Source organism: Rhodobacter sp. CZR27 (genome assembly GCF_002407205.1).
GTDB lineage: Bacteria > Pseudomonadota > Alphaproteobacteria > Rhodobacterales > Rhodobacteraceae > Cereibacter_A.
This window is the reverse complement of the sequence record NZ_CP023549.1, coordinates 475,001-530,292: the sequence shown is the minus strand read 5'-3', so window position 1 is coordinate 530,292 and position 55,292 is coordinate 475,001. Positions and strand designations below refer to the sequence as shown.

The window sequence follows — 55,292 nt, the reverse complement described above, 5'->3', positions numbered from 1 at the left end:
CGCGCACGCTTCAGGGCGCGGATGCCGTGCTCGAGGTCGCCGCGCCCGTCACCAACACCGGCGCGCGGTGGGGGACAGAAGTGGTGCAGCTCTACCTCCGCGATCCGGTTGCGCGGATCTCGCGCCCCGTGCGCGAGTTGCGGGGCTTCCGCCGCCTGACCCTCGCCCCGGGTGAGACCGCCGAGGCGGTGTTCCGGATCACCGTCGACGACCTGAGCTACGACCACGGCCCCGCACTGGAGGCCATGGTCCGCGGCTGGGACCCGGGCGAGTTCCTCGTGATGGTCGGCCCCAACGCGGGCGAGCTGCAGTCGCTGACCGTCCGGTGGGACGCATGACCCCGGACGACGAGGCGCTGCTTGACCGGGTGCAACGGGAGACCCTGCGCTACTTCACCGACTTCGCCCACCCCGTCAGCGGAATGGCCCGCGAGCGCTTCGGCGCGGCAGGGTGGGAGGACACCGTCACGACCGGAGGCACCGGCTTCGGCATCATGGCCATGATCGCCGGCGCCGGCCGCGGCTTCCTCGACCGGGCCGAGGTCACGGCGCGGATCGACCGGATCTGCCGCCATCTTGCGGCAAGCCCGCGCCATCGCGGCGCCTTTCCGCACTGGATGCACGGGGCGACCGGCGCCACCATCGCCTTCTCGGCAAAGGACGACGGGGGCGACATCGTGGAGACGGCCTATCTGATGATGGGCCTGCTGACCGCGCGGCAGTATCTGGCGGGAAGCGACCCGGAGCTTGCGGACCGGATCGACCGGCTCTGGCGCGGGGTCGACTGGGCAGGGTTCTGCCCGACGCCTGACGCCCTCCTCTGGCACTGGAGCCCGCGGCACGGCTTCGCGCAGGGCCTTAAGCTGCGCGGCTGGCACGAGGCGCTGATCACGTTCGTGCTGGGCGCGGCCTCTCCCACCCACCCGATCGATCCGCGCGCCTATCACGAGGGCTGGAAGGACAGCCCGACCTTCCGCAACGGCCGGACCCGCCACGGCATCCGGCTGCCGCTTGGCCCCGAGATGGGCGGGCCGCTGTTCTTCGCGCATTACTCGTTCCTCGGGCTCGACCCGCGGGGACTGGAGGAGGATGGCGTCGATTACTGGGAACAGAACCGGGCGCATGTTCGGATCAACCGTGCGCATTGCCTTGAAAATCCCGGCGGCTTCGCGGGTTATGGGCCCGCCTGGGGGCTGACCGCCTGCGACGGGGACCAGGGCTATGCCGCCTTCTCGCCGACCAACGACCGCGGCGTCATCGCGCCGACGGCCGCGCTGTCGTCGATGCCCTACACACCCGCGGAATCGATGGCGGCGCTGCGCCATTACGCGGGTCACCGGGGCGGCGCGCTATGGGGGCCGTACGGCTTAGTCGACGCCTTCAACGACACGGCCGGCTGGATCGCGGGCAGCCACCTGGCCATCGACCAGGGGCCGATCGTCGCCATGATCGAGAACCACCGCAGCGGCCTGCTGTGGACCCTATTCATGTCGGCGCCCGAGGTGCAGGCGGGGCTAGACCGCCTTGGGTTTCGCAGGACCTCGCCTGCCGTCGCCTGACCGGCAGAGGTCGGCCTCGCCCGGATCGGTGACGATCCGCACACGCCGGGTGTAGAGGCCGTCGGGCTCGCTGCCGTTGCCGATGCCGAGCAGGCCCATGTGGCCAAGCCGGCCCTTCAGCAGCTTCACCACCCGGATCCGCGCATCCGGGTCGAGCTGGCCCACCGCGTCGTCCATCACCAGCCAGTCCGGTCGCTGCAGAAGGACGCGCGCGAAGGCCAGGCACTGCTTCTCGCTCTCGCTCAGCAGCCGGTCCCAGCGGTCCGATGTGCCCAGCCGCGGGATGAAGACGCCAAGGCCCACGGCCTGCAGGGCGGCCTCGGTCTCGGCACGGGCGTAGCGGCCGCAGGGATGGGGATAGCAGACCGCCTCGGCCAGAAGGCCCGGCGGGACGTAGGAATGGGTCGGAAGATAGACCACGCTGCGCGCTGCGGGCATGACGATCCGCCCTCCGCCCCGATCCCACAGGCCCGCCAGTGCCCGGAACAGGATGGTCTTGCCCGACCCCGAGGCTCCCTGCAGCAGCACCCGCTCGCCCGGGGCGACGACCACCCGGTCGGGGTCGAGGCGGACGCAGACATAGGGCGTGGCGACGCGAAGCCCCGCGATCTCGATGCCGCTTCCGGTCTCGTGCCGCTCGATCCGGGGGCCGCCGCCCGCTTCAGCGTCGAGGCCGGCCAGCGCGCGATGGAAGCTCGTGACCCGCAGCAGCGTCGCCCGCCAGTTCGCGATGACCGCATAGTTGCTCACGAACCAGCGCAGCGAGCCCTGCACCTGGTTGAACGCTCCCACGACCAGCATCAGCTCGCCGATGGTCATGTCGCCCGAGAAGTAGAACGGCGAGGCGGCGACGATCGGCGCCACGATGGTGAACCAGCCGTAGCCGGCGGTGACCCAGGTCAGCCGGGCGGTGGCGCGGATGGCGGCGTGGATGATCTCCACCAGCCGGCCGAAGGTGGCCTCGATGCGGGCGCTCTCGGCCGCCTCGCCATGCTGGAGCGTGATGGCGTCGCGCGACTCGTTGATCCGCACCAGTTCGAACCGGAAGGCCGCCTCGCGTTGCAGCCGCTCGGCGTTCATCGCCATCAGCGGCCGCCCGACGCGCCAGCTGAGCCAGGATGCGGCGGCGGCATAGAACAGCGCGCACCAGACCATGAAGCCGGGAATGCTCCAGGTCTGGCCCGCGACGGGGATGTCGACGACGCTCGACTGCCGCCAGAGCACGCCGATGAAGGACACGAGCAGCAGCGACGCCTGGAACAGGCCGATGCCCAGCGCGCCGGTCAGGTCGGCCAGTGCATCGACATCGGCCTGCATCCGCTGGTCGGGGTTCTCGCCGACGGGGCCGGCCCGGGCCAGCCGCAGCGCCCGGCCCGGCGTCATCCAGGCCGCAAGCAGCGCCCCGAACAGCCCCCGTCGCAGCGTCAGCTTCAGCGTCTGGTCAAGCCAGAGCTGCACGACGTTCAGCACGAGAAGGAGTCCCGCAAGTTCCGCAAACACCCGCAGTTGCCGCAGAAAGGCCCCCACGTCCTTCTGTGTCAGCGCATCATAGAACGGCTGGTTCCAGGCGTTCAGCAGGATCTGCGCATAGGCGGTGGCGGAGATCACCGCCACAAGCGCGGCGATCAGCCAGAGGATGCGCGGACCGCACCGGTTCGCGCGCAGCAGTCCGGCCATGTCGCTGACCTGCCGAAGCAGGCCCGGATCGACGCGCCCGGTCTCTCTGGCCTGCTCGCCCATGACTTCGCTGCCTGACGACCTTTTGCCTCAGAGAACAGCCGATCGGACGGTGAGGCAAGTCCCGCTGTCCGCCCGCCCGCGCGGCAGACCCGCGCAGCCTTGCGCCCGGGCCGGGGGCGGCTGGCGCGGGAGCCCGGGATTGTCCGCTAACGATAACGGCGCGACCAAGCCGCTGCGTGACGAGGGTCGGGGATCTGCGCTATGCCGCTTGCAGGATCAGCGGGTATGAGGTTGCCGTGGTGCGGACGAGCCAGACACATCCCCTCCAGATCGCCGAGGTGCGGGCGACCGCCTGTCACGGGCGGATCGGGATCACGTTCTGCCCCGGCAAGCATGATCGCGCCGCGGCCACCGGGGCCTGGGCGCGGGATCTGGCGGCGGATCTCGACGTCATCGCCGGCTGGGGCGCCCGGCTGGTGCTGACGCTGGTCGAGCCTGCGGAGCTTGCCACGCTGAAGGTGCCGCAGCTGGGCGAGGAGGTCAGGGCGCGCGGGCTCGACTGGCTGCACCTGCCGATCGCCGACTATTCGGTTCCGACCGACGCCTTCGAAGCCCTGTGGGAGGCGCATGGGTCCGACATCCGCACGCTGCTGCGCAACCGCGCCGACGTGGTCGTGCATTGCCGGGGCGGGCTGGGGCGGGCGGGCATGATGGCGGCCCGCCTGCTGGTCGAACTCGGCGAGGATCCCGGGCAGGCGATCCGGGCCGTCCGTCGTGCCCGACCGGGCGCCATCGAGACCCCGGGGCAGCTCGCGGTGGTGAGGCGCACCCTGCCGATGGCCGAGGCCGACCGGCTCGACACCGCAAGCCTCGAGAAGGTCGGCACCGGCATGGGCAGCACCCCGGCCGGGATCTACCGCGACGCCGGCGGCCGACGGTTCTATGTAAAGTCGCTGGAGACCGCCAGCCACGCGCTGAACGAGCGGATCGCGGCGCGGCTCTACCAGCTGGCCGGCGCCCCTACGCTGCATTATGTGCCGACGAGGGCACCGGACGAGGTCGCGACGGTGCTGGTGGACCTTGCACGACGCCATGTGGCGCGGTTCACCGAAGACGAGCGCCGTCAGGCCCAGCGCTGGCTGGCCGTGCATGCCTGGACGGCGAACTGGGATGCCGCGGGCTTCGGCGGCGAGAACCAGGGCCTCGTCCGCGGCATCGTGACGACGCTCGACGTCGGCGGTGCGCTGGAGTTCCGGGCGCAGGGCGACCCGAAGGGGCGCGCGTTCGGCACCTCGGTCGCCGAACTCGACAGGCTGCGCAGCGATCCGGACAACCCGCACGCCATGCGCCTGTTCGGCGACATGAGGCCGGACGCGATCCGCGACTCGGTCGGGCTGGTCACCCGCATTCCCGACGAGGCGATCCGCGCCGTGATCATGGAAAGCGGCGGCCGCCCGGCGCTGGCCGACAAGATGATCGCCCGCAAGGCCGATCTGGCGGCGCGACTGGGCTGACGCGGGATCAGCCCGCCGCACCCGCCGACAGGGCGAGCAGCCGCGGCACCTGCGCGCGGATGGCCTCGGCCACGTCAGGGTCGAGCGCGGCCAGCCAGCGCGCGGGGATCCCCCCGAGGCCGTAGGTGGCGCCCGCCAGCATTCCCGCCAGAGCGCCGGTCGTATCGGCATCGCCGCCCTGGTTCACGGTCCCGACAAGGCAGTCGTCGAACGACTCCGCGCGAAGGTAGTGGTGCAGCACGGTCTGCATCGTATCGACGATATAGGCCGAGCTTTGGCCTGGGCCGGGGCCGAGCCGGAAGACCCTGTGCCTCGCCGCCAGATCCTCGGCCACCCGGCGCACCGCGTCCTTGCCCTGCCCGTGCAGCAGGCCCTGTGTCATGCGCACGAGCGCCAGGCAGGCATCATCGGACAGCGGGTGATGATGCGTGGCCCGGGCCTGCGCCAGCGTCCAGGCTTCCGCCCGGCCCGGATCGCCCAGCGTCGCGAGCGCCACGGGCAGGACGCGCATCGCTGCCCCGTTCCCGGCATCGCCGTCGGAATAGGTCCCCTCGACGGTGCCGTGCACCAGAAAGCGGCGGATCCCCCGCCGGCAGGTGTTGCCGACATCCACCGGGCCGGACTTCAGCCAGCCGGCGAATTCCTCGCACAGGTCCCGTGCATCGAGGCCACCCTTCCGGATCAGCGAGCGGCCCAGCGCCAGCGACATCTCCGTGTCGTCCGTCACCTGCCCGGGGCGAAGCTTCAGCCATCCGCCACCCACGATCTCGCGGTGCACGCCGTGCCGGGCCGCGATCTCGCTCCGGGTCATGAACTCGACGGTCGCGCCCAGCGCATCGCCGACCGCAAGGCCCAGATAGGCCGCAAGCGCGCGGTCCTCGAGACCGGGGGGTCTTTCGTCAGACATAGTCCACGCTGACCCGGAAGTCGCCGCCGATCGCAAGGAACTCGCGCTCACCCCGCAGCAGGTGCGACGGCAGCAGGCCGCTGAAGAACAGCACCTTGCACAGCGGAACCCGCGCGCACAGGATCCTGTCGCCGAAGCAGCCGGCGATGTCGCGGTCGGAGGTGAACGAGACGAGGTTGTTGAGCCGGATCACCGCCTCGCGCCGGGACGTCCGTTCGAGGATCCGGTGTTCGTTCAGCGAGTTGATCCCGCGATAGAGCGTGACATGCGACTGGCCAGGAAAGGCGAAGCGCCGGATGGACCACTGGCAGAATTCGAACAGCAGGTCGAGCTGCATCCAGATCGCATTGTTGTGGAAGAGGCTCGACATCTTTTCCTCGACATAGCCGGCCCAGGCGGCATCCGACACGCTTTCGATGATCCCCTTGTGGAAGCAGGGGCAAAGGCCGAAGCGGCTCTCGACCCACCCCTTCAGGACGGCGCCCTCGGGGCTGTTGCTGTCGAAGTTCCAGCCCTGGATCAGCCGCAGGAAGGACGAGCGGAAGCGCCTGCCGCCGGCGCCGGAGGCGCGCTGTTCGGGATCGAGGCCGAACAGCGCCATCATGTAGCAGTGGAAGGCCTCGGCCGCCTCGGCAAGGTCGCCCGCCTGCTCCAGCATGCCGAACAGGCTGCGGTTCATCTCGACCACGCCCCAGATGTGAAGCGGAACCGGCGCCTCGTTGAAGGCGCAGCTTGCCAGCCACTCCGCGGGGCGCCCCACGAGATTGGTGGAATGGCCGATGCCCTGCGGCGTGGGATGCCCCGTGTCTTCCATCGCGGGCATGATGCGGCGTCGGACGCGGCTGGGGAAGGGCCGCGGCGGCGCACCCCGCCGACCGATCGCCGCACCTCGGCCTACTGGTGCCGCAGCGCCTCGATCGGGTCGAGCCGCGCGGCCCTGCGGGCGGGGAAGAAGCCGAAGACCACGCCCACCAGTGCCGAGAAGCCGAAGGCGAGCAGGACGACCATGGGATCGGGTGTGAAGGGGATGATCATGTAGCGCGAGGCCGCGAAGGCGAGGCCCAGCCCCAGCCCGATGCCGATCACCCCGCCCAGCACCGAAAGCACCATCGCCTCGACGAGGAACTGGGTCAGCACCTGCCCCGCGGTCGCGCCCACTGCAAGGCGGATGCCGATCTCGCGCGTGCGCTCGGTCACCGAGACCAGCATGATGTTCATGATGCCGATCCCGCCCACCAGCAAGCTGACCGCCGCGACAGAGGACAAGAGCCCCGCCAGCACCGTGTTGATGGAGGTCAGCATCGAGGCGATCTCCTTCATGTCGGTGACCGAGAAGTTGTCCTCGTCCCCCGGCCCGATGCGCCGCCTCTCGCGCATCAGGGCGGTGATCTCGCGGATGCCGCGGGCCGAGGAGACGCCTTCGTCAAGCGCGATCGAGATGCCGGCGACGTCCTGGTCCCCCTCCAGCCGCCGTTGCACGGTGCGGATCGGCATCAGCACAAGGTCGTCCTGGTCCTGCCCGAAGGACCCTGCCCCCTTGGCGGCAAGCAGGCCCACCACGTCGCAGGAGATCGCCCTGATCCGGATCGTCCGCCCCAGCGGATCGGCCGAGCCGAACAGCTTCTCGCGCACCGTCTCGCCAAGGATGCAGGCGGCGGCTCCCTGCCGTTCCTCGGCCAGCGTGAAGCCACGGCCGGCGGCCAGCGTCCAGTTCGCCACGCTGATGTAGGCGCTCGACGATCCGGTGATCGAGGTCGTGACGTTCGCGTTTCCGTAAACCACGGTCTGCGTGGTCGAGGTTGTCGGCGCGACCGCCTCGATCACCGCCAGTTCCTCGAGCGCCTCGACGTCGCGCAGGGTGAAGGCCGGGGCCGTGTCCCGCACGCCCGGTCCCATCATCCGCTTGCCCGGCCGCACGATCAGCACGTTGGTCCCGAGGCTTGCGACATTGGCCGAGACCTGCGCCGACGAGCCCTGCCCCACCGTGACCATGGCGATGACGGCAGCCACGCCGATGACGACGCCCAGGACGGTCAGGAAGGACCGCAGCTTGTTGCGGATGATGGCGATGAAGGCGAGGCGGACGGTTTCCCACAGCATCTCAGGCCCTCGCCCTGACCGGCTCGTCCCGCGCGAGCCTGCCGTCGGCGAAGACCACCAGACGGCCGGCATAGGCGGCGATGTCCTCCTCGTGCGTGACCATGACGACGGTGATCCCTTCGCGGTTCAGCGCCTGCAGAAGCTGCATGATCTCGTGCGAGCGCTGGCTGTCGAGGTTGCCGGTCGGCTCGTCGGCCAGGATCACCTCGGGATCTCCGGCCAGCGCCCGGGCGATGGCGACGCGCTGCTGCTGCCCGCCCGAAAGCTGCGAGGGATCGTGATGCTCGCGCCCCGAAAGGCCGACCTTCGCCAGCGCCGCCCGTGCCTTGGCCTCGCGCTCGGCGCGCGGCAGGCCCTTGTAGATCAGCGGAAGCTCGACATTCTCCAGCGCGGTGGTGCGGGAAAGCAGGTTGAAGCCCTGGAACACGAAGCCCAGGAAATGCCGGCGCAGCAGCGCCCGCCCGTCGCGGTCGAGCCCTGAGACATCGGTGCCGTTGAACAGGTAGCTGCCCTTCGTCGGCCGGTCGAGGCAGCCGATGATGTTCATCGCGGTGGATTTCCCCGAGCCCGAAGGCCCCATGATCGCCACGAACTCGCCGCGGCGGATCGACAGGTCCACCCCGTCGAGCGCGCGCACCTCCGCCTCGCCCGCGCCATAGATCCGGCTGATGCCGTGAAGCGCGATGAGCGGGGTCCCGGCCATCAGCCCGCTTCCCGCTGGTCGGTGATGACCGCGTCGCCCGGCGCGATTGCATCCGTTCCGATAGCGGTGCGCCGGCCATCCGTCTCGCCGACCGTCACCGGCACGGCGACCGGCTGGTCGCCGCGCAGCACCCAGACCGCCGGGCCCGCGTCGCGGTCGGGCGCGTCGGCGGGCTGCGGCGGACGCGGCATGATCAGACCCAGAAGACCCCCGCCCCGGTTGCCGCTTCCGCCGCCCCGCACGGCCTGCGGCGGCGCGAAGCGCAGGGCGGCGTTCGGCACCAGCACCTCGTCCTCGACCTCGGCCACGACAATTGTGGCGGTTGCGGTCATCCCCGGGCGCAGCAGGCGCTCGGCATTGTCCACGGTCAGGACGGCCTTGTAGGTCACGACCCCCTCGGTCGTCTCGGGCGCATAGCGCACCTGCACGATCTCGGCCGAGAAGTTCCGGCCCGGATGGGCGTCGACCTTGAAGGTCGCGCGGTTGCCCACCCGGACGCGGCCGATGTCGGCCTCGTCGATGTCCACGCGCAACTCCATCCGGGTCAGGTCCTCGGCCAGCGTGAACAGCACCGGCGTGTTCAGCGACGAGGCCACGATCTGGCCGACCTCGGCCGCGCGGTCGAGCACGATCCCCCGGATCGGCGAGCGGATCACCGCCTTCGCCAGATCCACCCGCTGCACGGCAAGGTTGGCCTCGGCCAGCGTCAGGTCGGCCGCCGCGATCTTGACCTCGGCTTCCGCCCGAAGGTGCAGCGCCTCGCTCGCGATCAGGTCCAGATGCGCCGAGACCCCCCGCCGGTCGAGCGCCGAGCGCGTGGTGTAGTTCTCGGCAGCCTCCCGTGCGGTGGCCCGTGCCTGTTCCAGCCGGCCCCTGGCGGCGGCAAGCGAGGCTTCGGCATTGGCCAGCTGCGCCTTGAGCTTGGTATCGTCGAGACGGGCGAGCACCTGCCCCACCTCGACCTCGTCGTTGTAGTCCACGTCGACCGTGGCGATGGTGCCGGAGAGTTCGGACGAGACCTCGACCTGCGTGGTGGGCTGCACGGTGCCGGTGGCCGTGACCGTCACGGTCAGCCCGCCCCGCGTCGCGGGCTCGGTCACATAGGCCACGACCTCGGCCGAGCCGCGCCGGGCCAACCAGACCCCGCTGCCAAGGGTCAGCACGGCGACGATCACCAGCGGCCAGATCCACCACCGGGCCCGGTGCCTCCGGCTCAGGATGCGGGCCAGTTCGTCGCTCTTGTCGGTCATTCTTCGTCCTTCTCCGGCCGTCCCGGCCGCGGTCGGCGAAAGATTAGGCGCCTGCACGGTGGAACGGTTTGCGCCAGATCATCCGTCGCAGCGAAACGAGGACCGGACCCTGCGTCACGCGCAGAGCGAACAGACCCGCCGGACCGCAAGCTCGTAGCCCTCCGTGCCGAAGCCCGCCAACACCCCGTCCGCCCGAAGGCTGACATAGGAATGGTGGCGGAAGCCCTCGCGCTTGTGGACGTTCGAGATGTGGCATTCGATCACCGGGCCGTCGAAGGCGTTCAGCGCATCGAGGATGGCCACCGAGGTATGCGTGTAGGCGCCGGGGTTGATGACGATGCCGCAGGCGGCCTCGCGCGCCTCGTGGATGCGGTCGATGATCTCGCCCTCGTGGTTCGACTGGAACAGCCGGACGGCAAAGCCCTTCTCGGCGGCAAGCGCGCTGCAGCGCCGCTCGACATCGGCCAGCGTGTCGCGGCCGTAGATCTCGGGCTGGCGCTGGCCGAGCAGGTTCAGGTTCGGCCCGTTCAGGATGTAGATCGTCTTGCTCATGGTTCCCTCCGCCGGGCCGGATCGCGTCCCGCACGAGATATGCCCTGCCGGCCGCGACACTTCCAGTGGCCTCGGCGGCAGCGCCATGCATCGACCATGGTGATGCGGCGCTTCAGAAAAGGCCATTTGGCGCGCTGCGGCGACCGGCCTAGGCTCGGCAGGACAGGAGGTGACCCATGACCTACGAGCTTGCCATCGGCGACCGCGCCTATTCCAGCTGGAGCCTGCGCGGCTGGCTTCCGTTCGACGCCTTCGGGCTGCCGGTCCGGGTGCGGACCGCCCGGCTCTACAGCGACGCGCTGCCGGCGCTGCTGGCCGAGTTTCCGCCGGCCCGCACCGTTCCGGTGATGCGGACGCCCGAGGGGACCGTTGTCGCGGACAGTCTGGCGATTGCCGAGGAACTCGCCTCGCGCCACCCGGAGGCCGGGATCTGGCCCGCCGATCCCGCGCATCGTGCCGTGGCCCGCGCGCTGGCGGCCGAGATGCACGCAGGCTTCGCGCCGCTGCGCCAGCATTGCCCGATGAACCTGCGCGTCAGCTACGCGGATTGCGACCCGCCGGCGGCGGTGCGGGCGGATCTCGACCGGATCGAGGCGATCTGGGCCGATGCCCGCCGCCGCTGCGGGTCCACCGGCGACTGGCTCTGCGGCGCCTACAGCGCGGCCGACGCCGTCTTCTCCCCGGTCGCTGCGCGCATCGCCGGCTATGGGCTGCCGGTGGGGCCGGAGGCCGCCGCCTATGTGGCGGCCCATCTGCGGCATCCCTCGTTCCGCCGCTGGCGGGCGATGGCGCTGGTGGACGGGCCCGATCAGGAGACCTACCGCCGCGATCATCCGCAGCGGCCCTGGCCCGGGCCCGCACCGCTTCCGGCCCGCGCAGTGGCCGAGGGAACACCCGAGAACGCGCTGTGCCCGTATTCCGGCAAGCCTGTGTCCGACCTGATGGAGATCGGCGGCCGGACCTTCGGCTTCTGCAATCCGTTCTGCCGCGACAAGACCGTCGCCGATCTCGAGGCCTGGCCGGCGTTCATGGCGCTCCTGCGCGGAGATTGACTCACGAACCCTCACGCACTACATTTGCGTGAGGAAACGGAGGCAGCCATGCCCGGAGAGATCGACCGCCGGATCGAGGATTTCGACGCGCTTCGCGCGACGCTGGCCAAGTTCCACCTGACCGGGCTGGAGGGCCGGATCGCGCGGGCCGCCGGGGATTATCTCGAGGCCCACGGCCACGAGATCCTGCCGCCCGACCGGGCCGAGCCGCTGTCGGTGGCCGAGCGCGCGGCGCTGGCCTCGGTCGGCGTCGCGGCGGGCGGCGAGGCCGATCCCCAGCCCGCGCTGGCCCTTGCCGCGCGCCATGCGGTTCTGGCCGAGACCGCCCTGCCGCTGGCGCAGGCGGCGGACCGGCTGGGCGTCGATCCAAGCCGCCTGCGCCAGCGGCTGCGCGAGCGCACGATCCTCGGCATCCGGCGGGGCGACGAGCGGGGCTGGCGCATCCCCGGCTTCCAGTTCACGCCCGAGGGTGAGCTGCCCGGCCTGCGCGGCGTGCTGCGGGCGATCCGGCCCGACGCAGCGCCCGTCATCGTGGCGGCCTTCTTCACCACGCCGCAGGCGGATCTCGAGGATGCCGAGGGGCAGAGCCTGACCCCCGCCGCCTGGCTGGCCGCAGGGCATGATCCGGGGCCGGTGCGCGATCTCGCCGCCGCGATCTGATGCCGAAGTTCCCCGAGCCGCCACCCGCGGCGGTGCTGACGGCCGTCGGGCCGGAGATCCGGGTGCTCGCGACCGCAACCCCGCTCGCGCGGATCTTCTTGCGCGGCGGCGACCATCCGGTCGACTGGAACAGCTTCCGCCACTGGGGGCCCGGCAGCGGCCGGTTCGATCACCACCTGCCGGACGGAACCGGCGCCGCCCATGTGCAGGACCGCGGGATCCTCTATGCGGCGGGCGCGGCCGCGCCGGGGGCGCTTGCGGTCTGCGCGGCCGAAGTGTTCCAGGAAACCCGGATCATCGACACGGGCGGTCGCCTTCCATGGTTTGCCGTGTTCCGCACGCGGCGCCCTCTGCACCTGCTGGACCTGACCGGCCTCTGGCCGACCCGCGCCGGCGCCTCGGCCGCCATCGCCTCGGGGCCGAAGGCCCGCGCGCGCCGCTGGAGCCGGGCGTTCCATGCGGCCTTCCCCGGCATCGACGGGCTGCTTTATGCGTCTTCGATGGGAGGCAACGCGCCAGCCGTGGCGCTTTACGAGCGGGCGGCCGACTCGCTGCCGGACGCGCCGGATTTCCACCGCGCCCTTGCCGATCCGGCGCTCCGCGTTCCGCTGCTGCATGCGGCGGCGGCAATCGGCTATCTCCTCGCCTGACTTGCGGGCAGCGGGGCCTCGGCATCGCGCGGGCTGCGGGCTCACCGGTCGCATGGCGATACCTTTCGGAAAGGAGCATCAGCGCATCATGGCGATCCGCATCTCACAAGGATGCGAGCAGGTCGGCACGAGGCGCGAAGCTTGCAGGGCGTCTCGGACGATCCGAGGAGCGAACGAAGGTGAAGACGCTGATTTTTCCCGGCAGCCCCGTGCCCGTGCCCGACGGCCGGAGGGAGTTCGTGCGCAGGATCCGCCAGGCGCTGAGCCTGCGCGACTGCCTCGTCGCACCCGAGGACGCCCATGCCGCATGGAGCGCCTATTCCGCCTCCGTCGGCTGGCCCTGGGTCCGCGTCCCCGAGGATACCTACGAGGTGCTGTCGCGTATCCGCCCGCACCTGCGGCCCGTGACGGGCTGAGCGCCTCTCCACCTGCCCGAAAGACCAACTTCGTTGCGACATCAGGAACTTCCCCGCCGGAAGACCGTTGGAGGCCGCTTGCCGAAAGGCTGTTGACTTCAACCCATCCGAAAGGACAGGACATGATTCGCAACTCGACCCTCTGGCTTTCCGCGGCTGCTGCGCTGATCGCCGGGGCTGCCTCCGCCCAGGTGCAGGAGGCCCGTCCGGTGACCGACCTCAACCTCCGCTCGGGTCCCGGCTCGAACTACGCGATCGTCGGCGTCGTGCCGGCCGACACGATGGTGATGGTCGAAGGCTGCGTCGAGGGCGCCAAGTGGTGCCGCGTGAACCACGCCGGCGCCTCGGGCTGGGCCGCCGGCGACTATCTGGCGATGTCGGTCGAGAACACGGCCGTGCCGTTGGCCTCGGGCGATCCCCGCATCACCTACGAGACGATGACCTATGAAGAGGACAACGACAGCGGCAGCGTGATCGCCGGCGGCGCCGCCGGTGCGGCCTCGGGTGCCGCAATCGGCGGCCCGGTGGGCGCGCTGATCGGCGGGGTGATCGGCATGGCAGGCGGCGATGCGCTGGATCCGCCGGACACCACCACCGTCACCTTCGTCCGGCAGAACCCGGTGGAGCCGGTCTGGCTGGAGGGCGAGGTGGTGACCGGCGCGGGCATCCCCGACACGGTGACGCTGACGCCGATCCCCGACAGCGCCTATGCCTACAGCTACGTGAACGGCGTGCCGGTGATCGTCGAGCCGAGCAACCGGCAGATCATCCACATCGTCCGCTGACGGCGGACCGTCCGGGCGGCCGCGCGCTGCCCGGACCCTGCTGCTAGGGCAGCAGGACGGTGGCGCCGGTCGTGCGCCGGCCCTCCAGCGCGCGATGCGCCTCGGCCGCGTCCTTCAGTGCAAAGCGCTGGCCGATCTGCGGCACGAGCTTTCCCGAGCCGATCATGGCGAAGAGATCGGCTGCCCGCGCCTCGAGTTCCTCGCGCGCGGCGATGTAGTGGAAGAGCGACGGTCGGTTCGCCGTGAAGCTTCCCGCCGCGAGATCCGAGAAGCGGAAGTCGTCGAGCGGCCCCGCGGACTGGCCGAAGCAGATGAAACTGCCGCGCTGGCGCAGGCTTTTCAGCGAACCGCGCCACGTGGTCCTGCCCACCGAGTCATAGACCACGTCGCAGCCGCGTCCGTCGGTGAGGACGCGGACCGCCTCGGCAAAATCCTCCGCCTCGTAGTCGATCACGTGGTCGTAGCCGTTGCCGCGTGCGAGCGCGACCTTTTCGGGGCCGCCGGCGGTGCCGATGGTCGTGGCGCCCTTCGCCTTCAGCCACTGACCGAGAAGCTGGCCGACCCCGCCCGCCGCGGCATGGACAAGGACCGTGTGCCCCGCCTCGACCCGGAAGCTGGAGTGGATCAGGTATTGCGCGGTCAGCCCCTTCAGCATCACCGAGGCCGCAACCTCGTCGGACACCTCATCGGGCAGCTTCACCAGCCGGTCCGCGGGCACGACGCGCCGCGTGCGGCAGGCGCCGTTCGGCATCGTATAGGCCACGCGATCGCCGACCGAGAGGGCTGCAACCCCCTCGCCCAGCTCCTCGACCACGCCCGCGGCCTCGCCGCCCGGCACCAGCTCCGCCCCGGGCCACGGATAGAGGCCCGAGCGGAAATAGGCGTCGATGAAGTTGAGGCCCACCGCGGTCTGGCGCAGCAGCACCTCGCCGGGGCGGGGCCGGCCGGCCGGTCGCTCGGCCCATTCCAGGACCTCGGGGCCACCGAGGCGGGAAGCGATGATGGCGAAATCGGTCATGTCTGCACCTGGAATTCCGGGTCGACCGGCACCTGAAGCGCGGTGACCAGCTGGTTGGTCTGGGCGGCCATCCCGAGGACGGCAAGGAACTCGGCCTGCTGCGCGTCGGTCAGACCCTTGGCACGCGCCGCGGCGGTATGGGAATGGACGCAATACGAGCAGCCATTCGTCGCCGAAACGGCGATGTAGAGCAACTCCTTGGTCAGCGGATCGAGGGCGCCGGGCGCCATCACCACCTTCAGCCGCTGCCATGTGCTTTCGAGCTGCTCGGGCTGGTTCGCCAGCGCGCGCCAGAAGTTGTTGATGAAGTCGGTCTTCCGCGTCTCGCGGATGTCGGCAAAGACCGCCGCCACACGGGGATCGGCGGCGGCTTCCTCGTCTGTCAGGAGCCGGACTGTGGCCATGGACACCTCTGGATGGGTCCGGCCCCCGGCGGGGCCGGCACGGGATCAGATCAGCGCGATGATGCGGGCGGGACCGCCGGTGCCGCCCCGGTGCTTCGGCGCGCCGATGACCAGAGTTGCGCCGACCGGCGGCATGCGGTCAAGGTTGGCGAGGCACTCGATCCCGAACCTGCCCTCGGGAAGCCACGCATAATGCGCCGCGAAATCCGTTGCGATGCCGCGATCCAGCGACAGCGTGTCCACGCCGATCGAACCTGCCCCCGTCTCCAGCAGCATCTGTGCCGCCTCGACGTGGAAGCCGGGAAAGTGCTGCGTGCCCTCGGCGTCGGCGTTGCGGAAGCGCTCGGTCGTGACGTGCCGCGCCCATCCCGAATGCATGGCGACGCAGGCGTTCGGAGGGATCTCGCCATGCCGGGCGATCCAGGCCTTCAGGTCGTCGGGCGTCACCTGCGCGTCGGCATCGTCCTCTGCCCTTGCGGCGATGTCCACGACGCAGAGCGGCACCACGAGATTGCCGACCGGGATCTCGGCGACGCTGAGGCCATCGGCCGAGAAATGCAGCGGTGCGTCGACATGGGTGCCGGTGTGCTCGTTGACGCGAAGCTCGGCCAGGTTGAACCTGTGTTCCGCAAAGGTGAACTTCTGGTCGAAGAAGAACTGCTGATCGCCAAAGAAGGTCGGAAAGCCCTCGTGCAGCTCGTGGGTCAGGTCCTCGACGGTGCCGTGTCCCTGAGCCAGCGCCGCCGGCGCATGGCTCGCCACGCCTGCCGCGGCCACTCCGGCGGCGGCAGCCCCCGTGAAGAACCCGCGGCGCGACAGCATCCGCTCCTTCACCGCCTCGGTCACGCAGATGTCACACATCGCCCGGATTTCCTTATCTTGGATTAGCCATTAACCCAGCCTGACGGGCGCGGGGCGGAAGTCAAGCGCCGGCCGCAGTCTCGCTGCATGTGCAAAGTCTCGTGATCGGCTTTGTCGGCGCCGCGCGCGCACTAGAGTCCCCTCGACCATCCAGGCAACCCGAGGGCAGCATGCTGACCGCCGAACTCCTGGCACGGATCCAGTTCGCCTTCACCGTGTCGTTCCACATCATCTTTCCCGCCTTTTCCATCGGGTTGGCGAGTTATCTTGCCATGCTGAACGCCCTGTGGCTGCGGACGCGGGACGAAACCTACCTGACCCTCTTCAACCACTGGAAGAAGATCTTTGCCGTGGCCTTCGGCATGGGCGTCGTGTCGGGGATCGTGATGTCCTATCAGTTCGGCACCAACTGGGCGGTCTTTTCCGACCGGGCGGGGCCGGTGGTGGGGCCCTTGATGGCCTATGAGGTCCTGACGGCCTTCTTCCTGGAGGCGGGGTTTCTCGGGATCATGCTCTTCGGCCGCCGCCGGGTCGGCGACGGGCTCCACATGTTCGCGACCGCGATGGTGGCGCTGGGGACGCTGATCTCGGCCACCTGGATCCTGTCGGTGAACAGCTGGATGCACACGCCCGCGGGCTTCTCGATCGGCGAGAACGGCCAGTTCCTGCCCGAGGACTGGTGGGCCATCATCTTCAACCCCTCCTTCCCCTACCGGCTCGTCCACATGGTTCTGGCGGCCTATCTGACGACAGCGCTGGTGGTGGCGGGGGTGGCAGGCTGGCACCTGCTGCGCGACCGCACGAACCCGGCCACGCGGCGGATGTTCTCCATGGCCACGGGGATGATCCTTGTCGTGGCGCCGATCCAGATCCTGGCAGGCGACATGCACGGCCTGAACACGCTGGAGCATCAGCCGGCCAAGGTCATGGCGATGGAGGGCCATTTCGAAAGCCACCCCGACGGCGCCCCGCTGATCCTGTTCGGCCTGCCCGACCAGGAGGCGCAGACCGTTCGCTGGGCGGTCGAGATCCCCTATCTCTCCAGCCTGATCCTGAAGCATTCCTTCACCGCGCCGCTCGACGGGCTGGATACCATCCCGCGCGAGGACCAGCCGCCGGTCGCCATCGTGTTCTGGTCGTTCCGGGTGATGGTGACGCTGGGGATGCTGATGGCGGGCCTCGGCCTCTGGTCGCTCTGGGCGCGCTACAAGGGGCGGCTTTACGACTGGCCGGCGCTGCACCGCGCGGCCGTGGCGATGGGGCCGGCCGGCTTCGTCGCCGTGCTGGCGGGCTGGATCACCACCGAGGTCGGCCGCCAGCCCTTCACCGTCTACGGCCACCTGCGCACCTCCGAGAGCCTCTCGCCGCTCGAGGCCCCGGCGGTCGCCACCTCGCTCGTGGCGTTCATCGTGGTCTATTTCTTCGTCTTCGGCGCCGGCACCTTCTACCTCTTGCGCATGATGTCCCTGCCTCCGGGAACCGAGCGGATGGGCCTGCGGGACGGCCCGATCCGCACTGCGGGCATCACGCCCGGCCTTGCCGAGGACCCGAGGGAAAGGAGCGACTGACATGGCGGGACTGGAGCTTTCCTTCATCTGGGCCGGCATCATCGCCTTCTCGGTGCTGGTCTACGTGATCCTCGACGGCTTCGACCTGGGCGTGGGGATCCTGTTTCCCTTCGCCAAGGACGAGCGCGAGCGCGACGTGATGATGAACTCGGTCGCGCCGATCTGGGACGGCAACGAGACATGGCTGGTGCTGGGCGGAGGCGGGCTATTCGCCGTCTTCCCGCTCGCCTACGCGGTGGTGATGCCCGCGCTCTATCCGCCGATCATCGCCATGCTGCTCGCGCTGATCTTCCGCGGGGTGGCCTTCGAGTATCGCTGGCGCACGGTGCGCTGGAAGCGGCTGTGGGACTGGGCGTTCTTCGGCGGCTCGCTGGTGGCGGCGCTGATGCAGGGCGTGGCGCTCGGCGCGCTGGTTCAGGGCATCGAGGTCGAGAACCGCGCCTATGCCGGCGGCCGCTGGGACTGGCTGACGCCCTTTTCGGCGCTGACCGGCATGGCGGTGGTCGTGGGCTTTGCCCTGCTTGGCGCGACATGGTGCAACATGAAGCTCGAGGGACGGGTGCAGGAGCACATGCGCCGCCTTGCCCTGCCGCTTGCGGTCGCGACGCTGGGGTTCCTTGTCCTCGTCAGCATCTTCACCCCGCTGCACGACGCGGTCTATGCCGAGCGGTGGTTCCGCTGGCCGACGGCCGTCTGGTCCTTCGCGGTCCCCGTGCTGGTCGGCCTGACCGCCTTCCGGCTGTGGCGCGGCCTCGTGCGGGCCGAGGATCGCGCGCCGTTCCTGTGTGCGCTGGGGCTGTTCCTGCTCGCCTTCATCGGCATCGGGATCAGCTTCTATCCGATGATCGTGCCCCCGGCGCTGACCATCCGCGAGGCGGCGGCCCCGGACGAGAGCCTGCTCTTCACGCTGGTCGGCACCCTCGTGCTGATCCCGATCATCCTGATCTACACCGGCTATACCTACTGGGTTTTCCGCGGGAAGATCGATGCCGACGAGGGCTATCACTGATGCGACGGCTGGGGTGGTTCGTGCTGCTCTGGCTGGCCGGCGTGGCGGCGGTCTCTGCGCTTGCGCTGGTGATCCGGTCGATCCTGGCCTGAGCGCGCGGCTCAGGGCCGGACCGGCTCCACCTCCAGCGTCAGGTGCGAGATCTCGTGCAGGTGGCGCAGCCGGTCGCGATAGTGGCCCAGCGGCTTCGGATCGGTGGTGCGGATCGAGACGATGGCGCCGTGATGGCCGGGGCCGAGTTGCCAGACATGCAGGTCGGCGATCCGGTCGCCCTCGATTTCCAGCGCCTCGCGGATCTCACCGGGCAGCTCCTCCTGCTCGGGAACGAAATCGACCAGCACGGCCCCGGCATCCCGCATCAGCCCGACCGACCAGCGTGCGATCACCAGCGCGCCGACGATCCCGATCAGCGGGTCGAGCCAGACGAGGCCCCAGGCCCGCCCGCCGATCAGCGCGCCGATGGCAAGGACCGAGGTCAGCGCATCGGCCAGCACATGCAGGTAAGCGGCGCGGAGGTTGTTGTCATGGGCGTGGGCGTGCCCGTGGTGGTGGTTCTCGTGCCCCTCGTGCAGCAGCAGCGCGCAGCCGAGGTTCACCACCAGTCCCAGCACGGCCACCGCGATGGCCTGGCCGAAGTCGATCGGTACCGGATCGGCCAGCCGCATCAGGCTTTCCCAGCCGATCAGCAGGGCGACGACCAGCAGCACCATCGCGCTGGCAAACCCCGCAAGGTCGCCGAACTTGCCGGTCCCGAAGGTGAAGCGGCGATCCTGCGCGTGGCGCCGCGCAAGGTGATAGGCAAGTGCGGTGATCAGCAGCGCCGCGGCATGCGTGGACATGTGCCAGCCATCCGCCACCAGCGCCATCGAGCCGAACAGCGTGCCGGCGACGATCTCGATCCCCATCATGGCGAGGGTGATGGCGATCACGGCCCATGTCCGGCGCGCGTTCCGGTCGTGCCGCGCTCCAAGGAATACGTGGTCGTGATCCGCAGGCAGGGGGTGATCGTGCATCGCCAGCCTCACTTCATGTAGGTCCGGAACGCCGCGACGAGCTCCTCGGCGCCGCGGATGCGCGCCGCCGGGTCCTCGACCGTCGAGACATGGTGATGGAGGTGGTCCTCGATCAGCTCCGCCGTCAGCCCTCCGGCCGCGCCACGCACGGCCGCGACCAGCTGCAGGATCGCGCCGCAGTCGGCATCGGCCTCGATGGCGCGCTCGACCGCCTCGATCTGGCCCTTCAGACGCCGCACCCGCGCAAGGATCTTGCCCTTGTCCTTCGACAGATGAGCCAAGCCCGCCTCCATACCCATAGGGGGTATGGGTATCTCCGGGGCGGATGCGACGTCAAGCGTCTATTTCGGCTCGGCGTAACTGCGGTGGATGCGGGCCAGCAGACTCTGCGGCACGAGACCGGACAGCATGACGGCCAGCTTGTTGGTGAAGCCGGGCACCACGCCGCGCTCGCCCGCCATCATGGCGTCATAGCCGGCCCGCGCCACCTTGGTGACGTCGTCCAGACTGTCGCTCTGCGCGATCGGAGCCTCGGACAGCTGGTTCTCGGGCCGGTGGAAGATCGGCGTGTCGGTGGGGCCGGGCATCAGGCAGGTGAGCGTGACGGGGCTGTCACGCCATTCGTCCTGCACGGCATAGCAGAGGCTGTCGAGATAGGCCTTCGTGCCGTTATAGACCGCGTCGTAGGGGCCGGGGACGAAGCCGCCGATGGAGCCGGTGACGAGGATGCGGCCGCTGCCGCGCGCCTGCATCTTGGCGCCGACCCGGTGCAGCATCAGCGTGGTCTGCCGGATGTTGAGGTCGATCAGCCGGCGGATCGCCGTCCAGTCCTGCTCGTGGAAGGCATGGCCCAGTGCGCGGCCGGCATTGGCGAAGAAGAGGTCGATGTCGCGCCCCTCGATGGCCGCCCAGAGCGTCTCGACACCCTCGCGCGTTGAGAGGTCGGCGCGCACGACCTCGACAGTGCCGCCCAGCCGGCGGAGCTTTTCGGCGGCGGTCTCGATCGCCTCCTCGTCGGCGCAGATCACAAGGGCATGGCCGTCCTCGACGGCGAAGCGGGCCAGTTCGTAGCCGATCCCGGTCGAGGCGCCGGTCACCACGGCGAGCTTAGTCATGGCGCTTCTCCTGCGGTTCCGCCATCCGGCGATGCATCGCTGCCAGCACGCTGTCGGGCACCAGCCCCGACAGCGTGGCCTGCACCTTGTTCATGAAGCCGGTCGTCACGCCCGAGGCGCCGCGCTTCATCGCCCGGTAGCCTTCGCGCGCGACCATTCCCGCGTCGTCCTTCTTCCCTTGCCCTACCGGCGTGTCGAGCATGTCGGCGCGGCGGAAGAAGTCGGTGTCGGTCGGACCGGGCATCAGGCAGGTGACGGTGACGCCGCTGTCGGACAGTTCCTCGCGGATGCCCCAGCTCAGCGTGTCGAGATAGGCCTTCGTCGCGTTATAGACCGCGTGATGGCTGCCCGGCATAAGCCCGGCGATCGAGCCTGTGATGAGGATGCGCCCCTGGCCCCGTGCCTGCATCGCCTTCGCAGCGCGATGAAGCAGCAGCGTGGTCCCGGTGACGTTGAGACCGATCACGGCTTCGATGTCCGTCTCCTGCTGGTCGAGGAAGGCGTGGCCGAGGCCGCGGCCGGCATTGGCCATCAGGTAATCCACCTCGCGGTCCCCGATCAGGCGCCAGAGCGTCTCGACCCCCTCCTCGGTCGAAAGGTCGGCCTTGCAGGCGGTGGCCGGCACGCCCAGCCGGCCCATCTCTTCGGCGACGGTCTCGATGGCCGGCTCGTCGGCGCAGAGGATAAGTTCGCAGCCATCCTCGGCCGCGCAGCGTGCCAGTTCGTGACCGATCCCCGTCGAGGCGCCGGTGATGACGGCCAGCGTCATTGCGCCACCTCGGTTCCGGGCTTCAGCACCACCTTCGTCCATTCGTTCTGGTTGAAGCGGAAGTTCTCGTAGCCGCGCGCCGCATCCTCGAGCGGCAGGCGGTGCGAGATCAGGAAGGTCGTGTCGATCTCGCCCTCGCCGATCCGTCGCAGCAGATCCTCGGTGTAGCGCTGGACATGGGTCTGGCCGGTCCTGACCGTCAGCCCCTTCTCCATCAGCGCCCCGAGCGGGAACTTGTCGAGGAAGCCGCCATAGACGCCGGGGATCGAGACGCGACCGCCCTTGCGCACCGCCATGATGGCCTCTCGCAGGGCGTGCGCGCTGTCGGCGCCGATCCCCACGCGCTGCTTCATGTTGTCCATGATCGTGTCCGGCATCATGCCATGCGCCTCCATGCCCACCGCGTCGATCACCGCGTCGGGACCAAGGCCGCCCGACATCTCCATCAGCGCCTCGAGCACGCGGGTGCGCTTGAAGTCGATGACCTCGGCGCCCAGCTTGCGCGCCAGCGCGAGGCGGGTGGGGTATTCGTCGATGGCGATCACCTTGCCCGCGCCCATCAGCAGGGCCGACTGGATCGCGAACAGCCCGACCGGTCCGCAGCCCCAGACGGCCACGGTGTCGCCCTCCTCGATCCCGGCGTTCTCGGCGGCCATCCAGCCGGTCGGCAGGATGTCGGACAGGAACAGCACCTGGTCGTCGTCAAGCCCGTCCGGGATCACGATCGGCCCGATGTCCGAGAACGGCACCCGGACATATTCCGCCTGCCCGCCCGGATAGCCGCCGGTCAGGTGGGAATAGCCGAAGAGGCCCGACATGGCGTGACCATAGAGCGGCTCGGACAGGTCCTGCTTCTCGGCGGGGTTGGAGTTGTCGCAGGCCGAATACTGCTGGCGCTCGCAGAAGAAGCAGTGGCCGCAGGAGATGGTGAAGGGCACCACGACGCGCTGGCCCTTCTTCAGCGTGCTCTTGGGGCCGGTCTCGACAACGCGGCCCATGAACTCGTGGCCGAGGATGTCACCGGCCAGCAGGCCCGGGATCACACCGTCGTAGAGATGCAGGTCCGAGCCGCAGATCGCGGTCGAGGTCACCTCGATGATCGCGTCGCGGGGGTTCACGATCTCGGGGTCGGGGTGGGTCTCGACGCGGACGTCGTGCTTGCCGTGCCAGGTGAGTGCGCGCATGGAACCTCCTCAGGACTTGCGGTTGCGGGAGGTGGCGATCTCGCCGGCCTCCATCAGCATCTTGAAGCGACGAAGCTCGTGGCGGCCCTGGATCGCGGGCTCCTGCCGGAAGACCTTCGCGACCAGCCGGCCCAGTTCGCCATAGGGCGGGACGTAGCTCACCACCGCCTCGACCTCGGTGCCACGGCCGGCAGGCGCGTCGCGGAAGGTGACGGCTCCCTCGGCGCGGATCTCGGAGGCATCGGTCGAGCGCCAGGCGATCAGCCTGTCCGGCACCTCCTCGATGATGCGCGTCTCAAGCGTCACCTTGCGGCCCAGCGGCGCCGCGATGGTCCATCGGCTGACATCGCCCGCGACGGTGACGTGCTCGACGGCCTCCATGAAATGCGCAAGGTTGGCGAAGTCGCGCCAGAAGGCGAACAGCTCGGCGCGCGGCCGGTTGATCGTGATGGTGCGGCCGGTCTGGGGCCGGGCCTCCTGAAGGCCCGAACGGGCGGTGCGGCCGGGGGCATCGTCGCCGGGGCGAAAGCCGACGCGGTTGTGGCGAGACTGGCTGAGCGCCAGCGCGGCGATCCCGGCTGCAGCCCCCGCCCCGGCAAGGAGCGCGAGTGTCTGCGGATCGGGGCCCCTGCGGGCGGAACGGTAAAGCGGCATGGACGGTCTCCCGAGACTGCAACCCGCCGGAGAGCCGGCGGAGCCTTCGCAACCAGAGGGTCCCCGATAGGTTCCCGCAGGGCATGCGCGACGGCGGGTCACCCGCGCAGAAGCGGGACCAACGGCCCCGGAGGCGGCCCGAGGGGGCCTCTCGCCCCGGGTTCCGCGGCGCCGGCGCCGCCTTCGCCTGTGGCTTCATCTCTTCGCAATCGACTGCCCCGGCGGGGCATCTGCGGCCCGCGGAACCTGCGATTGCTGCCCTTCTTAGGGATGGGTCGGACAAAACCCGTTGAAGCGGGCCGGGAAATCGCCCAAGCAGGTGCACAGCCGCGCCCTGAAGCAGGTCTTGTTAACCTTTGCGTGCCAGCTTGCGACGATCGGGGCGACATGCGGCCGGTGCCGCACGGCAAGGGGGACTCTCGCTGCGGACAGCCGTCCGTTCCGGATGAAGGAGACGCGATGCGCAAGCCTCGGACCTCGGCCACATTCTCGTCACAGCTGGTGGCGGCGATCCTGTTGGCATGCTTCGTCGGAACGGCCGCGATCTTCTTCCTCGGCTACACCGCGGTTCGCGCGGTGGACGAGGACGCCGAGGCGCGACAGCGGCGGTTTGCGGTCGCCGCACTGGAAGCGGATGCCGCGAAGCTCGTCTCGGACCAGCAGGTCTCCACGATCTGGAGCGAGGCGGTGCTGCGGGTCCGGGCGGCGGATCATCCGTGGATGGAAGCCAACCTCGGCCTCTGGATGCATGAATTCTTCGGCCATGACGAGCTTTACGTCGTGACGCCCGCCGACCACCCGCTGCATGTCTGGCGCAACGGCAAGACCGAGCGTCCGGATGCCGGCGCGACCCTGCCCGACCCCCTTGTGGGGCTGGTGCGGAAGATGCGGCAGGAGATGCGGGAAAAGACCGCCAACCCTGCCAGTTCGACCGACGACATCTCGGGCCTGTCGATCCAGGAGCATGTTCTGCTGGGTCGCCAGCCGGCGCTGGCCAGCGTCACGCCCATCGTGCCGGACGGACCGGACGTGCGGCAGGCGGCTGGCAGCGAGTTCCTGCATGTCGCCATCCAGTATGCCGATGCCGACATGGCCGGACGGCTGGCCGCCGCCTACGAGTTCCAGGACGCGACCTTCGTCCTGCATCCCCCCGCCGAGGCTTCGGCCGCGATCCCGCTGACCGACGCCCTCGGAAGCGAGATCGCGTGGTTTGCCTGGACACCCGACCGTCCCGGCCTGCGCCTCACGCGGCAGATGGCGCCGGTCATCGGCCTCTTCGCGCTCTGCGGTGCCGGCCTGCTGCTGTGGCTGCTCCGCCGGCTCTGGGTCGCCTCGCACCGCCTTCACCGGAGCGAAGAGGAAGCCCGCTACCTTGCGTTTCACGATCCGCTGGCCGGCATCCCGAACAGGATGCTGTTCGAGGAGCGCCTGACGCAGGCCCTGAAGCTCGAGAAGCGCGGCGGCCCGCCGGTCGCCCTGCTCTGCCTCGACCTCGACCGGTTCAAGGCGGTGAACGACACGCTCGGCCATCCCGCGGGCGACGAGCTGATCCGCCAGATGGCAGCGCGCCTGCGCTCCTACGTGCGCGAGACCGACACCGTCGCGCGGCTGGGCGGCGACGAGTTCGGGATCATCCTGATGGGAATGGGCAGCGACGAGGCGCTGGCACGCTACTGCAGCGGCCTCGTCCATCTGCTGTCGGCGCCCTACGATCTCAAGTCCGCTCAGGCCCATGTCAGCGCCAGCATCGGCGCGGTGCGCGCCGCCGATGTCGAGGGCGGGATGGAGGCGCTGATGCGCAGCGCGGATGCCGCGCTCTATCGCGCGAAGGGCGACGGCCGCGCCCGCTTCGGGATCTTCACGCCCGAGATGGACGCCATGTTCAGCCGCCGTCACGAGATCGAGCGCGACCTGCGCGCGGCGATCGCGGCGGGCGGCCAGTTCCACCTGCTCTACCAGCCCATCTTCGACGCGGAGAATGCCGTCGTCGGCGCCGAGGCGCTGGTGCGCTGGCAGCACCCGACGCAGGGTCTGCTCGCGCCCGATGTCTTCATCGGCATCGCCGAGGAAACCGGGCTGATCAATCCCCTGGGGCGCTGGGTGCTGGAGCAGGCCTGCATCCTGGCGGCCACCGCCGGGCTGCCCAAGATCTCGGTCAATGTCTCGCCGGTGCAGCTGCGGGATGAGCGCTTCGGCCAGCAGGTGCTGGACGTGCTGGCGGCAACCGGCCTGCCCGGCCGCATGCTGGAGCTCGAACTGACCGAGCGGTTCACGCTGGACGCCGACCGGGCGACGACGGCGAACCTCGATCAGCTGCGCGCCGCCGGGATCTCGATCGCGCTCGACGACTTCGGCACCGGCCAGTCGCTGCTGCGCTACGTCCGCGACTACCCGATCGACACCATCAAGATCGACCGCTCGTTCGTGAGCCGGCTGGGCACGGGCGACGGCACCGATCAGGTGGTGCGCGCCATCGTCGATCTGAGCCGGGCAATGGGGATCGAGATCACCGCCGAAGGGGTCGAGAACGAGGCGCAGCGCGACCTGCTGCTGGGGATGGGCTGTCATGTCTTCCAGGGCTTCCTGCTCGGGCGCCCCATGGACCCGCTGCGCCTCGCCGCGCTGACGGCCCGAAAGGGAACGGCGCAGAAGCGGGCCTGAGCGACAGGCGGCCGCCGCGACCCCGGCGCCAGGATCCGACACCGGCCGCGCGCCGCGGATGCGGACCCGTGGAGGGCCGGCACGGGCTCTGCCATCGGTCCGGCGGTGTCGCGCGGCCTGTCCTTTCCGCAATCCGAGGGAAGGTGCGCTTCTGGCCCTCGCGGCCCGGGCGCCCCGCCCGGGGCGGCGGGACAGGCCTGGCACGACGCGATCCCGTCTATGCCCGCCACCGCTACATGGCCGTCTTGCATGACGGCCCGGAAAGACCCGTGGTCCACGTGGACGGCGCGCCCAAGGGCATCCTGATGATGTGCCGGGCACTCAGCGCGGCCGAGGGCGTCACCGGCACGCCGGCGCGCCGGCCATCGCGCGGATGATCGGCCTGGACAAGCCCTCCCGGGTGCTGACCGGCCACCGGTCTTGACGGGCTCGACGATGCGATGCTGGCGGCGGAGGTGCTGGGCGCCGATGTCTTCGCCCGCAGGCTCGCGCTTTCCGCCGGCTGATCCGAAATTTAACCGGCGAAGGATGAAGACGGCCGGCGGTTCCGTATATCCTGCAAGATGCGAGAGACCGATGACATCCTTTCCGAACTGACGCCGCTCCGGCGCTATGCGCGCTCGCTCACGCGCGACGCGGCGGATGCCGAGGATCTGGTGCAGGAGGCGCTGCTGCGCGCGCATGAGCGGCGCGGCAGCTTCCGGCGCGGCGCGGGCCTGCGGGTCTGGCTGCTGTCGATCCTGCACAACCTGTTCATCGACGGCCTGCGCAGCCGCCGGGCCCGCGAGCGGCGCGAGGCAGCGGCGGGCGAGCTGTTGCCCTCGGTGGTGCAGGCCCCGCAGGAGATGGCGGTGCGGCTCGCGCAGATCCGCGAGGCCTTCAACCGCCTGCCCGAGGAGCAGCGGTCCGCGCTGCATCTCGTGGCGATCGAGGGGCTGTCCTATTCCGAGGCCGCGGCGGTGCTCGGTGTGCCGCAGGGCACGCTGATGTCGCGGATCGGGCGCGCGCGCGCCGCTCTGCGCGCCTTCGAGGAGGGCGAGGCCCCGGCACGGCACTCGCTTCGGATTGTGGGAGGACGCGATGCGGACGATGCATGATCCCGTGACCGAGTTCGACCTGGTGGCCTATGTGGACGACCAGCTCGACCCGTGGCGGCGGGTGGCGGTCGAGCGGCATCTGGCGGCGCATCCCGACGCGGCGGCGCGGGTGATGGCCGACCTTCAGGGCCGCGACGAGCTTCGCCTTGCGTTCGCCGAGACCCTGCCGCCCGAGGCGCCCGCGACGCGGGCCGCGGCGCGTCGTCTGGCCCTCGGCCTCGGCCGGGACCGCCTGCTCGCCCGTCTTGCCCCGATGGCGGCGGTTCTGGTGCTTGGCGGGATGCTCGGGGCCGGCGTCGCGGGCCTCGGGCCGCTGCGGGTGCCGCAGGTCGTGGCCTCCGAGGCGCCGCCGGTCTTCGTGCAGGCCGCGCTCGAGGCGCACGAGGCCGGGCGCCTGCGCCTCTCGATGGCCTCGCAACCGGCGGCCCCCGGCTTCGATGCGGCCGAGATCCGCGCGGCGACCGGCATCCGCCTGCCCGCGCTGCCGCGGGACTGGACGGTCCGGGACGTGCAGATCTTCCCCTCGGCCCAGGGACCGAGCGTCGAGATGGCGCTGGAGACGCCCGAACTGGGCCGGATGTCGCTGTTCGCGGTGCGGCCCGGAACCTTCCGCGTGGCCCTGCCGCACGAGACCGACCAGCGCGGCCTGCATGTCGCCTGGTTCCAGATCGGCGAGGTGGCGCATGTCCTCGTGGCCGAGGCCGCCCCGCCGAAAGCCCTGCGTGCCGCCGCCGAGGGGCTGTCGCGCACGCTCTACTGATCCTTCATCCTGACGGAGATCCGAACCATGACCCTGCCTCCCCGCAGCCGCAGCGCCGGCTTCGCGCCCGCCGCCGTCATCGACAACGGCCTGCGCGCGCACATGCTGCGCATCTACAACTACATGGGCGCGGGCCTCGCGCTGACCGGCCTTGTCGCCGTTCTGGTCGCGGCCACGCCCGCGCTTTACGTGCCCATCTTCTCGACACCGCTGAAATGGCTGGTGATGCTGGCGCCGCTCGGCTTCGTGCTGTTCCTGTCGTTCCGGATCGAGGCCATCTCGGCCGCGACGGCGCAGGCGCTGTTCTGGGCTTTCTGCGCCGTGATGGGGCTGTCGCTCGCCTCGGTCTTCCTCGTCTTCACCGGCACCTCGATCGCCCGGGCCTTCTTCGGCGCGGCCGCCATGTTTGCCGGCATGAGCCTTTACGGCTACACGACCAAGCGCGACCTGAGCCAGTTCGGCAGCTTCCTGATGATGGGCCTGATCGGCGTCATCATCGCCAGCGTCATCAACCTGTTCCTCGGCTCGTCCGCGCTTCAGTTCGCCATCTCGATCATCGGCATCCTGGTGTTCGTGGGCCTCACGGCCTGGGACACGCAGGCCATCAAGCTGCAATATGCCGAGCATCACGACTCGGAGACGTCGCAGAAGCTTGCGGTGATGGGGGCGCTGTCGCTCTACCTGAACTTCATCAACATCTTCCAGCTCCTGCTTTCCCTGACGGGCGAGCGTGAGTGACCGCATAAACAGTAAAAGAGGACAACATGGACCATAACGACCGTCAGGCCATCGAAGGGCTGTTCCGGAAGCTTTCCGAGGTGGAGCGGCAGGCGCCCGCCCGCGATCCCGAGGCGGATGCCTTCATCGCGCAGCGTCTCGGCGCGCAGCCCGGCGCCCCCTATTTCATGGCCCAGACCATCGTCGTGCAGGAACAGGCGCTGGAGCAGGCGCAGACCCGGATCGAGCAGCTCGAGGATCAGCTGCGTCAGGGCGGCCAGCAGGGTGGTTTCCTTGGCCGGCTGTTCGGCGGCCCCGCCGTGCCGCCGCCGCGCCGGCCCGCCTACGGGCAGGCGCCGATGTCCGGCGGTGGCGGCGGTTTCCTTTCCGGCGCCGCGCAGACCGCGATGGGCGTGGCGGGCGGCGTGCTGCTCGGCAATGCCATTGCCGGGATGTTCGCGGGCGAGGCCGAAGCGGGCGAGGTCGAGGAGGATCCGGGCTTCGACGAAGGCGGCTTCGACGACAGCGAATTCTGATCGCCTGACATGAAAAGGGGGCGCGGCCGGTTTCCCGGCCGCGCCCCTTTCCCTTGCCCGACGGCTCAGTGCGCGAGGGCTCCCGCCGCACCGAGGCCGGTCTCGGACCGGACGAACTGCGCCGGGAAGCCCGCGCGGTCGATCCGGGCCCGGTCGGAGCGGTCGGTGATCGAGAAGAACCAGATCCCCGAGAAGGCTGCGACCATCGAGAACAGCGCATACTGCTCGTAGGGGAAGATCGCCGTCTCGAAGCCCAGCACCTTGACCCAGACCGTCGGCCCCAGCACCACGCAGGCCACCGCCGAGACGAGGCCCATGAGCCCGCCGACGAAGGCGCCGCGGGTGGTCGTGCCCTTCCAGAAGATTGACAGGAACAGCACCGGGAAGTTCACCGAAGCCGCAAGGCCGAAGGCGAGGCTCACCATGAAGGCGATGTTCTGGTTCTCGAACACCAGACCCAGCGCGATGGCGAGCACACCCAGCACCAGCGTCGCTAGCCGCGACACCCGCATCTCTGTCTTGTCCGAGGCCGCGCCCTTCTTGATCACCCGGGCATAGAGGTCATGGCTGACCGCAGAGGCGCCCGAAAGGGCCAGGCCCGACACCACCGCGAGGATGGTCGCGAAGGCCACTGCCGAGATGAAGCCCAGGAACACGTCGCCACCGACTTCGCCCGACAGGTGGATCGCCGCCATGTTGCCGCCGCCCACCAGCGCGCCCTCGGCATCGAGGTAGGCCGGGTTGGTGCCGACCAGCGTGATGGCGAGGAAGCCGATCGTCACCGCGAGCACGAAGAAGTAGCCGATGAAGCCTGTGGCGTAGAACACCGACTTCCGCGCCTCCTTCGCATCCGGCACGGTGAAGAACCGCATCAGGATGTGGGGCAGGCCCGCCGGGCCGCACATCAGCGCCAGCGCGAGCGAGACCGCGGTGATCGGGTCCGAGATCGAGCTGGACGGCGCCAGGATCGCATCATGCGCCGCGTGGTTGTCGAGCGCGGCCTGCATCATCGCCTCGGGCGAGAAGCCGAACTGCTTGAGGCCGAGGAAGACGAGGATCGTGCAGCCGCCGAGCAGCAGCACCGCCTTGACGATCTGGACCCAGGTCGTGGCCAGCATGCCCCCGAAGGTCACGTAGAGCATCATCAGCACGCCCACGAGCACCACGGCATAGGTGTAGTCCAGCCCGAACAGCAGCTGGATCAGCTTGCCCGCGCCCACCATCTGCGCGATCAGGTAGAAGATCACCACGGTGAGCGCGCCAAAGGCCGAGAGCGTGCGGATCTTCGTCTGCTCGAGCCGGAAGGATGCCACGTCGGCGAAGGTGTAGCGGCCGAGGTTGCGAAGGCGTTCCGCGATCATGAACAGGATGAGCGGCCAGCCGACCGTCCAGCCTACCGTGTAGAAGACGCCGTCCACGCCCTTGCCGAACACCATGCCCGACACGCCGAGGAAGGCCGCTGCCGACATGTAGTCACCGGCGATGGCGAGGCCGTTCTGGAAGCCCGTGATGCCACCGCCCGCGGTGTAGAAGTCCGAGGCCGACTTGGTGCGCCGCGCGGCCCATGCCGTCAGCAGCAGCGTGGCTGCCACGAAGAACAGGAACATGCCGATGGCGATGACGTTCACGGAGCGCTTGGCGACCTCGCCCTCGATGGCGCCGCCGGCGGCAAGGCCGGAACCGGCGATGGCCACGAGCGCAGCGGCCGACAGGAAGAAGACACGGATCATATGGCGGCTCCCCGGATGGCTTCGCGGGCAAGCCGGTCGAACTGCCCGTTGGCGCGGGCGGTGTAGATCCCGGTCATGACGAAGGCGAAGGCCTGGATGCAGAAGCCGCCGACGAGCCCTACGCACCACGCCGAGGTGCCGAACAAGCGCATCGAGAACAGGGGCGGGTTGAAAACCGCGATGGCGACGAAGCTGACATAGACCGCCAGCACGATGATCGAGAGCGTGATGGCGAAGCGGTTGCGGCGCGCGACCAGCTGCTGGAAGCGTGGGTCGGCGAGGATCTTTTCGTGTATGGGAACCATGATCTCCTCCTCGGTACACGGCGTGCGAAATATTCGTTTGCGAGAGCAATTCATAGCGAAACTTTTGCTCGCGCAGCATTCGACTTCGCAGGTGCGGCACAATGCGGCGGAGGGCGCCGGCGGTTTGCCGCTTTCCGAGGCGGAGCCGCAGGTTGACAGCCGGCACCGCAGCGGAAACAGTGCTTTGACCGGGCCTGAAGGACCGGGACACCTCGTCGGAGCCGCGGCCATGCGCAGGACAGGACGCTGCCTGATCCTCCTGTTGCTGATGAACCTGACTCCGCCGGGCGCGGTGGCGCAGGGTGGCGGATCGCTCTCCGGCACCGGGGAGGCGGCTGATTCCCTCGCCCGTGCCCTCGCGCTTGCGGGGACCGAGCAGGCCGTGACACTTCTTGCGGCCTCGATCGATGACGCGCGCCGGCAGGCCATAGCCGAGGGGGTGGCCGAAATTCCCGGCGCGATCCGCGCGCAATTGGAAGGCATGGTTCCGCAGGTCGATCTGGAGGCGGTGCGCTGGCGGGTCGGCGGCGGCAGCGAGCTGTCGCTGCAGCGCAACGCCATCCTTCACGGCGGCGCCTCGGCGATCACGCTGGTGGATGTGGTGGTCTTTGCCGACGAGGGTGACGCGCTGGCCAATGCCACGCTCTGGGCGCATGAGCTGCGCCATGTCGCGCAGTATCGCGAATGGAGCCTGATGGAGTTCAGCCGCCGCTATGTCACCGATCACGAGACGGTCGAGGCCGACGCGGTGGCCTTCGCCGCCGGCGTCCGGAGCCGCTCGCTGCCGCAGGGCGCGCTTCGCCCGCCGCCGCCGCGCCCCGACCCGCGCTGAGATTGGCGCGCGCCAGGGTGGGGCAGGGCGAAGGCCGCCCGACGATCGTTGCCCTGGGCTCGCCTGCCACGGCCGGCGGATCATCCGGGTTGACGACCATGGTCAGGACCCCGGCCCCCGCGCGGGCTTCTGGCGCAGACCAAATCCCCGCGCCAACGCCCGGTTGCCCTCATGCCAAGGGGGCGAGGAACAGGCCGGCCAGCAGGACGAGATAGAGGAACAGGACGCCGGAGAACACCCTCCGGGCGGCGGGGGTCTGGTCGAGGCGGAGATAGGCCCCGAGGATCGTGCGCGACTTCAGCCATGTGACGCCCAGCAGAAGCGCGCCGCCCCAGGCAAGGCCGCGCGGGTCCAGAAGCCCGGCCCCCGCCAGTTCGGCGAAGGCGGTCGAGGCCGCGGACAGCAGCAGAAGCAGAAGCCAGGCACGGAACAGCCGGTCGGGCATCGGGTCACCTCAGCAGATAGACAACGGGCAGGATCAGCACCCAGACCAGGTCCACCATGTGCCAGAAGGCGGCCGCCATCTCGACACCGGCCGGCCAGCAGCGCCAGCCGACCACCGCGAAAAGGATGACCCCGCCAGCGACATGCGCCGCATGAAAGCCGGTCAGCAGGTAGTAGAACATGAAGAACGGATGGCTCTCGGTGCCGATGCCGAGCTGTGCCAGCGCGCCGAACTCGCTGCCCTTGACGGCAAGGAAGACGAGGCCGAGCGCGGCCGCGGCCAGCAGCCAGAGGCGCGTTGCCGCCGTCCGGCCGGCCTCGGCCGCACTGACAGCGCGGGCGGCAAAGAGGCCGGAGGTGACGAGGACCAGCGTGTTGACCCCCGCCGCGCCACGATGGAGCATGTCCTGCGCCCCGGCAAAGCCCGCCGGATCGTTCAGACGCACGGCGAGCAGAGCAGCCAGACCGGCCCCGAAGACCAGCAGTTCCGACACGATCAGGATCCACATCATCAGATCGCCGGGAAGCGGCGGGCCAACCGGCGCCGGAGCGGCGGCCGTCGCCGGACAGGTGTTCGCTGATGCGGCCATGAGACATTCCCGAGGTTCTGAGCCTGCGGCCATCCTTGCGCAGGCCGCGGCGCGGAACGTTGCGCCCCCGCAACAACTGCGGCATCCGGACGCGGCGCTCGCGATCTGCCCGATCCATGGGCAAACCGAAAAATAGCGCCCACGAACGCGGCATCAGCGCAGGGGCACCGTCCGGAAAGGGCGCGCCGGCCTCATCCGCGCTCATCTGACCGCGCGATCCATGAAAGCACGAGGCAAGGCCGCACGCACAGGAACCCGCATGGAGAAGCGTCTTTCGATCGTGGTCGTCGAGCGCGACAGGGAGCGCGCCCTGCGGATCGTCGACGGCCTGCGCGAGGCCGGGGATCACGAGATCCAGATCGTTTCGGAAGAGGCGGGGCTAGCCCGCCACATCACCGACCGCCGGCCGGACATCGTGCTGATCGACATCGCCAATCCCTCGCGCGACATCCTCGAGGAACTCGCGCTGGCCTCGGGCCCGATGGAGCGGCCGGTGGCGATGTTCGTCGACCGCTCGGACGAGCAGCTGACCCGCGCCGCCATCGAGGCCGGCGTCTCGGCCTATGTGGTGGACGGGCTGCGCACCGACCGCATCAAGCCGATCCTCGATGCCGCCATCGCCCGCTTCCACATGTTCCAGCGCATGCGGGCGGAACTGGCGGCCACACGAGCCGCGCTGGAAGAGCGCAAGATCATCGACCGCGCCAAGGCGATCCTGATGAAGGCACGCGGCATCGACGAAGAGGCTGCCTATGCGCTGCTGCGCAAGACGGCGATGGATCAGGGCCGCCGCGTGGCCGACATCGCCCAGCAGCTGGTGATGGCGGCGGGGCTTCTGACATGACGGCGCAAGTCCTGACGCTGGGATACCTGCCTCTGACCGATGCCGCACCGCTGATCGTGGCGCATGAACTGGGATTCGCCGCCGAGGAGGGGCTGGACCTGCGCCTGCTGCGGCTGGCGAGCTGGGCGCAGAGCCGCGACCTCCTGGGGGCCGGCGTGATCGATGCGGCGCACATGCTGGTGCCGATGCCGATCGCGCAGTCGCTGGGGCTGGGTCCGGCGCTGCCCGATGTCGATCTGGTGATGGTGCTGTCGCAGGGCGGACAGGTGATCGCCGTCAGCAGCGACCTGGCCGGGACAATGCGTGCCGCGGGGCATTCCTTCGACTTCGCCGATCCGGTCGCGGCGGGCTCGGCGCTGCACCGAAGTTCCGGCGGGCGGCTTCGGGTCGGCGTCCCGTTCCCTTTCTCGACCCAGGCGGAGCTGGTCTGGCACTGGCTCGGCGCCTCGGGCTTCGACCGCGCGGGCGTCGAGGTGGTGACCGTGCCGCCGCCGATGATGGCCGGGGCGGTTGCGCGCGGCGAGGTGGATGCCTTCTGCGTCGGCGAGCCATGGGCCTCCTTCGCGGTGGAGACTTCTGTGGCGGCGCTGCTGCTGCCCGGCAAGGCAATCTGGGCCTCGCCGCCCGAGAAGGGCCTTGTCCTGCGGCGGGACTTCATCGAGACGCGCGGCGACGACACCGGCCGGCTGATGCGGGCGATCTGGCGGGCGGGCCGCTGGCTCGACCGGCCCGAGAACCGCGGCACCGCGGCCGAGATCGTCTCACGCGCGGATTATCTCAACCTGCCTTCGGAACTGGCCGAGCGCGGCCTGACCGGCCGGCTTCTGGTGTCCCCCGCGGGCGAGATGCGCCAGCTGCGCGACTTCATCGCCTTCCATGACGGCGCAGCCACCTTCCCGTGGAAGAGCCTCGCCGCCTTCTTCGCCGGCCGGATCGCGCGGCGCCACGGCCTCGAGGTGGCCCCGGCGATGGAGCGGGCGATGGGCTGCTTCCGCTCGGACATCTACCGGCAGATGCTGCGCCCCGCGGGCGCGGACCTGCCGGGAGCCTCGGCCAAGGTCGAGGGGTCGATGCGGCATGCCCACGCGGTCGCCTCGGAGAAGGGCCGGATGATTCTGCGCCCCGACGCCTTCTTCGACGGCCACATCTTCGAGCCGCCGTTCGCACGCCGCTGAGTTTTACGGCACGGATGGCGCGCCGCTCGGCAAAGTCGCGCTGCACCTGCAAAAGGGCCCCGCGACGCTTGACCCGAGCAAAAGAGACCGGCAGTCTTCCTCAAAAGGCGGGTGCAACGGCGCATCCTCCTTCCCCTCCCGCAAGGACGCGGGTCTCCCACAGGCAATGACGCCACCAGCTCGCGTGCCCCTTCGGGCTGCGCATGCGGTGGCTTTTTTCGTTCCGCAAGTTCCGAAAGGACAGCCCGATGACAGCCCTCAGGACCAGCACCCGCCGATCCTTCCTGAAGACCGCCGGCCTTGCCGCCACCGTCGCCGCCGCCCGGTCGCTTCTGCCGGGAGGCGCCTGGGCCGCCCCCGCCGCGCCGGAGGTGCCCGGCGCGCGCCTCGGCTACATCGCCCTGACCGACAGCGCCCCGCTTATCATCGCGCAGGAAAAGGGATTTTTCGCCCGCCACGGCATGAGTGAAATGGCGATCGAGAAGCAGGCCAGCTGGGGCGCCACCCGGGACAACATGGCGCTTGGCGGCGCCAACGGCGGCATCGACGGCGGACACATCCTGCGGCCGAAGGTGCACCTCTATTCGACCGGCAAGGTGATGCAGAACGGCCGGCCGCTGCCGATGTACACGCTTCTCAACCTGAACGAGCAGTGCCAGGGCATATCGGTCGCCCGCGCCCATGCCGATCTCGGCGTCGGCCTGGACTCCTCGCCGCTCAAGCCCATCCTTGCGGCGAAAAAGGCTTCCGGCGCCGAGGTGCCGATGGCGATGACCTTCCCGGGCGGCACGCATGATCTGTGGATGCGCTACTGGCTGGCGGCGGGCGGCATCGATCCCGACCGCGACGTGGACCTGATCGTGGTGCCGCCGCCGCAGATGGTGGCCAACATGAAGGTCGGCAACATGGAGGCCTTCTGCGTGGGCGAACCGTGGAACGAGCAGCTGGTGAACCAGGGCATCGGGTTCACCGCCACCACCACCGGAGAGATCTGGGCGCGCCATCCCGAGAAGGTCCTGGCGATGCGGGCGGACTGGGTCGACGCCCATCCCAACGCGGCGAAGGCGATCCTGATGGCGGTCATGGAGGCGCAGATCTGGTGCGAGGATCCGGCCAACAAGGACGAGATGGCAAAGATCGTCTCGGGCCGGCAGTGGTACAAGGTTCCGGCCAAGGACATCATCGGCCGCCTGAAGGGCGAGATCAACTATGGCAACGGCCGGCAGGAAAGCCGTCCCGATCTCGCGATGAAGTTCTGGGGCGAGCGGGGCGAGACCTCCTTCCCGTGGAAGTCGCTCGACAGCTGGTTCATCACCGAGAACAAGCGCTGGGGCTATCTGCCCGGCGATCTCGACGCCGCGGCGCTGGTCGGGCGAACGAACCGCTCGGATCTCTGGCTCGAGGCCGCGCGCGAACTGGGCTTCGACACGACGGGCTTCGGCGACAGCCGCGGGGTCGAGACCTTCTTCGACGGCAAGACCTTCGACCCGGCCGACCCCGAGGCCTATCTGGCCAGCCTCGCCATCAAGGCCGTGGCGTGAGGAGGCAGCGATGACCGTGACCGCCCTGAACCGGAAGACCTCCGCCTCCTCCGCCTCCGCCGCCGCCCCCCGGCCGGCGCCCGCCGCACAGGTGGTGCGGCTCCCGCGCGCCACGCCGCGCGGACGCCTGACCGGCCTGCGCCGGATGGTCGTCGAGCAGATGTTGCCGCCCGCGCTCGTGATGCTGGCGCTGCTGACCGTCTGGCAACTGGCCTGTGCCGGCGGCGGATCGGCCCTGCCGGCACCCAGCGATGTCTGGGAGCAGAGCCGCGACCTGATCCTGCAGCCGTTCTATGTGGCGGGCTCGCAGGACATGGGCCTTGGCTGGCGGGCGCTGACCTCGCTGCAGCGCGTGGGCATCGGCTTCGGCCTTGCCGCGCTGGTGGGCATCTTCGTGGGCGCCGTGATCGGGCAGTCGCTCTGGCTGATGCGCGGCCTTGATCCGCTGTTCCAGGTGCTGCGCACGGTGCCGCCGCTGGCGTGGCTGCCGATCAGCCTCGCAGCCTTCATGGACAGCGGCCCCTCGGCGATCTTCGTGATCTTCATCACCGCGATCTGGCCGGTGATCATCAACACGTCAGCGGGCGTCCGCGCCATCCCGCAGGACTACCGCAACGTCGCGGCCGTGCTGCGCCTGAACCATCTGGAGTTCTTTTTCAAGATCATGCTGCCCGCCGCGGCGCCCTACATCTTCTCGGGCCTGCGGATCGGCGTGGGCCTCGCCTGGCTCGCCATCGTGGCGGCCGAGATGCTGACCGGGGGCGTCGGCATCGGCTTCTTCATCTGGGATGCCTGGAATTCCTCCATGCTGACCGACATCATCGTGGCGCTCGCCTACATCGGGGTCACGGGCTTCGTGCTCGACCGTCTGGTGGCGCTTCTCGGCCGCGTGGTCTCGCGCGCAACCATGGCCTGAGGAGGGAACGCGGATGAACTACCTCAAGATCGACAACATCACGAAAAGCTTTTCCGGCGGAATTCCCGTGCTGGACGGCGTCCATCTCGGGATCGGAAAGGGAGAATTCGTCTCGATCATCGGCCACTCGGGCTGCGGGAAATCGACCCTGCTCAACCTGATCGGCGGGCTGACGCAGGTCACCACCGGAGCCATCACGCTCGAAGGCCGCGAGGTGAACGCTCCCGGTCCTGACCGCGCCATCGTGTTCCAGAACCACAGCCTTCTGCCGTGGCTGAGCGTCTACGACAACGTGAAGCTCGCCGTGTCGAAGGTCTTCGGCTCCACCCGCTCGCGGGCCGAGCGGCACGACTGGATCATGCAGAACCTCGATCTGGTGCAGATGGGTCACGCGAAGGACAAGCTGCCGGGCGAGATCTCGGGCGGGATGAAGCAGCGCGTCGGCATCGCTCGTGCCCTTGCCATGGAGCCGAAGATCCTGCTTCTCGACGAGCCGTTCGGGGCGCTCGACGCGCTGACGCGGGCGCATCTGCAGGATGCGGTCATGGCGATCCATGCCCGGCTGAAGAACACCATGATCATGATCACCCATGACGTGGACGAGGCCGTGCTGCTCGCGGACCGCATCGTGATGATGACGAACGGCCCCGCCGCCAGCATCGGCGAGGTGCTGGAAGTCGACATCGACCGACCGCGCGACCGGATCGCGCTGGCCTCGGACCCGGATTACGTGCGGGCGCGCGAAAGCGTGCTGCGCTTCCTCTATGAACGCCACCGCTTCGTCGAAGCCGCGGAGTAAGCCCATGAAACAGAGACTTGTGGTGGTCGGGGCCGGCATGGCCTCCGGCCGGATGCTGGAGCATGTCTTCGAGGCCGCTCCCGATGCCTTCGACGTCACGCTGTTCAACGCCGAACCGCGTGGCAACTACAACCGGCTGATGCTGTCGCCGGTGCTGTCGGGCGAGAAGACCTACGAGGACATCGTCACGCACGATGGGGACTGGTACGCGGCGCATGGCGTCGACTGCCGCTTCGGCGAGCCGGTGGTGCGGATCGACCGGGCGAACCGGGTGGTCTATTCCAATGCAGGCGGCGTGCCCTATGACCGGCTGGTGATCGCGACGGGCTCGGCCCCGTTCATCCTGCCGGTGCCGGGCAAGGATCTGCCGGGCGTGGTGACCTACCGCGACCTCGAAGACACCGAGGCGATGATCGCCGCCGGTCTGGCGGGACGGGACGCGGTGGTGATCGGCGGCGGCCTGCTGGGCCTCGAGGCGGCGGCAGGTATGGCCGCGCGCGGCGCGAAGGTGACGGTGATCCATCTGATGGGGCACCTGATGGAACGCCAGCTTGACCCTGCAGCCGGCTACCTTCTGCAGAAAGACCTGGAGCGGCGCGGCATCCGGGTGCACTGCAAGGGCGCGACGAAGGCGATCCTCGGGAAGGGCCGCGTCGAGGCGGTGCTGCTGGAGGATGGCATGGTCTACCCCGCCGACATCGTCTGCATGGCCGTGGGCATCCGTCCCGAAGTGCGACTTGCGAATGACGCGCATCTCGAGGTGAACCGCGGCGTGGTCGTCGATGACGCGATGCGGACCTCGGACCCGGCGATCCTCGCGCTCGGCGAATGTGTGGAACATGACGGGCAACTCTTCGGGCTGGTGGCGCCGCTTTACGACCAGGCGAAGGTTGCGGCGCGGACCCTGCTGGGCGAGGAGGCCGCCTTCCGCCCGGTCCAGACCGCGACGAAGCTGAAGGTCACGGGCTGCGACCTGTTCTCGGCCGGCGACTTCGCCGATGGCGAGGGGCGCGAGGACATCCTGTTCCGTGATCCGGGGCGCGGGATCTACAAGCGTCTCGTGCTGCAGGACAACCGCATCCTGGGCGTGGTGATGTATGGCGACACGGGCGACGGGGCGTGGTTCGCAAGCCTGATGAAGGACGGAACCGACATCTCGCCGATGCGCGACACGCTGATCTTCGGCCCGGCCTATCAGGGAGGAACCGCGCCGGACCCTTTGGCGGCCGTTGCAGCCTTGCCGCCTGAGGCGGAGATCTGCGGCTGCAACGGCGTCTGCAAGGGCCGGATCGTCGATGCGGTGCTGGGCGGGGCGGTGACGCTCGATGCCGTGCGGGCAGAGACCAAGGCCAGCTCCTCCTGCGGCACCTGCACGGGTCTGGTCGAGCAGGTCATGGCGGCGACACTGGGCGAAAGCTTCGTGAAGCCTGCAGCGCAGGCCATGTGCAAATGCACCGGGATGAGCCACGAGGACGTGCGCCGCCTGATCCACTCGATGGGTCTGAAGTCGATCCCCGCGGTGATGCAGGAACTGGGCTGGAAGACGGTAGGCGGCTGCCATTCCTGCCGGCCGGCGCTGAACTACTACCTGATTTCCGAATGGCCGCTCGAATATCAGGATGATCGCCAGTCGCGACTGGTGAACGAGCGCAATCACGCGAACATCCAGAAGGACGGCACCTATTCCGTCGTGCCCCGGATGTGGGGCGGCGTCACCACGCCGGCCGAGTTGCGCGCGATCGCGGATGCGGCCGAGAAATATGCCGTGCCGATGGTCAAGGTGACCGGCGGACAGCGCATCGACCTTCTGGGCGTGCGGAAGGAGGATCTGCCGGCGATGTGGGCCGACCTCAATGCGGCGGGGCTGGTGTCCGGGCACGCCTATTCCAAGGGTCTGCGCACGGTAAAGACCTGCGTAGGCTCGGAATTCTGCCGTTTCGGCACGCAGGATTCGACCGGGCTCGGCATCCGGCTGGAAAAGCTGCTCTGGGGTTCGTGGACGCCTCACAAGGTGAAGCTCGGGGTCTCGGGCTGTCCGCGCAATTGCGCCGAGGCGACCTGCAAGGATGTCGGCGTGGTCTGCGTGGATTCCGGCTTCCAGATCGGCGTGGCGGGCGCGGCGGGGATGGAGTTGAAGGAGACGCAGCTTCTCGCCACCACGCCCTCGGCGGACGAGGCGGTGGAGATCATCACCGCCTTCATCCAGCTCTACCGCGAGAGCGCGCGTTACCTGGACCGGCCTTACAAGTGGGTGGCGAAGGTGGGGCTGGACTGGGTGAAGTCGCAGGTCGTGGAGGATCCCGTCATGCGCCGGGCGCTCTGCGAGCGGTTCGAGATCAGCCAGTCGGTCTATCGCCGCGACCCCTGGGCGGAACATGCCGCCCCGACCGAGCGCGCCAAGTGGGGCCCGCTCGCCGACCTGACGCTGGAGGCTGCGGAATGACCCTCTACATCGACATCGGCGCGCTGGAGGACATCCCGGCGCAAGGCGCCCGGGTGGTGCGGACTTCGGAAGGCTGCGTCGCCGTCTTCCGGACCGCGGATGACCGGGTCTTCGCACTCGAGGACCGCTGCGCGCACCGCGGCGGCCCGCTGTCCGAGGGCCTCGTGCACGGGGACCGGGTCACCTGCCCGCTGCACGGCTGGGTGTTCGACATGAACACCGGCGAGGCGCAGGGTGCCGACAAGGGCCGCATCCGCACCTTCGCGGCCAAGGTCGAGGGCGGGAGGATCTTCCTTGACGCGGCACTTCTGAAGCGTCGGAGCGCGGCGTGACGGCCCCCTCCCCTCCCCTGCCGCCCCCAGGGCAGGCGGTGCGCACGACCTGCCCCTATTGCGGGGTGGGCTGCGGCGTGCTCGCCACGCCCAATGGGCAAGGCGGGCTGTACATCGCGGGCGATCCGGATCATCCGGCCAATCGCGGCATGCTCTGCGTCAAGGGCATGGCGCTTGGCGAGACGGTGGGGACAGAGGGACGCCTGCTCGCGCCCCGGATCGGAGGGCGCGAGGACGGTTGGGACGAGGCGCTGTCTCTGGTGGCCGAGCGGTTCTCGCAGGCCATCGAGCGCCACGGGCCGGAGTCGGTCGCCTTCTACGTCTCGGGGCAGATGCTGACCGAGGATTACTATGTCGCCAACAAGCTGATGAAGGGTTTCATCGGTTCTGCCAATATCGATACAAATTCAAGGCTCTGCATGGCCTCGTCGGTGGCCGGCCATCGCCGGGCCTTCGGAAGCGACACCGTGCCGGGGCTCTACGAGGATCTGGAGCTGGCCGACCTCGTCGTGCTGGTGGGGTCGAACCTCGCCTGGTGCCATCCGGTGCTTTACCGCCGGCTGGCGGCGGCGAAGGAGGCGCGGCCGGAGATGCGGATCGTCGTGGTGGACCCGCGCCGCACCGCGACCTGCGATCTGGCCGACCTGCATCTGGCCGTGGCACCGGGATCGGACGCGGTCCTGTTCAACCGGCTTCTCGCCGAGATCCACCGTCGGGGCGCAACGGATCCCGATTATCTTTCTCACGTCGAGGGGTTCGACGCCGCGCTGGCCGCGGCCAAGCTCGCTGACGGCGCCGCAACGGGCCTCTCCGAGGCCGACCTCGGGCGCTTCCTCGACCTCTGGATCGGGACCGAGCGCACCGTGACGCTCTGGTCGCAGGGGGTGAACCAGTCCGACAGCGGCACGGACAAGGTGAACGCGATCCTCAACTGCCATCTCGCGACCGGCCGGATCGGACGCCCCGGCATGGGGCCGTTCAGCATCACCGGGCAGCCGAACGCCATGGGCGGGCGCGAGGTGGGCGGGCTGGCCAACATGCTCGCCTGTCATCTCGATATCGAGAACCCGGCACATCGCGAGGCGGTGCGCGCCTTCTGGAACGCCCCGCGTATCGCCGAGCGGCCGGGGCTGAAGGCGGTGGACCTGTTCCACGCCGTCGAGGACGGCCGGATCAAGGCGCTCTGGATCATCTGCACCAATCCCGCCGTCTCGATGCCCGAGGCGGACCGGGTGGCCCGCGCCATCGGGGCCTGCGAATTCTCCGTCGTGTCGGACCTCTTTGCCACAACGGACACCGCGCGCCTCGCGCATGTGCTGCTCCCGGCCACCGGCTGGGGCGAACGGGACGGCACGGTCACGAACTCCGAACGGCGGATCAGCCGCCAGCGGGCAGCCCTGCCCGCCCCCGGCCGCGCCCGCGATGACTGGCGCATCCTCGCCGAGGTCGGCGCGCGCATGGGCTGGCCCGAGGCCTTCGGCTGGGAGACCGCCGCTGAGATCTTCCGCGAGCACGCCGACCTTTCGGGCGTGGCGGGGCGCCTTGGCGGCGACTTCGACATCTCGGACCTCGGAGGGATCAGCGGCATTGACTACGACGAGCTGGACCCCTTCCTCTGGCCCCGCGCGGGCGCCCGACAGGGCGGGCGCTTCTTCGGTGACGGCCGCTTCCACACCAGCGACGGCCGCGCGCGGATGATCCCGGTTGCGCCAAAGCTCCCGGCAGGGGGCGCGTTCCGGCTGAACACGGGGCGGGTGCGCGATCATTGGCACACGATGACCCGCACCGGCCGCTCGCCGCGCCTTGGACGGCATCTCGCCGAGCCCTTCATCGAGATCCACCCGGCCGACGCCGCCCGTCTCGGCCTGAAGCCCGACACGCTGGCAGAGGTGGGGAACACGCATGGCAGGGCGATCCTGCGCGTGCTGGTGACGGCGCGCGTGCAGCCCGGCCAGCCCTTCGCGCCGATCCACTGGACAGGCGAGACCGCGCCCTCGGGACGGATCGGCGCGCTGGTGGAAGCGGCGACCGATCCGGTCTCGGGCCAGCCTGCGAACAAGTCGGCGGTCGTCTCGATCCGGCCGTTCCCGGCGCGCTGGTATGGCTTTGCCCTTTCCGACGGTGCGCTTCGTCCCTCCTGCCCCTACTGGGCGCGGGCGACGCTGCCGCTGGGCACGCAGGCGGAACTGGCCGGAACCGAGATGCCCGCGGACTGGAACGCCTTCGCCCGCGACCTTTTCGGGCTGGCGGTCGAGCCGGTGGTCGCCCGCGATCCGGCGCGCGGGTTGATCCGCATGGCCTTCCTGCAGGATGGCCGGCTGAGGGCCGCGCTGTTCGCGGGGCCGGACCCGGTCGCCCTGCAGCGCGCCCATGTCGCGACCCTCCTCGGCGCCGTGGCGGACCCCGGCCTGCTCGCCGGTCGTCCCGGCGCTGGCCGCGCCGACGAAGGCGCCACGGTCTGCGCCTGCCTCGGGATCGGCGTGAACACCATCGCCCGTGCCATCGCCGACGGCGGCCTGATCACCGTCGAAGCGCTCGGCGCTGCGCTTGGCGCGGGCACGAACTGCGGCTCCTGCCGCCCCGAGCTTCGATCCCTGATCCAGCTTCACTCCGCCAGATGCGAGGCCGCCGAATGACCTTCCAGCCCTCCCAGCCCGAACCCTTCGCCGCCGAGCGCCTCCGCCCCGGCCGGATCAGCCTTGTCGGCGCCGGTCCCGGCGCCGCCGATCTCCTGACCTTCCGCGCGGTGGAAAGAATGCGGCAGGCCGACGTGATCTTCCACGACCGGCTGGTCGAGCCGGAGGTGCTGGAGATGGCCGGGCCGGGTCCGCGCCGCGTCTTCGTCGGCAAGGAGGTCGGCGCGCATGACTGGCCGCAGGAGCGCATCGATGCGACGATCACCGCCGCCGCGCTGTCCGGGCTTGCCGTGGTGCGGCTCAAGTCCGGCGATCCCTCCGTCTTCGGCCGCGCCTGCGAGGAGATCGCCGCTGCCCGCGCCTTCGGCATCGAGGTGGAGATCATCCCCGGCATCACCGCGGCCAGTGCCGCGGCGGCCGCGCTCTGCCGCCCGCTGACCGAGCGGGGCGCGACCGATCGGCTGGTCCTCGCCACCGCCACCTGCCGCCCCGGCGACCGCAAGCCGGATCTGGCCGCGCTCGCCCGGCCGGGAACGACGGTCGCACTTTACATGGCGATGCATCGGCTGGACGAGGTCGCCGACGAATTCCGCGCCGCTGGCGTGCCTGACGACGCGGAAGTGCTGATCTGCGCCCATGTGGCGCGACCGGGGCAGCGCAGCCTCGTCACGACGCTCGCCCGGATGGCGCGGGACGCGCGACGCGAGGGCCTGGGCAATCCGGCGGTGGTCTTCCTGCGCCTGCCCCGGCATCAGGCGGCACCTGCAAGCGCGGCACGGCGGGCGGATGCCGCTGCCGTCCCGAGCTGACTTCTCAAGACGATCCCCGCGTCGTATGAGCGCCTCGCACCCCAATCGAAAGGCGCGACTCCCATGCTGCCCACCGTCCCCTCGACCATCCGCCGCCGCAGCCTGCTGGCCGGTCTTGCCGCGCTGCCGGTGGCGCCGGCCCTCGTTCGCGCCGAGCAGGCGCCGGTGCTCTACTTCTCGGCGATCCCGGATGACGACGACACGCGCCTCACCGAACGCTTCGACCGTGTTGCGGCCTATCTTTCGCAGACGCTCGGGGTCGAGGTGCGCTATGTGCCGGTCAAGAGCTATGCGGCGGCGGTCACGGCCTTCCGCAACGATCAGGTGCAGCTTGCGTGGTTCGGCGGGCTGTCGGGCGTGCAGGCACGGCTTCTGGTGCCGGGCAGCCGCGCCATCGCGCAGGGCGCGGAAGATGCGGCCTTCGTGACCTACTTCATCGCCAACACCGCCACCGGCCTGACCGAGGGTCCGGATTTCCCGAAGGCAGCCGAGGGCCTCTCGTTCACCTTCGGGGCGCAGACCTCGACCTCGGGGCGGCTGATGCCCGAGTTTCACATCCGCCAGCAGACCGGCCGCGCCTCCGAGGCGTTCTTCTCCAACGTCGGCTTCTCGGGCGACCACGGCCAGACGCTGCGGCTCGTCGCCTCGGGCGCCTGGCAGGTCGGCGCGCTGAACTACTCGGTCTACGAGCAGGCGGTGACCGAGGGCGCGCCCGAGATCCAGACGGCACGGGTGATCTGGAAGACCCCGCCCTACCCCGACTACAACTGGACGATCCGCGGCGATGTCGAGGAGCGTTGGGGCGCGGGCTTCATCGACAAGGTGCAGGCCGCGCTGACCGGCATGACCGATGCCGAGCTGCTCGCCTCGTTCCCGCGCACCGGGTTCATCCCGGCGGACAATGCCCTTTACGCCCCGATCGAGGAAACCGCGCGGCAGCTTGACCTGATCGGGGAATGACCGCCCTCGCCCGCTTCGACGGCGCCGAGATCGGCTGGCCGGGCCGCCCCGTCCTGCGGGACCTGCGCTTCGAGCTGCAGGCGGGCGAGCGCGTGGCACTGCTCGGCCGGTCGGGGTCGGGCAAGTCGACGCTGGTCGAGGCGATCCGGCGGCAGATCGAGGCCCGCCAGCTGCGGCTGGCGCTGGTTCCGCAGGATCACGGGCTGGTGCCGCAGCTTTCGGTGCAGCTGAACGTCTGGATGGGGGTGCTGGACGATCATTCCACGCTCGCGAACCTGTGGAACCTGATCCGGCCGACGCGGCGCGCCCGCGCCGCGGTGGCGCCCTGGCTGGAGACGGTCGGGCTTCAGGGCCTTGGGCCGCAACCGGTGGAAACGCTGTCGGGCGGGCAGCGGCAGCGCACGGCGGTGGCGCGCGCGCTGTTGCGCGGCGGCCTCGTCGTGCTGGCCGACGAGCCGGTAAGTGCCGTCGATCAGGAACAGTCGGCCGCGCTGGTCAGGGCGCTCAACGGTCGGTTTCCGACCGTGGTCATGGCGCTGCACGACACCGATCTGGCGCTGGCCCATGCCACGCGCATCGTCGGCCTGAGGGCCGGCGGCATCGCCTTCGACCGGCCGGCCACCGAGGTCGGCCCGGCGGATCTGGCCGCGCTCTATGCCCGCTGACACCCGACACGACCCCCGGCGCGCCAGCCGCAGCAGAGTGCTCGCGCTGTTCGGGATGCTCACGCTGGCGGCGCTGTTGCTGGCCGACCTGCGCATCCTCGGACCCGATCCGGGCCGGATGCTGGCGGCGATGGCGGAGGGCCTGCTACACCCGCGCGTGACCGACCTGGCAGCCCTGGCCGAGGCCGCCGGGCTGACCGTGGCCTTCGCCCTGTGCGGCGTCGGACTGGGCGCGGGGTCCGGCCTGCTGCTTGCGCCCTTCTACCGGCTCTGGCCGGTGCGCGCGGCCTGCATTGCCGTCCGCTCGATCCACGAACTGTTCTGGGCGCTGCTGCTGATGCAGGTGACGGGACTGTCGCCGCTGACGGGCATCCTTGCCATCGGCCTGCCCTATGCCGGCATTTTCGCCAAGGTCTTCGCGGAATACCTCGACGAGGCAGATCCCGCGGCCGACCGCGCCCTGCCCCCGGCGACGCGGCCATTGGTGCGGCTGCTGTATGCCCGGCTGCCGCTGGTGCTGCGGGACATGGCGAACTACACGCTTTACCGGATCGAATGCGGCCTGCGCTCGGCCGCCGTGCTGGGCTTCATCGGCCTGCCGACGCTCGGCTTCCTGCTGGAGAGCCAGTTCCGCCAGGCGCTTTATTATGCCGAGGCCGCGGCGGTGCTCGGGGTCTATCTTGCACTGATCCTTCCCTTGCGCCGGTGGATGCGCTGGCCGCTGGTGCCGCTCTACCTTGCCGCGTCGGTCTGGCTTCTGAGGGGCGTCGAGGTGCCGCCGATGGGCTCGGGCGTGATCTGGCGGTTCCTGACCGAGGACATCGTGCCCGCCCCGCTGCGGCAGGGCGACTGGGCCGCGCTGCCCGGCTGGCTGGGGCGCATCGTCGAGGGACAGATGCTGCCCGGGATCTGGACGACGCTGGTGCTGTCGCAGGTGGCGCTCGGCCTGACGGCGGTGGTCGCGGTGATCTGCTTTCCGCTGATCGTGCCGCGCGTCACCGGCCGGATCGGTGCCATGCTTGGCCACGGGCTGCTTGTGCTGGGCCGGACCGTGCCGGACTACATGCTGGCGTTCATCCTGCTGCAAATCCTCGGACCCTCGATGCTGCCGGCGGTGCTGGCCCTGGGGCTGCACAACGGCGCCATCGTCGCCCATCTTCTCGGCCGCCAGTCCGAGGGGATCTGCGCGACCCTGCGCCCCGACGCGCCGCGCGGCCTCACGCTCTGGGGCTACGAGCTGCTGCCGCGGCTGTTCGCCAACATCCTCGCGCTGCTGCTCTACCGGTGGGAAATCATCGTGCGCGACAGCGCGATCTTCGGGCTGATCGGGGTCGCAACGCTGGGCTTCCACGTCGATGCTGCCATCCAGGAGTTGCGGATCGACCGCGCGCTCGTGCTGCTGTCGGGCATGGTGGCGCTGACGCTGGTGATCGACGCGATCTCGCGCCGCCTGCGCCACCGGCTGCGCCTGACAGCCACGCCCGGCGTCAGCCGGGCGGTTCTGCCCGAAAGCCTCGGGGCCGACTGCATCGGGGCCGTGCGCTGAGGCGCTCAGTCCTCGTCGGCCGCAATCTTCACCAGGATGTCCCCCCTGCCCCACCGCCGCATCAGCATCGGCACGATCAGCGCCGCCGCCGCCAGGGCCAGCAGCGTCGCGGCCACGGGAGATGCGACAAGCGTCGTCACGTCGCCCTGCGCGATGGCAAGCGCGCGGCGCAGCTGCTGCTCGGCCATCGGGCCGAGGATGAGGCCCACCACGACCGGCGCGATCGGATAGCCGAAGATCCGCATCAGGTAGCCGAGGATGCCGAAGGCCAGCAGCATGCCAAGCTCCACGCGCGAGGGGTTGACCCCGATCGTGCCCAGCGTGGCAAAGAGCAGGATGCCCGCATAGAGCCAGTGGCGTGGAATGGTCAGCAGCTTCACCCAGAAGCCGATCAGCGGCAGGTTCAGCACGAGAAGCATCACGTTCGCGATCAGAAGGCTCGCGATCAGGCCCCAGACCAGCTCGGGGTTGGTGGCGAACAGCAGCGGGCCGGGCTGCAGGCCGAACTGCTGGAAGCCGGCCAGCATGATCGCGGCCGTCGCCGTCGTCGGCAGCCCCAGCGTGAGCAGCGGCACCAGCGTCCCCGCCGCCGAGGCGTTGTTGGCGGCCTCGGGCCCGGCCACGCCTTCGATGGCGCCGTGGCCGAACTCCTCGGGGTGTTTCGATATCCGCTTTTCGGCGGCATAGGACAGGAAGGTCGCGATATCGGCGCCGCCCGCCGGCATGGCGCCGACGGGGAAGCCGATCACCGTGCCGCGCAGCCAGCTTTTCCACGAGCGGCCCCAGTCTGCGGCGGTCATCCAGATCGAGCCCTTGACCGGGATCACCCGGTCCTCGGGGCGGAGGCCCTGGCCCGCCACGAACAGCGCCTCTCCCACCGCGAACATCGCAACCGCCAGCGTCGTCACCTCGACCCCGTCCAGAAGCTGCGGCACGCCGAAGGACAGCCGCGCCTGCCCGGAAAGCTGGTCGATGCCGACCACCGCCAGCGACAGGCCGACGAAGAGCGAGGTCAGCCCCTTGAGGGTGCTGTCGCCGAAGGCGGCGGAGACGGTGATGAAAGCCAGCACCATCAGCGCGAAATACTCCCGCGGCCCGAAGACCAGCGCAAGCTTCACCACCGTGGGGGCCAGGAAGGCCAGCAGCAGCGTCGCGATGAGGCCGGCCACGAACGAGCCGATGGCGGCGGTGGCAAGCGCCGGGCCGCCGCGTCCCGCGCGCGCCATCTTGTTGCCCTCGAGCGCGGTCACGATCGAGGCGCTTTCCCCCGGCGTGTTCAGCAGGATCGAGGTGGTCGATCCGCCATACATCCCGCCGTAGTAGATGCCCGCGAACATGATGAGCGATCCCGCGGGATCGAGCCCGTAGGTCACCGGCAGCAGCAGGGCGACCGTCAGTGCCGGGCCGATCCCCGGCAGCACACCCACCGCCGTTCCGAGCGTGACGCCGACAAGCGCATAGAACAGGATCATCGGGTCGAGCGCGACCACGAGGCCCTGCAACAGGAAATCGAACGTGCCCATCTAGCCCCCGTACACCAACCGCTCCGGCAGCCCGGCCGGCAGGTTCAGCGACAGCAGCCGGTCGAACACGCCATAGACCACCAGGGCAAACAGAAAGCCTGCCGGCAGCGTCACCCAGAACCGCCGCGCGCCGAAGGCCCGCGCCGTGCAGGCAAAGAGCAGCCCGCTTGCGATCGAGAACCCGGCCGCAGTCAGAAGGATCAGCTGGGCCGCCAGCCCGCCCACGATCCACAAGACCGGCGGGATCTGCTGGCGGGGCCGGGCCTCGAACCGGCCGCGCAGCGCGTCCGCCAGCGTCCAGGCCGCAAGCGCCATCAGGCACCAACCGACCAGCTTCGGCACGTCCGCGGGGCCCACGCCGGCATAGCCGGTCTGCTGCGGCAGGCGATACCCTTCCCAGAGCATCACCCCTCCGAGCGCGGCCAGCAGGATCCCGATGACGGCCGCCGCCCCGTCGGGGCGGCGCGGCTTCTCAGGAAAGCGCAGGTTCATTTGACCAGCCCGATGTCCCGCAGGATGGCCTCGGTCGTCTCGGTGTCCTTGGCAAGCTGGGCCTCGAACTCGGCGCCGGCCAGATAGGTATTGGCCCAGCCCTTGGTCTCCAGCGCGGCCTTCCAGCCCTCCGAGGCGTTCAGCTTCTCGATGTCGGCCGCGACGGCGGCCTTCTGCTCGTCGGTCAGGCCCGGCGCGGCGGCGACCATCCGCCAGTTCTGCAGCACGACGTCCAGCCCGGATTCGGTCAGCGTCGGGGCATCCACGCCCGCGATCCGCTCGTCGGAGGTCACGGCCAGCAGGCGCATCGTGCCGGCCTGCACCTGCGGAAGGAATTCGCCCAGGCTCGAGACACCCGCCGTGACCTGGTTGCCGAGGATCGCGGCCAGCGCCTCGCCGCCGCCCGAGAAGGCGATGTAGTTGATCTTGGTCGGGTCGACCCCCGCCGCCTTCGCGAAGAGCCCCACGGTGATGTGGTCGGCGCCGCCCGCCGAGCCGCCCGCCCAAGAGACCGAGCCGGGATCAGCCTTCAGCTGCGCCACGAGGTCCGAGACCGACTGGATCGGCGAGGCCGCCGGGACGACGATCGCCTCATACTCGCCCGTCAGCCGCGCGATCGGCGTCACGTCGTCCAGCCCCACGGGAGAGGCATTGGTGAGGATCGCGCCCACCATCACATAGCCGCCGACGATAAGCTGCGAGGGATCCCCCGCCGCGCCCGCCACGAACTGCGCCAGCCCGACGGTGCCGCCGGCGCCCGGGACGTTCTGGACCTGCACGCTGTCCGATATGCCTTCGGCCTGCAGCACGTCCTGCATCGTGCGCGCGGTCTGGTCCCAGCCGCCGCCCGGCGCGGCCGGTGCCATGATCGTGTAGTCCGCTGCCAAGGCGGGCAGCGCCAGCGCCCATGCGACCAGTCCCGAAACGATGATGCTTTTCATGAGATCCTCCCTTGAACACTGCGTCGCCTTCCGGCCCGGGTTTTCGCGGGCGGCCCGTTTCCGGCGCTCGGCTGCGACAAATCGCGCCTGCGACAGTCTCACCAAGCGGTGCCTGTGGAAAGCCCGAAATCATGTCACGCTGAGGCGTGGAGCCTACGGGAATCCGCAGGTTGCGATTGCGGGCTCACGGCCGCGGACCATTGCGGGAGGTGGACGCCGGCGCGTGGGCCGCCGGCGTGTCGGGTCGTCAGCGACGCTGCGACAGTGCCGCCTCGATCTTCCGGTCGGTCTTGTATTGGCTCAGCGCATAGACCGACCAGATCGCGGCGGGCAGCCAGCCGATCAGGGTGATCTGCAGAATGAGGCAGATGATGCCGGCGAAGGGCCGGCCGATGGTGAAGAACTGCAGCCAGGGCAGCAGGATGGCTAGAAGGAGGCGCATGGTCGGTCGATCCCTTATGGTCTGCCGATTGATGTAGGCACGCCCGGGCGACGGTTCCAGCAGGGACCTGTGCGTCCCGCGCCCGCCCCGCCCGCCGGATCGGCCGACAAGCAGAGCCCCTCCAAGACCGCTGCGACGGCACCCCCTACGGGAAGCGGGCAGTGCCAGTCATTTTTGCGCCACTTTGCGCATTGTGACCGCAAACCTTTGCTGGAAGCCGTTTTTCCAGGCATGTCACGGCGGCACTTGCACCGATCCAAAGCCCCCCGTCGCCCGGTTGAGCGGCCGATCATTCTCAGTCTGCTGCCAGTTTTCCCGCCTGTCCAGCCCCCTCCGCTACTGCAGCAGGGGCTGGTGCCGCATCAGGGCATGCCCGGTTTCGCCGGCGAAACCTTGCCCGTCTCGAGCATGCGGCGGATCTCCGTCGCAATACGCTGGACAAGCTGGTCGTCGACATCGGGTCCCTGCAGGCGCAGCAGGAAACCCCTTCCATCGCCGGCGCGCTCGATCGAAACATCGGCGATCGAGGGAACGGGCCGGCGGGCCGGCCTGCCACCACGGGACGGATCGAGCGCCTTGCCCTCGGCAGCCTTGACCAGCGGTTCCATCAGGGCCCACTCCGCCTCGGCATCGGTCCCCTGCCCTGTCGCCAACACCTCGCGCAGCGCCGTGGCATAGCCGCCGCGCAGCGCATGCGCGAGGCGCAGACCGGGACGTTCCCCAAGAGCCGGCGCGAACGCCAGGAGGTCGCCGAGTTCCTCGTGGATCAGCGCGAAGCTGCGGATCTTCGACCGCTTCGCCTTCGAGGCTGCCGCGAAGAGAACATCCACGGCCTCCTCGACCGAGGCAAAGGCCCCCTGCCCTGCGGCGAGTGCCGCGATGCGGCCGCGCTCGTAGGGCGAGAGATCGGCGCGGATCTCGTTCTCCTCGACCATCGAGACATAAGCCGCCGAGACATCCGCAGGCCGGCGCACCAGGGCGCGAACCACGGCATAGCGGTCCTCACCGGTCTCGGCGTGCAGCGAGCGAAGCGCCCACAGCCGACGCCAGCCGGAGATGAGCCCGAAGCGCTCGCCCTGCCCCTCGGGCCGCTCGAACACCTCCACCGGCAGCCGCAGGCCGTGCGCCCGGATCGAGGCGCGCAGCTCGTCCATCTCCTCGCCATCCACGCGCAGCCGGTCGCGGGTCAGGTCGTCCGCCCGGATCTCGGCCAAGGGGATCTCGAGCAGCAGCAGGCCTTCCGCCTCCGCCCGGCGCAGCCGCGACGCATCCGCGCTGTCGCGGGCGGCCGAGGCGCGCTCGGTCGCGGGCAAGGGCATGGAGAGCGAGGCGGCATCCGCCGCCACCTGCGCGATGGGGGGGCGGGAACTCACCGAGGTTTCGCGGGCGAAACCGGTTTCGAGTTCCTCCAGTTCCGCCGCCGAGGGCGCCTCAAGCCGTCTGCGCTTCGCCATTGCGCGCCTCCTTCTCCTGCATCGCCTGATCGCGCCACCACGAGCCGATCAGGATCTCCTTGAACTCGGCATAGGTCCGGTCGAACGTCTCGCGCCCCCGGACATAGGTCTCGCGGTTGAAGTCGCGATAGTCTGCCTCGTAGATGCCGTTCACCTGCTCGCCTGCCTGCCCGACCAGCGCCGTGAAGTCCTGACGGTAGGCGTTCATGAAGTCGCCGAAGTAGGCCTGCACGACGTTGGCGAGGTCGGTCTGCTGGTTCGCGTCGAAACGGGTGATCAGCGCGCGCACCACGTCCCATTCGAACTTCATTTCCGGCAGGCCCGCCGTTCGGCGGGCAGCATTCTCACCATCCTCGATGGAGGCGAAGGTGGAATAGAGCATGTCGAAGAACCGACCCGTCGAGTCGAATTCCAGGAACGAGGCGCCGAGCGGCACCAGAAGGATGTCGGCCGCCGCCAGCGCGTTGATCGTCAGGTACCCAAGGGCAGGGGGCGTATCGAGCAGGATGATGTCATAATCATCGAGCAGCCCCTCGCGGCCGAGGAACCCGGTCAGCGCATCCCAGAGCGGCCAGCGTCGCAACATCATGCGCCAGACCGGGACCTGGAACTCGGCCCAGTAGAGGTTCAACTGCGCACCGATCAGGTCGATCGTCGGCCAGTGCGTTTTCTGCACGACGTCGGCCGCGGTTATCTTCAGCGCCTCAGTCAAGGTCTCGTCGAGGGGCAGGGGGCTTTCGCCCCGCGCCTCACGGACCTCGTTCTCCTCCTGCACGTGAAGCGCGTAATCCTTGGCCAGAAGCGGAAACACGGTCTGCCACTCGTCCGCCACCTTGCCGCCCATAATCGAGGTCATCGAGCCCTGGCTGTCCAGATCGATCACCAGCACCCGGTAACCGTCGAGCGCCGCCGACATGGCCAGGTGCGCCGCGGTCGAGGTCTTGCCGACGCCGCCCTTGAAGTTCGCCACCGCCACGACCTTCGCCGGTAGTCCCGCCGGCCGGAAGGGACGATACTCCTTCTTCGCGGCGCCCTCCTCAGCGAAGTGGTTTCGCAGCGCAAGGACTTCCTCGAGCGTGAACCACTTCGCGCCGCCTTCGCCTTCGCCCTGCGGCAGGTCGGGATTGTTGCGCAGCACCCGGCGGAGATGCGACGATGCCACCGGAATCAGGTAGCGGCAGATCTCCCAGGTCGAGAACTTGCGCAGCCGCTTCTTGCCATCCGGAGCGTATCCCTTGCGCGCAAGATCATCGCGACCACGGCCACAGAAAGCTGCCGCCTTTGCGAATCGCGTGGTGTCCACCGGCTTGCCGAGCTTCGCGGCGGATGCTGCGGGGTCCAGGTTGAAATAGGGTGGCAGGGATAAGTCGCTCTTCCGGGTCATGCTCACGCCTCAGCTCGATGTCACGTGTTTTGTTGTCTGTTGCCGAAACTATCGCACATCACAGTGGACATGTGAATCCGCTTCCTCTGGTGAGCGCGAAACCCAGCAGACTGGCAGGTTTCGCAGGCGAAACCCGGCAATTTTTCCTTCTTCCCTCCAGCGCCAGCACGACAAAGCTTGTTGGTTCTTTCAGAACTTTATGATCTTTGTGCCGCAAAATGCACTGCATTCCAAACACTTGCCGTAACAATGGCACCTGTTTCCGGGACCGCCGGTACCCGTGCCCGGTATCTCGGGCACCTGTTTCCGGGATCGTGAGCATCCGATTCCGGGCCTACGGGCACCGTTCCTCGGGATGATTCGACTCCGAGACGCCCCGATTCGGCCTGATCAGGGCCTTTGACCCCTCCCGGACCCGACGGTGCCCGCCGTGTCCACGGGCGCATCCCGGAAACTGGTACCTGAAGCTCCTCTGCCTGCCACCGAAGGAACCCTTTTCCGGGATGGCCGTCATCCTGCAGAACGGTACCTGAAGATGGCTTGAGGCAAGGTCCCTTTTCCGGCATCATCAGAGCCGAGCAGAACAAGGGCAGGGCATGGCGCAGAAGATCGCTGGCCGCAGCAGGGAGCCGCAGGGCAACCTCGTGGAGATTCCGCGCGAGGCGTTGACGGGCGCGCTTCGCCGCGAGTCGGTGAAGAAGAACGTGGCGGCGATCCACGTCTCTGGGAAGCTCACGCTCCTGCAGCGCAAGCTGTCGAACGTGCTGCTGCTCAACGCCTACGACCATCTGATGACGCGGCCGAAACATTCGATCGACGCGCGCACGCTCTGCCTGATGGTGGGCTACAACTCGAATGACATGGAGACGTTGAAGGCCTCGCTTCGGAGCCTCGCAGAGACGGTGGCCGAATGGGACATGCTCGACCAGAAGGGTCGCCAGGAATGGGGGGTGTCATCGCTGCTCTCCTATGCCAAGCTGGCGGGCGGGATCTGCGAATATGCCTATTCGCCCGCGCTGGCCGAGAAGCTGCACGACCCGAAGGTCTTCGCGCTGATCAACCTGAACATCCAGCGGCGGTTCACCTCGGGTCACGCGCTGGCCCTCTATGAGAACTGCTTCCGCTTCGTGCGCACGGGCTCGACCGGCTGGTGGCCCATCGAGATCTTCCGCCGGCTGATGGGGGTGGACGACAGCGCCTATTACGAGAACTTCAAGCAGCTCAACGCCAAGATCATCAAGCCGGCCGTGGCCGAGGTGAACCGCAGCTCGAACATCCTCGTCACGCCGGAGTTCC

Annotated in this window: 55 protein-coding genes and 1 pseudogene (2 of these 56 running past the window's edge); 30 read left to right on the top strand and 26 right to left on the bottom strand. The window is 69.4% G+C overall.

What is annotated here, in order from left to right; genetic code table 11:
- Positions 1-338, top strand: partial view of a glycoside hydrolase family 3 N-terminal domain-containing protein gene (locus CK951_RS18545; RefSeq protein WP_096787694.1) — the 3' portion only. 2,005 nt of this gene lie to the left of the window's left edge; the window shows 338 of its 2,343 coding nt (coding positions 2,006-2,343); its start codon lies off the left edge, out of view; the stop codon is at positions 336-338.
- Complete coding sequence (locus CK951_RS18540) at positions 335-1,558, top strand: glucoamylase family protein (RefSeq protein ID WP_096787693.1); 1,224 nt, start codon at positions 335-337, stop codon at positions 1,556-1,558. The genes CK951_RS18545 and CK951_RS18540 overlap by 4 nt, the downstream gene beginning before the upstream one ends.
- On the opposite strand, the gene CK951_RS18535 is transcribed toward CK951_RS18540, so the two are convergent.
- A complete protein-coding gene (locus CK951_RS18535) occupies positions 1,514-3,298 on the bottom strand; it encodes an ABC transporter ATP-binding protein/permease (RefSeq protein ID WP_096787692.1) in 1,785 nt (594 codons plus the stop codon). The genes CK951_RS18540 and CK951_RS18535 overlap by 45 nt on opposite strands.
- A gap of 215 nt (positions 3,299-3,513) precedes the next feature.
- Here CK951_RS18535 and CK951_RS21445 point away from each other — a divergent pair.
- Positions 3,514-4,077 (top strand): annotated as a pseudogene (locus tag CK951_RS21445) (cyclin-dependent kinase inhibitor 3 family protein); the annotation flags it as partial.
- A gap of 682 nt (positions 4,078-4,759) precedes the next feature.
- Here the strand turns inward: CK951_RS21445 and draG are convergent.
- The 6 genes from draG to aroQ all read right to left on the bottom strand — a co-directional run bounded on the left by draG (position 4,760) and on the right by aroQ (position 10,264).
- Positions 4,760-5,659 (bottom strand): ADP-ribosyl-[dinitrogen reductase] hydrolase, encoded by a 900-nt coding sequence (gene draG, locus CK951_RS18525; RefSeq protein ID WP_096787691.1) that lies wholly within the window; start codon positions 5,657-5,659, stop codon positions 4,760-4,762.
- Entirely contained in the window at positions 5,652-6,473 is an 822-nt protein-coding gene (locus CK951_RS18520) for an NAD(+)--dinitrogen-reductase ADP-D-ribosyltransferase (protein ID WP_096787690.1), read from the bottom strand. Before CK951_RS18520 ends, draG begins: the two co-directional genes overlap by 8 nt.
- A gap of 80 nt (positions 6,474-6,553) precedes the next feature.
- On the bottom strand, positions 6,554-7,759 hold the full coding sequence (locus tag CK951_RS18515) for an ABC transporter permease (protein WP_096787689.1): 1,206 nt from the start codon (positions 7,757-7,759) through the stop codon (positions 6,554-6,556).
- 1 nt (position 7,760) lies between these two features.
- Positions 7,761-8,462, bottom strand: a complete 702-nt coding sequence (locus tag CK951_RS18510) for an ABC transporter ATP-binding protein (protein WP_096787688.1) — start codon at positions 8,460-8,462, stop codon at positions 7,761-7,763.
- Positions 8,462-9,712, bottom strand: a complete 1,251-nt coding sequence (locus CK951_RS18505) for an efflux RND transporter periplasmic adaptor subunit (RefSeq protein WP_096787687.1) — start codon at positions 9,710-9,712, stop codon at positions 8,462-8,464. Before CK951_RS18505 ends, CK951_RS18510 begins: the two co-directional genes overlap by 1 nt.
- A 114-nt stretch (positions 9,713-9,826) precedes the next feature.
- The gene (gene aroQ, locus CK951_RS18500; protein ID WP_096787686.1) at positions 9,827-10,264 is read right to left on the bottom strand and encodes a type II 3-dehydroquinate dehydratase; all 438 of its coding nucleotides are present in this window, start codon (positions 10,262-10,264) and stop codon (positions 9,827-9,829) included.
- A 176-nt stretch (positions 10,265-10,440) separates the two neighbouring features.
- Here aroQ and CK951_RS18495 point away from each other — a divergent pair, with 176 nt between their 5' ends.
- The 5 genes from CK951_RS18495 to CK951_RS18475 all read left to right on the top strand — a co-directional run bounded on the left by CK951_RS18495 (position 10,441) and on the right by CK951_RS18475 (position 13,827).
- Positions 10,441-11,316 carry a glutathione S-transferase gene (locus CK951_RS18495; RefSeq protein WP_096787685.1) on the top strand — a complete coding sequence of 292 codons (876 nt, stop codon included), beginning with the start codon at positions 10,441-10,443 and terminating at the stop codon, positions 11,314-11,316.
- A gap of 48 nt (positions 11,317-11,364) precedes the next feature.
- A complete protein-coding gene (locus tag CK951_RS18490) occupies positions 11,365-11,976 on the top strand; it encodes a hypothetical protein (RefSeq protein WP_096787684.1) in 612 nt (203 codons plus the stop codon).
- Positions 11,976-12,626 (top strand): hypothetical protein, encoded by a 651-nt coding sequence (locus CK951_RS18485; RefSeq protein WP_096787683.1) that lies wholly within the window; start codon positions 11,976-11,978, stop codon positions 12,624-12,626. The genes CK951_RS18490 and CK951_RS18485 overlap by 1 nt, the downstream gene beginning before the upstream one ends.
- A 179-nt stretch (positions 12,627-12,805) precedes the next feature.
- Positions 12,806-13,042, top strand: coding sequence for a hypothetical protein (locus tag CK951_RS18480; RefSeq protein ID WP_198402473.1), 237 nt, complete (start codon positions 12,806-12,808; stop codon positions 13,040-13,042).
- A gap of 122 nt (positions 13,043-13,164) precedes the next feature.
- On the top strand, positions 13,165-13,827 hold the full coding sequence (locus CK951_RS18475; protein WP_096787682.1) for a DUF1236 domain-containing protein: 663 nt from the start codon (positions 13,165-13,167) through the stop codon (positions 13,825-13,827).
- 43 nt (positions 13,828-13,870) lie between these two features.
- Here the strand turns inward: CK951_RS18475 and CK951_RS18470 are convergent, their stop codons facing one another.
- Genes CK951_RS18470 through CK951_RS18460 form a run of 3 tightly spaced genes read right to left on the bottom strand, consistent with a single transcriptional unit; the run spans position 13,871 to position 16,110 of the window.
- On the bottom strand, positions 13,871-14,845 hold the full coding sequence (locus CK951_RS18470; protein ID WP_096787681.1) for a quinone oxidoreductase: 975 nt from the start codon (positions 14,843-14,845) through the stop codon (positions 13,871-13,873).
- Positions 14,842-15,249: a carboxymuconolactone decarboxylase family protein gene (locus tag CK951_RS18465; protein ID WP_096787680.1), complete on the bottom strand. Its 408-nt coding sequence runs from the start codon at positions 15,247-15,249 to the stop codon at positions 14,842-14,844. The genes CK951_RS18470 and CK951_RS18465 overlap by 4 nt, the downstream gene beginning before the upstream one ends.
- Positions 15,250-15,294: 45 nt before the next feature.
- Positions 15,295-16,110: a cyclase family protein gene (locus CK951_RS18460; protein WP_096787679.1), complete on the bottom strand. Its 816-nt coding sequence runs from the start codon at positions 16,108-16,110 to the stop codon at positions 15,295-15,297.
- A gap of 170 nt (positions 16,111-16,280) precedes the next feature.
- Between CK951_RS18460 and CK951_RS18455 the strand changes: the two genes are divergently transcribed.
- Genes CK951_RS18455 through CK951_RS18445 form a run of 3 tightly spaced genes read left to right on the top strand, consistent with a single transcriptional unit; the run spans position 16,281 to position 18,779 of the window.
- A complete protein-coding gene (locus CK951_RS18455; protein WP_096787678.1) occupies positions 16,281-17,678 on the top strand; it encodes a cytochrome ubiquinol oxidase subunit I in 1,398 nt (465 codons plus the stop codon).
- A 1-nt stretch (position 17,679) separates the two neighbouring features.
- Positions 17,680-18,687 (top strand): cytochrome d ubiquinol oxidase subunit II, encoded by a 1,008-nt coding sequence (cydB, locus tag CK951_RS18450; RefSeq protein ID WP_096787677.1) that lies wholly within the window; start codon positions 17,680-17,682, stop codon positions 18,685-18,687.
- Positions 18,687-18,779: a DUF2474 domain-containing protein gene (locus CK951_RS18445; protein ID WP_096787676.1), complete on the top strand. Its 93-nt coding sequence runs from the start codon at positions 18,687-18,689 to the stop codon at positions 18,777-18,779. Before cydB ends, CK951_RS18445 begins: the two co-directional genes overlap by 1 nt.
- Before the next feature lie 9 nt (positions 18,780-18,788).
- On the opposite strand, the gene dmeF is transcribed toward CK951_RS18445, so the two are convergent.
- From dmeF to CK951_RS18415, 6 genes are read right to left on the bottom strand one after another with little or no spacing between them, the layout of a single operon-like run.
- Positions 18,789-19,700 (bottom strand): CDF family Co(II)/Ni(II) efflux transporter DmeF, encoded by a 912-nt coding sequence (gene dmeF / locus CK951_RS18440; protein WP_096787675.1) that lies wholly within the window; start codon positions 19,698-19,700, stop codon positions 18,789-18,791.
- An 8-nt stretch (positions 19,701-19,708) separates the two neighbouring features.
- Positions 19,709-19,981 carry a metal/formaldehyde-sensitive transcriptional repressor gene (locus tag CK951_RS18435; protein WP_096787957.1) on the bottom strand — a complete coding sequence of 91 codons (273 nt, stop codon included), beginning with the start codon at positions 19,979-19,981 and terminating at the stop codon, positions 19,709-19,711.
- Between the two features lie 60 nt (positions 19,982-20,041).
- On the bottom strand, positions 20,042-20,815 hold the full coding sequence (locus CK951_RS18430) for an SDR family oxidoreductase (RefSeq protein ID WP_096787674.1): 774 nt from the start codon (positions 20,813-20,815) through the stop codon (positions 20,042-20,044).
- Positions 20,808-21,584 (bottom strand): SDR family oxidoreductase, encoded by a 777-nt coding sequence (locus CK951_RS18425; protein WP_096787673.1) that lies wholly within the window; start codon positions 21,582-21,584, stop codon positions 20,808-20,810. Before CK951_RS18425 ends, CK951_RS18430 begins: the two co-directional genes overlap by 8 nt.
- Positions 21,581-22,768, bottom strand: coding sequence for a zinc-dependent alcohol dehydrogenase (locus CK951_RS18420; protein WP_096787672.1), 1,188 nt, complete (start codon positions 22,766-22,768; stop codon positions 21,581-21,583). Before CK951_RS18420 ends, CK951_RS18425 begins: the two co-directional genes overlap by 4 nt.
- A 9-nt stretch (positions 22,769-22,777) precedes the next feature.
- Positions 22,778-23,422, bottom strand: a complete 645-nt coding sequence (locus CK951_RS18415) for an SRPBCC family protein (RefSeq protein ID WP_096787671.1) — start codon at positions 23,420-23,422, stop codon at positions 22,778-22,780.
- Between the two features lie 459 nt (positions 23,423-23,881).
- Here CK951_RS18415 and CK951_RS18410 point away from each other — a divergent pair, with 459 nt between their 5' ends.
- The 5 genes from CK951_RS18410 to CK951_RS18385 all read left to right on the top strand — a co-directional run bounded on the left by CK951_RS18410 (position 23,882) and on the right by CK951_RS18385 (position 29,193).
- Positions 23,882-26,083, top strand: a complete 2,202-nt coding sequence (locus CK951_RS18410) for a bifunctional diguanylate cyclase/phosphodiesterase (RefSeq protein WP_096787670.1) — start codon at positions 23,882-23,884, stop codon at positions 26,081-26,083.
- A 563-nt stretch (positions 26,084-26,646) separates the two neighbouring features.
- On the top strand, positions 26,647-27,180 hold the full coding sequence (locus CK951_RS18400) for a sigma-70 family RNA polymerase sigma factor (RefSeq protein ID WP_096787668.1): 534 nt from the start codon (positions 26,647-26,649) through the stop codon (positions 27,178-27,180).
- Entirely contained in the window at positions 27,164-27,940 is a 777-nt protein-coding gene (locus tag CK951_RS18395) for an anti-sigma factor (RefSeq protein ID WP_096787667.1), read from the top strand. Before CK951_RS18400 ends, CK951_RS18395 begins: the two co-directional genes overlap by 17 nt.
- A gap of 27 nt (positions 27,941-27,967) precedes the next feature.
- Positions 27,968-28,678 carry a Bax inhibitor-1/YccA family protein gene (locus CK951_RS18390; RefSeq protein WP_096787666.1) on the top strand — a complete coding sequence of 237 codons (711 nt, stop codon included), beginning with the start codon at positions 27,968-27,970 and terminating at the stop codon, positions 28,676-28,678.
- A gap of 26 nt (positions 28,679-28,704) precedes the next feature.
- Positions 28,705-29,193: a DUF2076 family protein gene (locus CK951_RS18385; protein ID WP_096787665.1), complete on the top strand. Its 489-nt coding sequence runs from the start codon at positions 28,705-28,707 to the stop codon at positions 29,191-29,193.
- A 65-nt stretch (positions 29,194-29,258) separates the two neighbouring features.
- On the opposite strand, the gene CK951_RS18380 is transcribed toward CK951_RS18385, so the two are convergent.
- Positions 29,259-30,923, bottom strand: coding sequence for a cation acetate symporter (locus tag CK951_RS18380; RefSeq protein WP_096787664.1), 1,665 nt, complete (start codon positions 30,921-30,923; stop codon positions 29,259-29,261).
- Positions 30,920-31,228 (bottom strand): DUF485 domain-containing protein, encoded by a 309-nt coding sequence (locus CK951_RS21210; protein ID WP_157764668.1) that lies wholly within the window; start codon positions 31,226-31,228, stop codon positions 30,920-30,922. The genes CK951_RS18380 and CK951_RS21210 overlap by 4 nt, the downstream gene beginning before the upstream one ends.
- Between CK951_RS21210 and CK951_RS18370 the strand changes: the two genes are divergently transcribed.
- The gene (locus CK951_RS18370) at positions 31,218-32,060 is read left to right on the top strand and encodes a DUF4157 domain-containing protein (RefSeq protein WP_232520742.1); all 843 of its coding nucleotides are present in this window, start codon (positions 31,218-31,220) and stop codon (positions 32,058-32,060) included. The two genes, CK951_RS21210 and CK951_RS18370, sit on opposite strands and share 11 nt — an antisense overlap.
- 169 nt (positions 32,061-32,229) lie before the next feature.
- Here CK951_RS18370 and CK951_RS18365 read toward each other — a convergent pair whose 3' ends face one another.
- Together CK951_RS18365 and CK951_RS18360 are read right to left on the bottom strand one after the other, a co-directional pair.
- Positions 32,230-32,505, bottom strand: coding sequence for a hypothetical protein (locus CK951_RS18365; protein ID WP_096787661.1), 276 nt, complete (start codon positions 32,503-32,505; stop codon positions 32,230-32,232).
- Between the two features lie 4 nt (positions 32,506-32,509).
- Complete coding sequence (locus CK951_RS18360; RefSeq protein WP_198402510.1) at positions 32,510-33,013, bottom strand: cytochrome c oxidase subunit 3; 504 nt, start codon at positions 33,011-33,013, stop codon at positions 32,510-32,512.
- Between the two features lie 340 nt (positions 33,014-33,353).
- Between CK951_RS18360 and CK951_RS18355 the strand changes: the two genes are divergently transcribed.
- The 12 genes from CK951_RS18355 to CK951_RS18300 all read left to right on the top strand — a co-directional run bounded on the left by CK951_RS18355 (position 33,354) and on the right by CK951_RS18300 (position 47,760).
- Entirely contained in the window at positions 33,354-33,938 is a 585-nt protein-coding gene (locus CK951_RS18355) for an ANTAR domain-containing response regulator (RefSeq protein ID WP_096787659.1), read from the top strand.
- Complete coding sequence (locus CK951_RS18350) at positions 33,935-35,113, top strand: ABC transporter substrate-binding protein (protein WP_096787658.1); 1,179 nt, start codon at positions 33,935-33,937, stop codon at positions 35,111-35,113. Before CK951_RS18355 ends, CK951_RS18350 begins: the two co-directional genes overlap by 4 nt.
- 248 nt (positions 35,114-35,361) lie before the next feature.
- Positions 35,362-36,654 (top strand): CmpA/NrtA family ABC transporter substrate-binding protein, encoded by a 1,293-nt coding sequence (locus tag CK951_RS18345; RefSeq protein WP_232520741.1) that lies wholly within the window; start codon positions 35,362-35,364, stop codon positions 36,652-36,654.
- Positions 36,655-36,664: 10 nt separating this feature from the next.
- Positions 36,665-37,570, top strand: coding sequence for a nitrate ABC transporter permease (gene ntrB / locus CK951_RS18340; protein ID WP_096787656.1), 906 nt, complete (start codon positions 36,665-36,667; stop codon positions 37,568-37,570).
- 13 nt (positions 37,571-37,583) lie between these two features.
- Positions 37,584-38,369 carry an ABC transporter ATP-binding protein gene (locus tag CK951_RS18335; RefSeq protein ID WP_096787655.1) on the top strand — a complete coding sequence of 262 codons (786 nt, stop codon included), beginning with the start codon at positions 37,584-37,586 and terminating at the stop codon, positions 38,367-38,369.
- A 4-nt stretch (positions 38,370-38,373) separates the two neighbouring features.
- Positions 38,374-40,812 carry a nitrite reductase large subunit NirB gene (gene nirB, locus CK951_RS18330; protein WP_096787654.1) on the top strand — a complete coding sequence of 813 codons (2,439 nt, stop codon included), beginning with the start codon at positions 38,374-38,376 and terminating at the stop codon, positions 40,810-40,812.
- On the top strand, positions 40,809-41,144 hold the full coding sequence (gene nirD / locus CK951_RS18325) for a nitrite reductase small subunit NirD (protein ID WP_096787653.1): 336 nt from the start codon (positions 40,809-40,811) through the stop codon (positions 41,142-41,144). The genes nirB and nirD overlap by 4 nt, the downstream gene beginning before the upstream one ends.
- A complete protein-coding gene (locus CK951_RS18320) occupies positions 41,141-43,780 on the top strand; it encodes a nitrate reductase (protein WP_232520740.1) in 2,640 nt (879 codons plus the stop codon). The genes nirD and CK951_RS18320 overlap by 4 nt, the downstream gene beginning before the upstream one ends.
- A complete protein-coding gene (cobA, locus tag CK951_RS18315) occupies positions 43,777-44,589 on the top strand; it encodes a uroporphyrinogen-III C-methyltransferase (RefSeq protein WP_096787652.1) in 813 nt (270 codons plus the stop codon). The genes CK951_RS18320 and cobA overlap by 4 nt, the downstream gene beginning before the upstream one ends.
- A gap of 63 nt (positions 44,590-44,652) precedes the next feature.
- Entirely contained in the window at positions 44,653-45,549 is an 897-nt protein-coding gene (locus tag CK951_RS18310) for a putative selenate ABC transporter substrate-binding protein (protein WP_096787651.1), read from the top strand.
- Positions 45,546-46,214, top strand: a complete 669-nt coding sequence (locus CK951_RS18305) for an ATP-binding cassette domain-containing protein (protein ID WP_096787650.1) — start codon at positions 45,546-45,548, stop codon at positions 46,212-46,214. Before CK951_RS18310 ends, CK951_RS18305 begins: the two co-directional genes overlap by 4 nt.
- 37 nt (positions 46,215-46,251) lie before the next feature.
- Complete coding sequence (locus CK951_RS18300) at positions 46,252-47,760, top strand: ABC transporter permease (RefSeq protein ID WP_232520739.1); 1,509 nt, start codon at positions 46,252-46,254, stop codon at positions 47,758-47,760.
- A 5-nt stretch (positions 47,761-47,765) separates the two neighbouring features.
- On the opposite strand, the gene CK951_RS18295 is transcribed toward CK951_RS18300, so the two are convergent.
- The 6 genes from CK951_RS18295 to CK951_RS18270 form a co-directional block, all read right to left on the bottom strand.
- Complete coding sequence (locus CK951_RS18295; protein ID WP_096787648.1) at positions 47,766-49,283, bottom strand: tripartite tricarboxylate transporter permease; 1,518 nt, start codon at positions 49,281-49,283, stop codon at positions 47,766-47,768.
- Positions 49,284-49,775, bottom strand: a complete 492-nt coding sequence (locus tag CK951_RS18290) for a tripartite tricarboxylate transporter TctB family protein (RefSeq protein WP_096787647.1) — start codon at positions 49,773-49,775, stop codon at positions 49,284-49,286.
- Positions 49,772-50,716, bottom strand: a complete 945-nt coding sequence (locus CK951_RS18285) for a tripartite tricarboxylate transporter substrate binding protein (RefSeq protein ID WP_096787646.1) — start codon at positions 50,714-50,716, stop codon at positions 49,772-49,774. Before CK951_RS18285 ends, CK951_RS18290 begins: the two co-directional genes overlap by 4 nt.
- A 247-nt stretch (positions 50,717-50,963) precedes the next feature.
- Positions 50,964-51,158 carry a YqaE/Pmp3 family membrane protein gene (locus CK951_RS18280; protein ID WP_096787645.1) on the bottom strand — a complete coding sequence of 65 codons (195 nt, stop codon included), beginning with the start codon at positions 51,156-51,158 and terminating at the stop codon, positions 50,964-50,966.
- Positions 51,159-51,520: 362 nt separating this feature from the next.
- The gene (locus CK951_RS18275; protein ID WP_096787644.1) at positions 51,521-52,612 is read right to left on the bottom strand and encodes a ParB N-terminal domain-containing protein; all 1,092 of its coding nucleotides are present in this window, start codon (positions 52,610-52,612) and stop codon (positions 51,521-51,523) included.
- Positions 52,590-53,996, bottom strand: a complete 1,407-nt coding sequence (locus CK951_RS18270; protein WP_096787643.1) for an AAA family ATPase — start codon at positions 53,994-53,996, stop codon at positions 52,590-52,592. Before CK951_RS18270 ends, CK951_RS18275 begins: the two co-directional genes overlap by 23 nt.
- 596 nt (positions 53,997-54,592) lie before the next feature.
- Between CK951_RS18270 and CK951_RS18265 the strand changes: the two genes are divergently transcribed.
- Positions 54,593-55,292, top strand: the 5' portion of a protein-coding gene (locus CK951_RS18265; protein ID WP_096787642.1) for a replication initiation protein. Its footprint extends 614 nt past the window's final position; only the first 700 of its 1,314 coding nucleotides appear in the window; it begins with the start codon at positions 54,593-54,595; its stop codon lies off the right edge, out of view.

Bases quoted from the DNA above. Each gene is read 5' to 3' on its own strand.
- CK951_RS18365 (WP_096787661.1), bottom strand. From the start codon at position 32,505: ATGCCCGACCGGCTGTTCCGTGCCTGGCTTCTGCTTCTGCTGCTGTCC.
- CK951_RS18495 (WP_096787685.1), top strand. From the start codon at position 10,441: ATGACCTACGAGCTTGCCATCGGCGACCGCGCCTATTCCAGCTGGAGC.
- dmeF (WP_096787675.1), bottom strand. From the start codon at position 19,700: ATGCACGATCACCCCCTGCCTGCGGATCACGACCACGTATTCCTTGGA.
- CK951_RS18310 (WP_096787651.1), top strand. From the start codon at position 44,653: ATGCTGCCCACCGTCCCCTCGACCATCCGCCGCCGCAGCCTGCTGGCC.
- CK951_RS18460 (WP_096787679.1), bottom strand. From the start codon at position 16,110: ATGTGTGACATCTGCGTGACCGAGGCGGTGAAGGAGCGGATGCTGTCG.
- CK951_RS18360 (WP_198402510.1), bottom strand. From the start codon at position 33,013: ATGTGGATCCTGATCGTGTCGGAACTGCTGGTCTTCGGGGCCGGTCTG.
- CK951_RS18475 (WP_096787682.1), top strand. From the start codon at position 13,165: ATGATTCGCAACTCGACCCTCTGGCTTTCCGCGGCTGCTGCGCTGATC.
- CK951_RS18390 (WP_096787666.1), top strand. From the start codon at position 27,968: ATGACCCTGCCTCCCCGCAGCCGCAGCGCCGGCTTCGCGCCCGCCGCC.
- CK951_RS18395 (WP_096787667.1), top strand. From the start codon at position 27,164: ATGCGGACGATGCATGATCCCGTGACCGAGTTCGACCTGGTGGCCTAT.
- CK951_RS18535 (WP_096787692.1), bottom strand. From the start codon at position 3,298: ATGGGCGAGCAGGCCAGAGAGACCGGGCGCGTCGATCCGGGCCTGCTT.
- CK951_RS18275 (WP_096787644.1), bottom strand. From the start codon at position 52,612: ATGGCGAAGCGCAGACGGCTTGAGGCGCCCTCGGCGGCGGAACTGGAG.
- CK951_RS18420 (WP_096787672.1), bottom strand. From the start codon at position 22,768: ATGCGCGCACTCACCTGGCACGGCAAGCACGACGTCCGCGTCGAGACC.
- CK951_RS18335 (WP_096787655.1), top strand. From the start codon at position 37,584: ATGAACTACCTCAAGATCGACAACATCACGAAAAGCTTTTCCGGCGGA.
- CK951_RS21210 (WP_157764668.1), bottom strand. From the start codon at position 31,228: ATGGTTCCCATACACGAAAAGATCCTCGCCGACCCACGCTTCCAGCAG.
- CK951_RS18285 (WP_096787646.1), bottom strand. From the start codon at position 50,716: ATGAAAAGCATCATCGTTTCGGGACTGGTCGCATGGGCGCTGGCGCTG.
- CK951_RS18410 (WP_096787670.1), top strand. From the start codon at position 23,882: ATGCGCAAGCCTCGGACCTCGGCCACATTCTCGTCACAGCTGGTGGCG.
- CK951_RS18290 (WP_096787647.1), bottom strand. From the start codon at position 49,775: ATGAACCTGCGCTTTCCTGAGAAGCCGCGCCGCCCCGACGGGGCGGCG.
- CK951_RS18465 (WP_096787680.1), bottom strand. From the start codon at position 15,249: ATGGCCACAGTCCGGCTCCTGACAGACGAGGAAGCCGCCGCCGATCCC.
- CK951_RS18455 (WP_096787678.1), top strand. From the start codon at position 16,281: ATGCTGACCGCCGAACTCCTGGCACGGATCCAGTTCGCCTTCACCGTG.
- CK951_RS18415 (WP_096787671.1), bottom strand. From the start codon at position 23,422: ATGCCGCTTTACCGTTCCGCCCGCAGGGGCCCCGATCCGCAGACACTC.
- draG (WP_096787691.1), bottom strand. From the start codon at position 5,659: ATGTCTGACGAAAGACCCCCCGGTCTCGAGGACCGCGCGCTTGCGGCC.
- CK951_RS18490 (WP_096787684.1), top strand. From the start codon at position 11,365: ATGCCCGGAGAGATCGACCGCCGGATCGAGGATTTCGACGCGCTTCGC.
- CK951_RS18385 (WP_096787665.1), top strand. From the start codon at position 28,705: ATGGACCATAACGACCGTCAGGCCATCGAAGGGCTGTTCCGGAAGCTT.
- CK951_RS18505 (WP_096787687.1), bottom strand. From the start codon at position 9,712: ATGACCGACAAGAGCGACGAACTGGCCCGCATCCTGAGCCGGAGGCAC.
- CK951_RS18515 (WP_096787689.1), bottom strand. From the start codon at position 7,759: ATGCTGTGGGAAACCGTCCGCCTCGCCTTCATCGCCATCATCCGCAAC.
- CK951_RS18280 (WP_096787645.1), bottom strand. From the start codon at position 51,158: ATGCGCCTCCTTCTAGCCATCCTGCTGCCCTGGCTGCAGTTCTTCACC.
- CK951_RS18355 (WP_096787659.1), top strand. From the start codon at position 33,354: ATGGAGAAGCGTCTTTCGATCGTGGTCGTCGAGCGCGACAGGGAGCGC.
- CK951_RS18295 (WP_096787648.1), bottom strand. From the start codon at position 49,283: ATGGGCACGTTCGATTTCCTGTTGCAGGGCCTCGTGGTCGCGCTCGAC.
- CK951_RS18345 (WP_232520741.1), top strand. From the start codon at position 35,362: ATGACAGCCCTCAGGACCAGCACCCGCCGATCCTTCCTGAAGACCGCC.
- CK951_RS18425 (WP_096787673.1), bottom strand. From the start codon at position 21,584: ATGACGCTGGCCGTCATCACCGGCGCCTCGACGGGGATCGGTCACGAA.
- cydB (WP_096787677.1), top strand. From the start codon at position 17,680: ATGGCGGGACTGGAGCTTTCCTTCATCTGGGCCGGCATCATCGCCTTC.
- CK951_RS18540 (WP_096787693.1), top strand. From the start codon at position 335: ATGACCCCGGACGACGAGGCGCTGCTTGACCGGGTGCAACGGGAGACC.
- ntrB (WP_096787656.1), top strand. From the start codon at position 36,665: ATGACCGTGACCGCCCTGAACCGGAAGACCTCCGCCTCCTCCGCCTCC.
- CK951_RS18400 (WP_096787668.1), top strand. From the start codon at position 26,647: ATGCGAGAGACCGATGACATCCTTTCCGAACTGACGCCGCTCCGGCGC.
- CK951_RS18470 (WP_096787681.1), bottom strand. From the start codon at position 14,845: ATGACCGATTTCGCCATCATCGCTTCCCGCCTCGGTGGCCCCGAGGTC.
- CK951_RS18510 (WP_096787688.1), bottom strand. From the start codon at position 8,462: ATGGCCGGGACCCCGCTCATCGCGCTTCACGGCATCAGCCGGATCTAT.
- CK951_RS18485 (WP_096787683.1), top strand. From the start codon at position 11,976: ATGCCGAAGTTCCCCGAGCCGCCACCCGCGGCGGTGCTGACGGCCGTC.
- CK951_RS18370 (WP_232520742.1), top strand. From the start codon at position 31,218: ATGGGAACCATGATCTCCTCCTCGGTACACGGCGTGCGAAATATTCGT.
- CK951_RS18305 (WP_096787650.1), top strand. From the start codon at position 45,546: ATGACCGCCCTCGCCCGCTTCGACGGCGCCGAGATCGGCTGGCCGGGC.
- CK951_RS18270 (WP_096787643.1), bottom strand. From the start codon at position 53,996: ATGACCCGGAAGAGCGACTTATCCCTGCCACCCTATTTCAACCTGGAC.
- CK951_RS18445 (WP_096787676.1), top strand. From the start codon at position 18,687: ATGCGACGGCTGGGGTGGTTCGTGCTGCTCTGGCTGGCCGGCGTGGCG.
- nirD (WP_096787653.1), top strand. From the start codon at position 40,809: ATGACCCTCTACATCGACATCGGCGCGCTGGAGGACATCCCGGCGCAA.
- CK951_RS18380 (WP_096787664.1), bottom strand. From the start codon at position 30,923: ATGATCCGTGTCTTCTTCCTGTCGGCCGCTGCGCTCGTGGCCATCGCC.
- CK951_RS18350 (WP_096787658.1), top strand. From the start codon at position 33,935: ATGACGGCGCAAGTCCTGACGCTGGGATACCTGCCTCTGACCGATGCC.
- aroQ (WP_096787686.1), bottom strand. From the start codon at position 10,264: ATGAGCAAGACGATCTACATCCTGAACGGGCCGAACCTGAACCTGCTC.
- CK951_RS18430 (WP_096787674.1), bottom strand. From the start codon at position 20,815: ATGACTAAGCTCGCCGTGGTGACCGGCGCCTCGACCGGGATCGGCTAC.
- CK951_RS18520 (WP_096787690.1), bottom strand. From the start codon at position 6,473: ATGGAAGACACGGGGCATCCCACGCCGCAGGGCATCGGCCATTCCACC.
- nirB (WP_096787654.1), top strand. From the start codon at position 38,374: ATGAAACAGAGACTTGTGGTGGTCGGGGCCGGCATGGCCTCCGGCCGG.
- cobA (WP_096787652.1), top strand. From the start codon at position 43,777: ATGACCTTCCAGCCCTCCCAGCCCGAACCCTTCGCCGCCGAGCGCCTC.